Below are 55,489 nucleotides of genomic sequence, written 5' to 3' on the forward strand. Positions count from 1 at the left end.
AAAGCAGGCCGCATGACGCCACAAATCAATCTCCGGATTCTCCAATAGGCTGGAGGAAACACGGGTCTCAGGTCATATGCTATGGCGGAAATGACGGAGCAGTTGGCGGTGTAGAACAACCCGATCCAACCTTAGCCAAGCCGCCAAACTGTCTCAGCAGGCGGGTCCACCTCAATCAAACCGAGCCACCTCTGAATAGAATTGCCGGGCCGCTTCACCCTGTCGGCATACGACCCGGCAAATATCTGGCGTCAAGCCTTGTTGATGGCTGTAACCGCGAGATTGGTAAGCTTGTTGTTGGTCGCCTTCTCCTGGTCGAGAATCTCGCTCAGCAGCTTATGCGCCTCGTCGTGGCCCAATTCCTTCGCCCATTCGCGCAACGAGCCGTAGCGGGCGATTTCATAGTGCTCGACAGCCTGGCATGCCGCCAGCAGGCCGGCATCCAGCGCCGTGCCGGTCGCCTCTTCCATCAAGCCGTCCGCTTCCTTGAGCAGCCCCTCTATGGCGTCGCACTTTTCGCTTTCCGGTTTCTTGCCAAGCGAGGCAAACACCTTCTTCAGCGTGGCGATCTGGCCCTTGGTTTCCTCAAGGTGATCTTCGGCTGCCTTTTTCAGCTGTGGATTTTTCGCGGCCTTGGCGACCTTCGGCAGCGCCTTGGTGATCGCGTTCTCGGCGTAATAGATGTCCTGCAGCGTGTGCTCAAAAATATCGGCCAGCGTTTTCATGGGAATTCTCCGTGCCGGAATTGGCAGGGTGGAATGACCAGACAGGCGGAAGGTTCCGGCACGAAACCGTTCGTGATCGATTCAGCCGAGCCGCAGCGCGATCACTCCGGCCAGAATGCTGAGCGCGGCAGCACTTCGCCATGCGGTCATCCGCTCGCCAAGCAGGAATACCGAGATCGCCATGGCGAACAGGATCGACGTTTCGCGCAGCGACGCGACCGAGGCGATCGGCGCCTTGGTCATCGCCCACATGACGATGCCGTAGGCCGCTGCACTCAGGAAGCCGGTCAACGCGCCGATCTTCCATTCCGCGGCCAACGTCGAAAGCATCCGGCGTCCGCGATAGTAGAAGCCGATCGCCATGGCGCAGATGCCGTCGCACACGAACAGCCATGCGGCATAGCTGAGAGCCGTTTCGCCAAGCCTGGCACCAATGCCATCGGTGAGCGTGTAGCCCGAGATGAACAGCGAAGTGACGAGCGCGTAGCCGACCGCCGCTCCGTTCAGGCGGCTAAGCTTGGTGCCACCGCGTAGCGACATCAGGAACGTGCCGGCCGAAAGCAGCGCAATGCCGGCAACGGCAAGCACCCCCGGAAACTCGCCGACGAGCACGACCCCGCCGATGGTGGTGACCAGCGGGGCGGCACCCCGCGCCAGCGGATAGGTCTGGGCGAGATCACCGACGTCATAGGCACGCACCAGAAACAGCCGGTAACCGATATGGATGATGACCGAGGCGATCAGCCACGGCCACATTTCAGCCGATGGAAACGCAACGAAGGGCAACACCGGCAACGCGGTGCAGGTCATGCCGAGCGCGGTCAGCGAGATGGAGGCGAACCGGTCGGTCCGGACCTTGATCAACGCATTCCAGGCCGCATGCATGAGGGCCGCTGCAAGCACCGCGGTAAAAACGAAAAGGGTCATGGGCGGTTCATCGCCCCCCGCTCGGGGAGGCCGTAAACGGCGTCTCAAGGTCGATATCGACGCGTACCGGGAAATGATCCGAAGCCACTTCGCCGATGTCGGCGCTGACCGTGCGGACGCGGTCGGCGAGCATGCCGCCGACGAAGCAGTGGTCCAGCCGGCGCTCGCGCACCACGCCCTCGATCGTCTTGACATGCGTGTGGAAGCTGGCCGGCGTGGCGGCCACCGCCGCCGCATCGACAAACCCGCCGGCATAGGCGGCCCCGCGATGATAAGGCGTATCGCCGACAATGCGCCTGTACTCAGTGCTGCCCGGCTCCGAGTTGAAATCGCCCATCCAGACCGCAGCCATAGGGCTCTCGGGCTCGCGCTCGCCGTTGGACCAGTTGCGGGACGGCTCGTCGTCAACGCCGCTCCACGGCCCGCCATCGGCGCTCGCCCGTCCATGCTCGCCAAGCAGATAATCGATCTGTTCCAGCCGCTCCTCAACCGCGATGTGGGCAAGATGCAGCGAGAAAAAACGGACCGGGCCGGCCGGCGTGCGGATCATGCATTCAAGTGCTGCATTGCGCGTGTTGAGCGGCCGCACCGTGCGTCGCACCGGCAGCGCATGCAGCCTCGACCAGACGATCGGCATTTTCGAAAGCAGCATGGTGCCGAACTGGCGGCGGCGATTGACAAGCCGCCCATCGCGCCTTTCGCTGGCGTCCATGTCGAAGGCGGGGCCATAGACCCAGTAATGATCGTGCAAAAGCCGCGACAGGATTTCCGGTTGATCGTCCTCGTTGCTGCGCAGCCAGTGCCGCTCGACTTCCTGCAACGCGATGATGTCGGCGTCGGCGACGATCTTGGCCACACGCGCTAGGTCGTAGCGGCCGTCAGCGCCGAAACCGTACTGGATATTATAGCTGACAAGCTTCATCGTTACCCGGCTCAGTTCCGGCCATGGCAGTAGCCTGTCATCGAAAGGCTGGCAATGGACGGCGTGCCGGCGGAACTTGGGCCAAGACGTTTAGATCAATGCAGCACCAGCATGTCCTCGGAGGAAAAGCTGATCTCCGCCTTTTCGCCGACAGCCGGCGGCGGTGTCGTCGGGCTATTGAAGGTATCCAGGGAAACCATGCTCCCCCCGACGCCGACACGGACCCGGATGACCGAGCCTAGAAAGTGAACCTCGGCGATCTCGCCGGACAGGGTCGCGTCACGACCCGGCTGGCGACCGAGCGAAATCGCTTCTGGCCGCAAGGCCAGCGCAAGCGTGTCGCCGGCCTTCGATCCGTTCAGCCGGCCCTTGAATGCAAATTCCTCGCCGTTGACGCGCACCTTGCCCGCGGCCGCGTCGGTGACGGTGCCCTCCAGCACATTCAGCGTGCCGACGAAATTGGCGACGAATTTCGTCTCGGGCTTGTTGTAGATCTGGAAAGGCGTGCCGACCTGTTCGGCCTTGCCGCCATACATGACCGCGATGCGGTCCGAGATGGACAGCGCTTCTTCCTGGTCATGCGTGACGAAGATGGTGGTGATCCCGAGCGACTTCTGGATCGAGCGGATTTCCTCGCGCAGCGAGACGCGCACCTTGGCATCGAGCGCCGACAGCGGTTCGTCCAGCAACAGCAGCTTCGGCTTGGGCGCCAGAGCGCGCGCCAGCGCGATACGCTGCTGCTGGCCACCCGAAAGTTGATAAGGGTAACGGTCGGCCATCTGCGGCAGGCTGATCAAGGCCAGCATCTCAGCCACGCGCTTGTCGATCTCCGCCCTAGAGGCACCGGCCACCTTGAGGCCGAAGCCGATGTTCTGCGCGACCGTCAAGTTCGGGAACAGCGCATAGGCCTGAAACACCATGCCGATATTACGCTGGTTCGGCCGCAAATGCGTGATGTCCTTGCCGGCGACGACGATCCCCCCCTGGCTAGGCGCCTCAAAGCCGGCGACCATGCGCAGAACCGTCGTCTTGCCGCAGCCGGATGGCCCGAGGAACGAAACGAACTCGCCACGTTCCACATCGAGATTGAAGTCCTGGACGACTTTGGTGGCGCCGAAGGATTTCTGCACATGCTGGATCGACAGGAAGGGCTCAGCCATAGGATTGGATCTCCGGATCAATGCGGCTGTTCGGGCGATTTGGGCGCAAAGCGCGACACCACCTGGATCAGCGCCATGCAGCCCCAGGTGATGGCAAAAGCGATCACCGCCAGCGCCGCCGGTTCATAGGCACGGTTCGCGCCAAGCAACTGCATATAGGGGCCGAAGGCCGGGCGGCTGAGAAGTGCGGCCATGACAAACTCGCCGATGACGATGGCAAAGGTCAGGAACGCGCCGGACAAAACGGCGACGGCAACGTTGGGCAGGATGACGCGCATGAGGATGGTGATCCAGCCGGCGCCGAGTATCTGGGCCGCTTCCGTCAGCGTCGTCACGTCGATGGCGCGCAAGCCCGTATCGACGGCGCGGTACATGTAAGGCAGCGCCAAAACGACATAGCCGAACATCAAAAGGATGTTGGTACCCATGGCCGATCCGGTCAGCGGCAGCCAGGACGAGGTGTTGTAGAGCCTGATATAACCGAAAACGATGACGATCGGGGGAATAACCAGTGGCAAAAGCGTGATGAATTCCATGAAGGGCCGCCAGCGCGGCAGCTTGAGCCGGACCCAATAGGCAGTCGGCACCACCAGCAGCACGCCGACAACGATGGTGGCCAGTGCCATCAGCACCGAATAGCCGAATGTCTGCTGGAAGCGCGGATCGCCCAGCACCGCCCAATAGGCATCAAGGCTGTAGACGCCGCGCCGCAACTTCAGCGAGAAATCGGCCGTGCCGATCAGCGGCAGGGCGAAATAGACAATGCCGAGGCCGACGAACAGCCACGACCATATCCGGTTGGCTTTCATTTGACCCACCGTTCGCTGCGGGACCGGAGCCAGATATAGATGAAGTTGGCGATCCCGGTGATGACGATCATGCCGAAGGCGAGCGCATAGCCGAGATGCGGATCCTGCAGCACGTCACCGCGTATCTGCGCAAAGAGCAGGATGGGCACGATGGAGAGCGAGCTTCCGGTCAGCGCATAGGCGGTGGCGACGGCGCCGAAGGAATTGGCGAACAACAGCGCGAAGGTGCCGAGCAGGCTGGGCCACAGGATCGGAAAGGCCACCATGCGCCAATACTGGAACCCCGACGCGCCGAGCATCGAGGCAGCTTCGCGCCATTCGCGCCGCATGCCGTCGAGCGCCGGCGTGATGATCAGGATGGTCAGCGGTATCTGGAAAAACAGATAGGTCAGCGTCAGGCCGCCAAAACTCAAGAGGTTGAAGCCAAGCCCATAAAGGTTGATGCCGAACCAGTCGCGCAGGATGAGCGTGACCAGGCCGAGACGGCCGAAGGTCGCGAGGAAGGCGAAGGCCAGCGGAACGCCGGCGAAATTCGAGGCGACGCCCGAAAACGTCAACAGCGGCGAGCGAAGCCATTTGGGCAGGCCGCCAAGCACCATCGCCCAGGCGATCAGGAACCCGAACGAACAGCCAAGCAGCGCCGACGCAAGGCTGATGCGGATGGATATCCAGTAGGCCGCGAGAATCGACGGCTGGAACAGATTGGCGATGTTGGAGAGGGTGAAGCTGCCCTCGTTGGTCTGGAAGCTGCCGACCACGATCTTCATCGTCGGCAGGATCAAGAACAGCAAGGCGAACAACAAGAACGGCATGACGCCGAGCCATGCGAACGAAACCCGCCGCCTGGCGCTTTGCACGGGTGCGACCACGCTTAGGCTTTTTCCTTCGCCTGCCGAAGATGCCATCCGTTACCGTTCACTGAAGGGTCGGGTGCGCCACCTGATCGCGGCGCACCCTGTTGGAAGAATGTCCGCTTACTGGACGTTGGCGCCGACGACGCTGTCCCACCCACCGGTGACGGCGTTCTTGTTGGCGTCCTGCTCTTCAAGCGACGGGAAGATCGCCTGCTTGTAGAGATCGGCCGGCGGCAGCTTGTCGAGAATGTCCTGCGGCACCTTGCCTTCGGAAACGAGCTGGTTGAAGCGGGCCGGGTGGCAATAGCCCTTCAGGAAGCCAAGCTGGCCTTCGTCGGAATAGATATACTCCATCCACAGCTTGGCGGCGTTCGGGTGCGGCGCGTAGGCGCTGATCGCCTGAGCGTAGACGCCGGCAAGCACGCCCGATTTCGGCACGACGACCTCCACCGGCGGATTGCCCTTGAGCGTGTCGCGGTCGGCAAGCGCGTTGTAGTCCCAACGGATGATGATCGGCGTCGTACCCTGCGCGAGCGAAGCGGCCTTGCCGATGACAGGCACGAAATTGCCGGCATCGTTGAGCTTCTTGAAGAAGTCCAGACCGGCCTGCGGAGCCTTGGCGGCGTCGCCGCCAGAAGTGGCGAGACCGGCCGCATAGACGGACAGGATCGCCTGGTTAGCCGCGCGGGGGTCGCCCGCCAGGGCCACCGAATTGGCGTATTCGGGCTTGAGCAGATCGGCCCAGTCCTGCGGCACGTTCTTGACGATGTCGGTGTTCACCTCGAAGGAGAGAACGCCGTAATAGCCGCCATACCAGTGGCCGTCCGGGTCCTTCACGTCGATGCCGTCGAAGGTCTCGACCTTGTAGGGAAGGAACAGGCCTTCCTTGGTTGCCGACGGGCCGAAAGACAGGCCGACATCGACCATGTCGGGCGCTTGCGGGCCCTTGTTGTCCTTGTTGGCCTTGATCGCCTCGATCTCGTCGGCGGAACCGGCGTCGGGGTTGAGTTCGTTGAGGGTAATTTCCGGATATTTGGCCTTGAAGCCAGCCAGGATGCCCGCCCATCCGCACCAGTCATGCGGCAGCGCGATGGGGGAAAACATGCCTTCCGCCTTGGCGGCGGCGATGAGTTCGGCCGAAGGTTCGGCCTGTGTGATGGCAGAGGTCGCCATGAGGGCGACAGCCGAAACGGCAAGTACTTTTCCCGTAAACCTGAACATGTGGTCTCTCCGTTGAACTGACGCCGTGGGGCGCCCCCGATGCGTTATATTCGTTCTGTGACAGTCCGGTGAAACCGGATGCCGTGGATTTCCCAAAGACCTGAAAGTTAACTACTTTTACGAAGCACCCGCAATCGGGGTGCGCCGATCATTTTTCCGGCTAACGACTTTCTTCCACTCCCTCTGCCTATCCGATCGCATCCTTCTGGAAGCGATCGGGGACGGGCTCGCACCCGCCCCCGAATTTCCTAGAGCTTTCCCGTCAAAGCGCTTTCCAGCAGCGACAAGGCATCGTCGCGCGTCAGCTTGATCGGGTTGCCGCCGGCGGTCGGGTCGACGATCGCCATGTCGGCGATCAGGCCCTTGCGGGTGGCATCCATATCCAGGCCCTTGATGAACTCGGGCAGCGTGTGCGGCACGTTGAGCAGCTTGCGCAGGTCGATGATCGCCTTGGCAAAACCGTCGAAGCCGCCATCGATGCCGCAATAGGCGGCGAGACGGACGATACGCTCTTCGATGGCGCTGCGGTTGAAGGCCAGCACATAGGGCATGAACACGGCGTTGGTCATGCCGTGATGCGTGTCATAGAGCGCGCCGATCGGATGTGACAGCGAATGGATCGCGCCGAGCCCTTTCTGGAAAGCGGTGGCGCCCATGGCGGCGGCGCTCATCATGTGGGCGCGCGCAACGAGATCGTTGCCATTGGCGAAGACCTTCGGCAGGTTCTCGAACACCAGCCGCACGCCTTCGACGCCGATGCCGTCTGCCATCGGATGATAGCCGGGCGCGCAATAGGCCTCAAGGCAGTGCGCCAGCGCGTCCATGCCGGTGCCGACGGTGATGAAACCCGGCATGCCGGTGGTCAGTTCCGGATCGGCGATGACGATGGCCGGCAGCATCTTCGGGTGGAAGATGACCTTCTTGGTATGGGTCGCCTCATGCGTGATGACGCCGGCGCGCCCGACTTCCGAGCCGGTGCCGGCCGTCGTCGGCACCGCGATGATCGGCGCGATGGCGTCGGAATCGGCGCGCGTCCACCAGTCGCCGACATCCTCGAAATCCCAGACTGCGCGCGTCTGCCCGGCCTGGAAGGCGATCAGCTTGCCGAGGTCCAGCGCCGAGCCGCCGCCAAAGGCGATGACGCCGTCATGCTTGCCCTGCTTGAACACCGCGATGCCAGCGGTGAGGTTGGATTCCACCGGGTTCGCCTTGACGTCAGAGAAGACGCCATAGGGCACCTTCGCATCGTCGAGGATTTTCAGGGTCGAAGCGACGACCGGCAGCTTGGCCAGCCCCGGATCGGTGACGAACAGCGGATGCTTGATGCCGGTAGCCGCCAGCGCGTCCGGCAGTTCGGAGATACGCCCGGCGCCGAAGCGGACGGTGGTGGGGAAATTCCATTTGGAAACGAGGTTGGTCATTTTTTGCTTTCGAGGATTCAGATGGATTCGCGCAGGTGGAACGACTTCGGCCGCGTCAGATTATCGTAGCCGATGGCCGAAAGGGCAGCCCCCTTGCCGGTGTCCTTGACGCCCGTCCACACCAACGCCGGATCGACATAGTCGCAGCGGTTCATGAATACGGTGCCGGTCTGGACCTGGTCGCCGATGGCGGCGGCATGGTCGGTGTCGGTGGTCCAGATCGAGGCGGTCAGGCCGTAGGGGCTGTCGTTCATCAGCGCGATGGCTTCCTCGTCGTTGCGCACCTTCATGATGCCGACGATGGGACCAAAGCTTTCCTCGCGCATGACGCTCATCTGATGATCGACATTGGTCAGCACTTCCGGCGCCAGATAGGGCGAACCGGGGCTGTCATTCGCGACCTTCATGTCGATATGCGATCTGGCACCCTTGCGCAGCGCTTCCGCCTTCTGCTCGCGGATCAGGTCGGCAAAGCGCGCCTGCGCCATCGGCCCCATGGTGGTCGCCTGCTCCAGCGGATTGCCGACGACATAGTTCTTGGTCTCGGCAATAAAACCCTCGACGAACTGGTCGTAGACCTTCTCATGCACATAGACGCGCTCGATGCCGCAGCAGCACTGGCCGGAATTGAAGAACGCGCCGTCGACCAGATTGGCAATGGCGTGGTCCAGCTTGACGTCCGGCAGAACATAGGCCGGGTCCTTGCCGCCAAGCTCGAGGCCAAGCGTCATGAACGTACCCGCCGCCGCCCTTTCGATGGCGCGGCCGCCACCGACAGAACCGGTGAAATTGACATGGTCGATCTTGCCCGAGCCGAGCAGCTTTTCGGTCTGGGAATGATTGAGAACGACGTTCTGGAACACACCTTTCGGCAGGCCGGCCTTGTCGAACGCCTGTGCGAAACGTTCGCCGACCAGCAGCGTCTGTGCCGCGTGCTTCAGGATGACCGTCGAGCCCGACATCAGCGCCGGCACGATGGTGTTGACGGCCGTCAGATACGGATAGTTCCATGGCGCGATGACCATGACCACGCCGAGCGGCTCCTTCTTCACATAACGGCGGAAGCCATCCTTGGGGTTCGACGCCAACACCGGCTTCAGCGCCTGCTCGGCGATCTCGACCATATACTGGGTGCGTTCCTTGACGCCGCCGAACTCGCCGCCATAGCGCACCGGACGGCCCATCTGCCAGGCGATCTCCGGCACGATCTCGTCGGTCATGGCGACCAGCGCCTCCAGCATGGCCAGCACATATTTGCCGCGCTCGGCAATCGAGGTCTGCGCCCAACCGATTTGCGCGGCGCGTGCGCGCTCGACCGCGGCATTGACCGCCTGATCCGTAGCAATGGGCCGCTCCACATAGATCGAGCCGTCGATGGGAGATTTGAGTTTTACGGTTTCCAATTTTTTCTCCGAATTTCTATAGCCGCCACATTCATCAGTACCGCTCAAACCCCCGGTGCAATTCCCAGTCGGTGATGCGGCGGTCGTATTCAAGCTGTTCCCAGCGTGCGGTATGGACATAGTGCTCGACGACGTCCTCACCCAGCGCTTCCTTCAGCATTTTCGATTTGGCCATGGCTGTGGTGGCGTCGCGCAGCGTCTTCGGAATTTCCGGCAGACGCGCCGCCTGGTAGGCATCGCCGACGAAGGGTTTTTGCAATTCCAGCTTCTCGTCGATGCCGGCAAGACCAGCTGCGATCAGCCCCGCGAAGGCGAGATACGGATTGAGGTCGGCGCCGCCGATACGGCATTCCATGCGGATGCCCTTGGTGCCCTCGCCGCACAGCCGGAAGCCGGCGGTGCGGTTGTCCTCGCTCCACATGATCTTGGTGGGCGCGAAGGTGCCTGACTGGAAGCGCTTGTAGGAGTTGATGTAGGGGGCCAGCAGCAGCGTGTATTCAGCGGCATATTTGAGCTGGCCCGCCGACCATTGCCGGCCAAGTTCGGACAGCGTCCACGGCGCGTCCTTGTCGAAGAACAGCGGCGTCTTGCCATCGGCGCTCCACAGCGAATTATGGACGTGGCTGGAGTTACCGGCCAGGCCGTAATTGTACTTGGCCATGAAGGACACGGCCTTGCCTTCGATATCGGCAATTTCCTTGGCACCGTTCTTCAGGAAGACGTGGCGGTCCGCCATCTCGAGCGCCTCGGCATAGCGCACATTGATCTCTTCCTGGCCCGGTCCCCACTCGCCCTTGGAATTCTCGATAGGAATGCCCGCTGCGTACATGTCGTTGCGCAGGCGGCGCATATAGCCTTCTTCCTTGGTGGTGATGCCGATCAGATAGTCGCCGATATGCGGCGAGGCCGTCTCCAGGCCCTGCCAATGCTTGGCGCGGGCCGAATTATAGGTTTCGGAGAACAGGTAGAACTCCAGCTCCGACGCGAAATAGCCCATATAGCCGCGCTCGGTCAGGCGCTTGATCTGCTTCTTCAGGATACCGCGCGGCGAATGCGCAAGATCGTCATGGGTGCGATGATCGAGAAGGTCGCAAAGCACCAGCGCCGTCTTTTCCAGCCACGGAACGAGACGGATGGTGGCGAGGTCGGGCTTCATGACGAAGTCGCCATAGCCCTTGGACCAGCTTGCCGCCTTGTAGCCGGGCACCGGCTCCATATCGATGTCGTCGGCCAGCAAATAGTTGCAGCCATGCGTCTCGTCATGCGCGGACTCGACGAAGAACTGCGCCAGGAAGCGCTTGCCGATGAGGCGGCCCTGCATGTCCACGGCAGCCGTCAGCACCGTGTCGATCTCGCCTGACGACACCGCCTTCTTCAACTGATCGAACGAAAGATTTCCGGCCATTCTTCTCTCCGCCGCCTACACGGCCACTTCCAGGTTTCACGGGAGAGCCCGGCCGCCGAAGCGGCCGGGCTGTTTTCAACTTCAGAACCGATCAGCTGTAGCGATAGGGCGCGCCGGCCTTGACCATCGATTCGTTGTATTTCTTGATGATCTCGACGACCCTTGCGGCACGCGGGCTCTCGCCGGCGACCTCGTCCCAGAACTTGGACGCTTCGGTCTCGACCTGCTTCCACTCGGTTTCCGGAATCGTCGTAAGTTCCAGCTTGCCTTCGTTGCGGTATCTGGCCTCGCCTGCCCAGTACCAATGCTGGCGATAATAGTGCGAGGTATCGATGGACATCATGTAAAGCTGCTTGAGGTGATCCGGCAGAGCATTCCACTTGTCGGTATTGACGAAGTAGGAACCGGCCCAGGCGCCCGACAGCGGGTTGGTCAGATAATACTTCAGAACATCCGCCCAGCCGACGGTGTGCATTTCGGTGATGCCGCACCAGCACACGCCGTCCAGTTCGCCGGTCTGGATCGCAGGCGCCACGTCCTCATAGGGCAAGGACACGGGCACGACGCCAAATTTCGACAGGAACTGACCGCCGGTTGGGAACGTATAGACGCGCAGCCCTTTCAGGTCCTCCAGAGACTTGATCGGCTTGGTGGTGCCAAAGTTGCACGGATCCCACGCGCCGGTGCTGAGCCAGGTGACGCCGGGGATTTCGGCATAGGCTTCTTCCCAGATTTCCTTCAGCCCATGCCAGTGCCACAGCGCCGGCACGTCCAGCGAATAACGCGAGGCGAGCGGGAAATAGGCGCCGAACACCTTCACATCCACCGGAGCCGCCGCCGAATCGTCGTCACTCTGCGCCGCGTCGATGGTACCGGACTGGACTGCGCGAAACAGCTCGCCCTGCGGCACCAGCTGGTCGGCCGTGTACATCTCGATTTCCATCTCGCCATGCGCGGCTTTGTTGAAGGCGTCGACGCCCGTCTTGCACACATGTTCAGCCAGCGCCGGGCCGGCGTAGGTCTGGAGACGCCACTTGATCGGCGCCTGCGCCTTCACATAGGGCGTGGCGAGCGCGGTGGCGCCTACGGCACCGGCGCCGGTCAGGATGGATTTGCGCAGGAAGTCGCGTTTGTTCAGCGTGGTTTTATCGGTCATCTAACAAGTCTCCCATCATCGATAGATATTTGAATTTCGAACGGTGGCGGCACACCCGCTCCCCGGCACTTCTGTCTGTTATCCATTTCTCCCCTTTCTCCTTGGTCCATTCATACTCCTCCACCTCTACCTGCCTGTAATGACGTGCGGCAACCACAGCGCGATCTGCGGAAAGATCATGATGATGATCAGTGACAGTATCATCAGGAAGAAAAACGGCACGATCGACCGATAGATGTCCATCAGCGAAATTTCAGGCGGGGCCATCGCCCGCATGAGGAATAGATTGTACCCGAATGGCGGCGTTATATACGCGATCTGGCAGGTGATCGTGTAGAGGATGCCGAACCAGATCGGATTGAAGCCGAGGCTGACGACCAGCGGAATATAGAGCGGCGCTACGATGACCAGCATCGCCGTATCGTCCAGGAACATGCCCATGACGATGAACGAGACCAGCATCAGGATGAGGATCGTCCAGGGCTGGAAATCCCAGGTATCGATCATCAGCGTCTTGACCGCCTTGACCGCGCCGAGACCGTCATAGACCGCGCTGAAACACAGCGCGCCGAGAATGATCCACATGAACATGCAACTGATGGCCAGCGTGTTGCGCGTCGAATCCTCGAAGACCTTGCGGTTGAGATTACCGCCCCACCACGCGGCCAGCGTTGCAAGTCCCGCTCCCACGGCGGAACTTTCAACGAGGCTCGTCGTGCCCGTCATGAACAGGCCCATCATGACGAAGAAGATGGCAAGCGGCAGCAGCCCCTGCCTCAACAACCTATACTTTTCAGAGCGCGTGATCTGGGCACGCTCTTCCGCCGGCAGCGCCGGCCCGATATCTGGCTGTAACAGGCACCGGATATAGACGTAGCCCGCAAAGACAAAAGCCATCAGGAGACCGGGACCGACGCCAGCCAGCCACAAATCGAGCACCGGCTGGCGCGCGATCATGGCATAGAGCACCAGCACCACGCTGGGCGGGATCAGGATGCCGAGCGACGACCCGGCCTGGATGACGCCCGTCACCATGACCTTGTCGTAGCCGTGGCGCAAAAGCTGCGGCAGCGCGATCGTCGCTCCGATCGCCATGCCGGCGACCGACAGGCCGTTGAGCGCTGCAATCAGAACCATCAACCCGATGGTACCCAGCGCCAGACCGCCTCGCACCGGGCCGAACCACACATGGAACATGCGGTAAAGGCCCGACGCGATACCCGATTCCGACAGCATGTAGCCCATGAAGACGAAGAACGGCACGGTGATCAGCGGATACCAGTTCAGCACCTGGAACGAGGCGTTGAACGGCATTTCGAACGAGCCCTGCCCCCACAGCCACAGCGCCGCGGCGGAGCCGACAAAACCGATGACACCGAAGACGCGCTGGCCGGTGAAGAGCAGCACCATCATGGTGCCGAACATAAAAAGGGTAATGAGTTCCGAGCTCATACAATCGGCTTTCCGCGTGCGATGGCGACATCTTTGATGAATGTCGAGATGAGCTGCAAAAGCATCAGGAAGACGCCCGTCGTCATCACGACCTTGATCGGCCACAGTGGCGGACCCCAGGCCGAATAATTCTTTTGACCGTAGACGATTGCGTAGTTCGTACTCGACAGGGCTCCGCTGAGCAGCACCACCAGATAGAAAATCACGAACAGGATGGTGAAGGCGTCGGTGAAAGCGCGCCGTCGCGCCGACAGCCGGCCATAGAACAGGTCCATGCGCACATGCTGGTCGAGCTGGAGGGTGTAGGCCCCGCCGAGAAGATAGTAGGCCGAGAGCAGGAACTGCGACATTTCCAGCGCCCAGTTGATGGGAATGCCGAGAACGAGACGTGAAGCCGTGGAGGCCAGCAGGATCGCGCCCATGACGAAGAACAGGTACATGGCGACCCGGCCAACTCGATAGTTGAGAGCGTCGACATATCTGACAAAAAGCCGGGCCATCGTTACCCTTCCGTTGGCTGTCGGGTTGAGTGCGGCAGTTCCGATTGGCTGGAATCAATCGACACCTTGCCGTTGGCGGAGATGGTGATCGCGCCCAGTATGCTTCCCAGCAGCCCCGCCCATTTCTTCTGCCCCGCCGCAGCCGAAATCTCGTCGTTGCGGATTTCGATCATGGCGCAGGCAAGACCGCGCGAACGCGCGTGGCGCTCCAGCGTGAAATAGACCCGGTCGGCAGGCGAGTAAGGCTCGTTGTCCCCGGATACGATACCCGCGACCGCGTTCAGAGAGCGCAGCAGCGGCGAGGCAATGCGCATGTCGTCATCATGAATTATGCCGACGTGCCAAGGACGAGCGACCCCCTTGTACACCGACGTGAAGGAATGCACCGACACCAGCCGCGTTTCCTGCCCGCGCGCCAGACGCGCCTCGATGACGGCGTCGACGGCATCGTGAAACGGCCGCCAGCACAGTTCGATGCGCTCCGCGCGTTCGGCCGGCGACAAGTCCGCATTGCCGGGCACCAGCGTGGTTTCGCTGACCGGCGGGATCAGGTCCGGCGCATCGAGCGGACGGTTGCAGTCGAGCACCAGACGCGAAAGACCGGTCTGGATCAGCGGCGCGTCAAGCGCCTCGGCAAGCAATTGGGCTACAGGCAGCGCGCCGGGGTCCCATGCAATGTGGCGGCTGAAATCCGTGGGAGGAAGGCCAAGCGAGCCGAACCGCGCCGGTACGGCGTTGGCGGCGTGGTCGCAGGTGAAGACGTAGGCGCCGCGGCCGTCAGGGTTCGTGACCTGCACGGTGTCCGACTTGGCAATGCTTGCGCCCCTCACTGTCTCCATCGAACCGCAATCCCCACCCAAGCGCTGTATCTTATGATACTGATTTTATCTTGTTGCGCGCCTATGGATGATTTCATACACATTGGCGTACTTTGTCAAACGTGTTTTGCGGACTGCCCCAAAACATCGGGCAAGGAAACAGGGCGGATCAGACGATGGGCGTGAACATTGCGGAACTGATCACCGACCGTATCGGAATCATGCCCGCCGGCGAGCGCCGCGCAGCCCAGACGCTCATCGCCAACTATCCCCTGATTGGCCTGAAGACGGTAGCCGAATTCTCCCATGTCGCGGGCGTGTCTTCGCCGACGATCCTGCGTTTCGTTGCCCGGTTGGGTTTCCAGAACTATTCCGAATTCCAATCGTCGCTGCAGGACGAACTTGCCGCCCAACTGCAATCGCCGGCATCGCGCACGATCAACCCCCATGCCTTGAGGGACAGTGCGGTTACGCCCTTGCTGGAGGCGACACTCGACAACATGCGCGAGACCTTCCGGCATATCTCCGACGACCAACTCGGCGAGATCGCCGCCAAGCTGTCCGACCGGCGCGGCCATGTGTTCCTCATCGGCGGCCGCTTCACCGACCCGTTGGCGCGCTACATGGCCGCCCATTTGGCCATCATCCGCCCCAACGTCTTCCATCTCGCGGGCCAGGAAAGCGTCTGGCGCGACCGGCTGATCGATATGGGCAAGCGCGACGTATTGCTGATCTTCGACATAAGGCGCTATCAGGAAAGCCTCGTCCGCTTTGCCGATCTGGCGCATGGGCGCGGCGTGCAGATCATGCTGTTCACCGACCAGTGGCTTTCCCCGATCGCCCGCTTTTCACGCCATGTTATCGCCGGCCGCACCGCGATGCCTTCGGCCTGGGACTCGGCGGCGGCGCTTTTCGTGGTGACGGAGGCGCTGATCGCTGCCGTTACAAGGCAACTCGAAGCCGATACCGCCCGGCGCCTGCAGGAAATGGAACGGCTGCGCTGAAACTCCGGTCGCAATGAGCCGACAACGACCCCTGCTAGGCCGGATTGCCGATTTTTCTGAATTTACCAATCCTTACCTAGATTTAATGTGCTTTCTTCGCCGAAAATTGACATAAAGGATCGATATTAACGGTGCGCACTTGCGTAACACCGCGTACCGCGCTGTCTGGACCGGAGGTGCCACTCCCTGAAAGGCGCCGGTGAATGCAAGAATGCTTTTGCCAACCGGGGAACCGATGACTGCCTGGAAACAGATACTTTTCGCCTTTGCCCTGCTGGTAGCGGCAGCCTTCGCCTGGATCGGTTTCTTTCCCGGCGCTTCGGATGTGCTGGACCGCTGGGGCATCGACTGGGCGCATGCCTCGACAGCCAAGGGTGAAGCAGGCAATGGGGCTGGCCCGGCAGCAGGCCCCGTGGCCGCTAACGAGCAGCCTGGCTTGCAGCAGACGCCCGTGGTGACGGCACCGGTCACCCTCGCGACGGTCAATGACCGGTTGCAGGCAATCGGCTCCGGCCGGGCCAAGGCGACGGTGACGGTCAACCCCTATTCTTCCGGACGCCTTACCGAATTCCTCGTCCAGTCCGGCGCCCATGTCGACAAGGGCCAGATCGTCGCCACGCTCGATTCCGATACGGAGATTATCGCCCTGCAACGCGCCAAGGTGGGCGTCAAGGACGCGCAATCCAAGCTTGACCGCGTCAAGACGCTGAAGGCGGCCAATACCGCGACGGCGGTTGCCGTCACCGATGCAGAAGTGACATTAAGCACAGCCGGACTGGTGCTGCGCGACGCGCAGCTTGCGCTGGAGCGCCGCTCGATCGTAGCCCCCATCGGCGGCACTGTGGGCATCCTGCCGATCGCTGCCGGCAACTACGTCACCAGCCAGTCGGCGATCGCCACCATCGACGACCGCTCTTCGATCCTTGTGGATTTCTGGGTGCCGGAGCGGTTTGCCGGGGCGGTACAGGTCGGTGCGGCATTGACGGCAGCGCCGATCGCCATGCCCAAGGACGTTTTCCAGGGCACCGTTTCGGCGGTCGACAACCACGTCGACGAAAAAAGCCGCACGCTGTGGGTACAGGCCCTGATAGAAAATCCGGGCGACTCCTTGCGCGCGGGAATGGCCTTCGTCGTCACCATGAAATTCCCCGGCGACACCTATCCGGCGGTCAGCCCGCTCGCCATCCAGTGGGGAACGGACGGCGCTTATATCTGGGCGGTGGAAAACGGGAAAACGAAGCGCGTTTCCATTCGCATCATCCAGCGTAACACCGAAACGGTGCTCATCGACGCGCCGATCGTCAGCGGCGACAGGGTGGTGACCGAAGGCGTGCAGAGCGTGCGCGAGGGCAGCGAAGTCCGCATCGCGGGCGAGGAACGGCGCGCGGCGGACGCCAGCGGCTCATGACGCAGACGAAAAACGCCGCCAGCGAAACGGGCCTCACCGCCCTTTTCGTCCGCAGGCCCGTCATGGCCTTCGTGCTGAACACGCTGATCGCCGTCGCGGGCCTTGCCGCATTCTACGGCGTCGAAATTCGCGAATTGCCGGACGTGGACCGCGCCGTCATCTCCGTTACCACCGACTTCTCGGGCGCATCGGCCGAAACCGTCGACCGCGAACTGACCGATACGATCGAGGGCACGGTCGGGCGCGTCTCCGGGGTCAAGTCGATCTCATCCACCTCTTCCTTTGGACGCAGCCGCGTCACCATCGAGTTCAATGACGGCGTCGACCTCAATGTCGCGGCCTCCGATGTGCGCGACGCGGTCGGGCGGGTAGCCAATGCCCTGCCGGACGAGGCCGACCCGCCCCGCATCGTCAAGGCCGATGCCAATGCCGACGCGGTGATGCGGCTGGCCGTGACCGCCGACAACATGTCCATCCAGGACATGACGATCATCGTCGAGGACCAGATCGAGGATACGCTGGCTGCCGTGCCGGGCGTCGCCGACGTCCAGGTCTATGGCGACCGCGACAAGATTTTCCGCATCGATGTCGACCAGAACAAACTGGCCAGCCACGGCTTTACCGTCGCCGACCTGCGCGCCGCGCTCGCCTCCGTCGCCTTCGATTCGCCAGCCGGATCGATCAACACGACCAACCAGAACCTCATCGTGCGCACTACCGCGGACGTGACCACGCCGGCGGAATTCGAGAACATCGTCATCGGCGGCAACACGCATATCCGCGACGTCGCAACCGTCACGCTTGGCCCCGATATCGGCCAGACCACGTTGCGCTCGGATGGCAAGACCGGCATCGGCATGGGCATTATCCGCCAAGCGGAATCGAACACGCTCGACATCTCCGCAGGCATCAAGGCAGCCGTCGCCAAACTCCAGAAAACGCTGCCTCAGGGCATGTCGATAAAGATCACCAGCGACGACGCGGTGTTCGTCGAGGGCGCCGTCCACGAAGTGGAACTGGCGCTCAGCCTTGCCGTCACCTTCGTTTTGATCGTCATCTATCTGTTCCTGCTCGACTGGCGCGCCACCCTGATCCCCGCTTTGTCGATGCCGGTGGCCATGATAGGCACCATCGCGGCGATCTATCTGGCCGGATTTTCGATCAACATCCTGACCTTGCTGGCGCTGGTGCTGGCGACCGGCCTGGTTGTCGACGACGCCATCGTCGTGCTGGAAAACATCGTGCGCCGGCGCAACCAGGGCATGGGCCCGCGCGCAGCCGCCGTACTCGGCACCAAGGAAGTGTTTTTTGCCGTCATCGCCACCACGGCGACGCTGGTTGCCGTGTTCGTGCCGATCTCGTTTCTGCCCGGCCAGACCGGCGGCCTGTTTAGAGAGTTCGGCTTCGTCCTTGCCATGGCGGTTCTCTTGTCCTGCGTGGTGGCGCTGACCCTGTGCCCGATGCTGGCGTCGCGCCTGTTGACCAGCACTTCGCTGCACCAGGAGAAGCGAAAGGGACCGGGCGCGCGCATCGGCGCGGCGCTGAACCGGCTTTATCGGCGCTGCCTTCATGCGTGCCTGGATGCACCATGGATCGTGGTGCTGGTCGCCGTCCTGTTCGCCGGCACCGCCTTTTCCTTGTTCGGCACCATCCGCCAGGAACTGACGCCGACCGAGGACCGCTCCGTCGTGTTGTTGCGCATCAGTGCGCCGCAGGGCGTCAGCCTCGACTACACAACCGCGCAGATGGAAAAGATCGAGAGACTGATCCAGCCGATGCGCAAATCCGGCGAGATCGAAAGCACGTTCGAGTTCGCCGGCAACAACGGCTCCTACAATACCGGCTTCATGGTGATGACGCTGTCGCCATGGGACCAGCGGACGCGCAGCCAGCAGCAAATCATGGCCGAGATCAGCAGCCTCTCCAAGCAGATACCGGCCATTCGCATCTTCCCGGTGCAGCCCAACAGCCTCGGCATCCGCGGCGCCGGTAACGGCCTGCAGTTTGCGCTTGTCGGCAACGACCGCAAGGCGCTGGGCGAGGCCGCCAACAAGATCATCGACGCCATGCAGAAGGATCCCCGCTTCCAGTCGCCACGCCTGACGGTCGATCCCACCCAGCCGCAGCTTGCCGTCGCCATCGATCGCCAGCGCGCTTCCGACCTCGGCATCGACATTACCGGGCTGGCCGACACGTTCCAGACGATGCTCGACGGCAATGACGTCGTCGACGTCTATATCGCCGACCGCAGCTATAGCGTTAAGCTGGTATCGACCACCAACCCGGTCAACGACCCGACCGATCTTGAAAACCTGTTCCTCAAGACGGCGGACGGCCGTTACGTGCCGATGTCGTCCATCGCCACATTGACGGAAAAGGCGGTGCCGCCGTCGCTGACGCGCGAACAGCAGCAACCATCGGTGGCGATCACCTCCAACCTGCACGGCAACTTCGCTCTCGGCGACGCGCTCGGCGTCGCCGAACAGATCGCGCAGCCGCTGCTGCCGCCCGGCGCCCGCATCCTGCCGCTGGCCGAAGCCGCGACGCTCGGCGAAACCAACAGCGCCATGATTACCATTTTCGGCTTTGCGCTGGTTATCATCCTGCTGGTGCTTGCCGCCCAGTTCGAAAGCTTCGTCAGCGCCGTCATCATCATGGCGACGGTGCCGCTCGGCCTCGCCTGCGCCATCTTCGCCCTGCTGCTCAGCGGCACCAGCCTGAACGCCTATAGCCAGATCGGCCTCGTGCTGCTGGTCGGCGTCATGGCCAAGAACGGCATCCTGATCGTCGAGTTCGCCAACCAGATGCGGGATCGGGGCATGAATGTGCGCGAGGCGATCGAGGAAGCCTCGACCATCCGGCTGCGCCCGGTGATGATGACCATGATCTGCACCGTTTTGGGCGGCGTACCGCTTGTGCTGGCCAGCGGCGCGGGTGCGGAAGCGCGCATCGCGCTCGGCTGGGTGATCGTCGGCGGCCTCGGCCTCGCGACGGTATCGACGCTGTTTCTCACCCCGGTCGCCTATTTGCTGCTTGGCCGCTTCGTCACGCCCAACATCAAGGAAGAAGAACGCCTGACGCGTGAACTGGCGGAAGCCGCCTATATCGACGTCGAGCCGGCGGAATAGGACTTGATCCTCCAGCGTTCTGGTGACATTGCCGGCGCGAAGCCTTATCTGTGCGCTAAGCAATAGCCGAAGATTCCGGAGTTTTCCGCATGCAGCCGATCGGTCTCGAAACCCTTGTCGCCAGCGCCGGCAAGGAAGTCGGCGTCTCGCCGTGGCGAACCGTGACGCAGACCATGATCGACCAGTTTGCCGACGCAACCGACGATCACCAGTTCATCCATTGCGATCCGGAGCGGGCGGCGCGCGAGACGCCTTATGGCGGCACCATCGCGCACGGTTTCCTGCTTTTGTCGCTGCTGTCGGCAATGACGTTCGAGACCATGCCGCCGATCGAGGGCGGAAAGATGGGCGTCAACCACGGTTTCGACGAGGTTCGCTTCAAGTCGCCCGTCAAGACCGGTTCGCGCATCCGCGCCCGCTTCGTCCTGGCCAGCGTCAAGGTAAGGCCCTCCGGCTGGGTCCAGACGGCGCACGACGTGACGCTGGAAATCGAGGGCGAGAAAACGCCCGCGCTCACCGCGCGCTGGCTGACGCTTACCTTCGTCGAGCCGAAGAGCTGAAGGTTTGCGTCAGAGCTGGCTGGAAACCTTCGGTGCGGCAACAGACTCCCGCTCGACCAGCGAGCATTCCAGCTTGGTGATCGGGTAACGCCCGTTTCCTGAAGCGGGCGGCGTCTCGAACTGCTCGACCGCCCATTGCCCCATGGCCATATGCGGCAGCACCGAAGTGGTCAGCGGCGGAAACAGATGGCGCGCGATCTCTTCGTCGTCATAGCCGATGACGGACATATCCTGCGGAATATGCAGGCCCGCCTCCTTCAGCGCCTCGTAGCAGCCGATGGCCATGCGGTCGTTCTGGCAAAAGATCGCCGTTGGCGGTTCCGCCAGCGCCAGCAGTTTCTGGGTGGCGGCATAACCGGCACTCGCCGACCAGTCGCCCTCGACCACGAGGTCGCCGTCATAGGGAATGTCGGCGGTCGCCAGCGCCCGGCGATAGCCTTTCAGCCGATCTTGCGCCGCCTGCATCCATGGCTCGCCTGTGATCGTTGCGATGCGCCGATGGCCATGCTGGATGAGATGCCGGGTCGAGCTTTGCCCGCCCGCGATCTCGCTCGGCACCACGGCGGGAAAGGCGTAATCGGCCGTATAGCAGTTGAGCAGCACCACCGGGATGTCGAGGTCCGCAAGATGCGGCGGCGTGACGATCTCACGGGTGAAGATCGTCATGTAGACCAGCGCCGAAATCCCCTGCGCCGTCAGCGCCGCGATGGCGCGCGGTTCCATCACCGCGTCGCTCATGGTCTGCGCGACCAGCACGACATTGCCGGCGTTCCAGGAAGCTTGCCGGACGCCTTCGATGGCAACGACGGCCTCCGGGCTTGTCGCCAGTTGGTCCGTCACGAAGCCGATGACGCCATCGAGCACCGTCGAGGGCGAAGGACGCGCATAAGACGATCCGAAGGACGGCAGCCGGTAGCCGAGCCGGCGCGCCTCGCCGATCACGCGCTCGCGCGTCTGCGGCGAAAGCTTGATGCCGGGCGTATTGTTGAGAATGAACGAAACGGTGGCCTGCGAACAGCCGGCCGCCTTGGCGATGTCGGTCATGGTCACGCGGCGGCCAGTCCCCTGCGACGCTTGTTTGGGGCGACTCGATCCCTTGGCCGCCCGCTCGATTTCCGTCGGTTCCGTCATTTGTCCGATCCCCTCGGGGGCATGTCTAGCTGGCGTCCGTCTGCACGGCAAGGGAGCGGATGCCGCGTCAATTTATAAAAATGAAGATCGACTAATACCCGCGAACAGGCGGATAAGCTCGCCTTTGCAATCACACAGCCGGCCAATAGAGGGCGAGATCGACCGGAAACGTCACCTTTTCTCCAGAAAATCGACTTGACCGGCACCGACCGACGCCTCCCGCACAACCCGGAACACCCTTGTCGCTTTCCTTCGGGAAGCGAGTTCCAGCCACATAACTAATACTATTTACTAATATCAATTGATGCGATAATGTCAACGACGATGGCGCACCGCTGGTACGGCGCACGCCATCGCAAGCAGGAGGAGAAAGTCGAGCGCGTCTTCATTTGTCTGATAAATAGTCTTTACGTCCGGCAAACGCGCCTCTAGATTTGGTCCTTGGCTGGAATGCCTGGCGCAGATGCACCGGCAAAGTCCTGGAGGAGGGCATCCGACAGCCGACAGACTCAGGATCAGCGCCGCACGCTGAATAAACAGGGAGGTTGAACATGATGAAATCTGTCCTACGCAACACGACCATGGCCGCCGCGGCTTTGCTGCTCGGCGTTTCCACCGGCGGGGCGGCGCACGCTGCCGACAAGCCGACGCTGGCCTTCGTCGTCAACGGCGCATCCGACTTCTGGAAGGCGGCCGAGGCCGGCATGAAGAAGGCGCAGGCCGAGTTGCCCGACTACGCGCTCGAACTCAAATATCCCGAGCAGTCCTCCGTCGCCATCCAGCAAAGGCTGATGGACGATCTCGTCACCGCCGGCGTCAAGGCGATCATGGTTTCGGCGGTCGATCCTAAGACCCAGACCGACGGACTGGACAAGATCGGCTCCGAAGTCGCTCTCTTCACCACCGACTCGGATGCGCCGAAGTCGAACCGGGTCGCCTATATCGGCTCATCCAACGTCGACGCCGGCACGCAAGCCGCCGAGATCGCCAAGAAGGCGATGCCCGATGGCGGCAAGTGCATGGGTTATGTCGGCCTGCTCGGCGCCGATAACGCCAAGGAGCGCATCGATGGCTTCAAGAAGGGGCTGGAGGGCACCAAGATTACGCTGGTGGATGTGCGCGGCGACGACATCGACCAGACCCGCGCCAAGAAGAACGTTGAGGACACCCTTGTCGCCGATCCCACGATCAATTGCATGGTCGGCTTCTATTCCTACAACACGCCGCGCATCTATGAAGCGCTGCGCGATGCCGGCAAGCTTGGCCAGGTCACGGTTGTCGGATTCGACGACGATCCGATCACGCTGGGCGGCGTCAAGGAAGGCAATATCGCCGCGACCGTGGTGCAGCAGCCCTTCGAATGGGCCTATCAGGGCTTCAAGCTGATGGCTGCCTTTGTCGGCGGCGACAAGTCCGGCGTCCCGGCGGATGGCCTCATTATCGTGCCGACCAAGATCATCGGCCAGGCCGATGTCGACGCTTACGCGGCCAATCTGAAGGCAATGGCCGGCAATTGATGCCGCGACGATCGGTGCTAGATTGATTTCACCGGCCTGGAGCCATGGCTCCGGGCCGGTGGTTTCCCTGTTCGCCGGGCGAAAACACCCGGCGATGCTTTCCGTGCCGCAGCTCTTGCCAACAGACGATCGCGCATGATGGAATTTTCGGACAATGTCATCCCGCATACGGCCGGCGCATCCGATTCCGCGCCGTTCCTGACCCTCGAAAATATCCGCAAGACCTATCCCGGCGTTATCGCGCTGGACGGGTTTTCGATGCAGGTTCGGCCGGGCGAGGTGATCGGGCTGGTCGGCGAAAACGGCGCGGGGAAATCCACGCTGATGAAAATTCTCGGTGGCGTCACCGCGCCCGACAGCGGCGTGATCACTGTGGACCAGGTTGCGCACGACCGCCTGACGGTTGCCACCAGCATGCAGGCCGGCATTGCCTTCGTTCATCAGGAACTCAACCTGTTCGACAACCTCGATGTCGCCGCCAACATCTTCCTCGGGCGCGAGCCGCTGCTGGGAGGCCCGCTGCGGCTGGTGGATCGCGCCAGACTGCGCGCCCAGGTAACGCCGCTGCTCGAGCATGTCGGCGCCAATTTTTCCGCCGATACGCCGGTTTCCACGCTGTCGCTGGCGCAGCAGCAGATGGTCGAGATCGCCAAGGCGCTATCCATCGACGCGCGGCTGGTGATCCTTGACGAGCCGACATCGAGCCTGCCGATCGCCGAGACGGAAAAGCTGCTCGCCGTCATCGCCGGGCTGAAGGCGGACGGCATCAGCGTCATTTTCATTTCGCACCGCCTGCACGAAATCGAGCGCGCGGCCGACCGGGTCGTCGTCTTGAGGGACGGCACGCTCGCCGGGACACTCCCGAAAAGCGCCATCGATCATGAAAACATGGTCAAGCTGATGATCGGCCGGGCGCTGAAGGCGCGCGTCGACGCTTCGGCCTGCGAAGCCGGCGCAGTCGCAGTCGCAGTCTGCGTGGATGGCGTGCGGACCCCGGCCTATCCCGACAAGACAGTGACGCTCGACCTGCGCCATGGCGAGATCCTCGGCCTGGCCGGTCTCGTCGGCTCCGGACGAACCGAACTGGCGCGTGTTCTGTTCGGTATCGACAAGAGCCTCGGCGGCACCATTCGCCTTGAGGGGCAGGAACTGGTGCTGGGTTCGGCGGCCGATGCGGTCCGGCAAGGCATTTTCCTGGTGCCCGAAGACCGCAAGTTGACCGGCATCCTGCTGGACCTGCCGATTGCGCAGAACATATCGCTGCCCCATTTGCGGGCGCACGCGACGCGCTTTCTGGTGTCCGCCGCCAGCGAAACGGCGACCGCCGAGACGCAGAAAGCCAATCTCGGCATCAAGGCTCCTTCGGTCAAGACGCGCACCGGCACGCTTTCGGGTGGCAACCAGCAAAAGGTCGTTCTGGCCAAATGGCTCGCGATGAACCCCAAGGTGATGATCCTCGACGAGCCGACGCGCGGCATCGACATTGGCGCCAAGGCCGAAATCTACGCTCTGATGCGCAAGCTGGCGGATGCCGGCGTCGCCGTGCTGATGATTTCAAGCGACATGGAAGAGGTGATCGGCGTCTCGGACCGCATCGCCGTGATGCATGAAGGCTCGATTGCCGGCATTCTGGGCCGGGAAAAATTCAGCCAGGAAAACGTGCTGCTTCTGGCGGTAGGCAAGCAGCCGAAGTAGAAAAAGGGCGAGGAGAAGACGATGACCAAGAAAGATCTCGGCCTGTTGATCCTCATCCTGGTGGTGGGTGCCGTCGTCGCGGCGATCAATCCGCGCTTCCTGCTGCCGATCAACCTTGCCAACACCTCGAACCTGATCGGCCTGTTCGGCATCCTCTCCATCGGCCAGGCGTTCGTTATCATCACCGGCGGCATCGAATTGTCGGTAGGCTCGCTGATCGCGCTGCTCGGCGTCCTGTTCGTCGATTTCATCGCCACGCGTGGCATGGACTGGGCGGTGGCGCTGCCGCTCATCCTCGTCCTGGGCGGGATCATCGGCCTGGCGCATGGCTGGCTGATCGCCAGGCTCAACCTGCAGCCCTTCGTGGTAACGCTGTGCGGCCTGCTGATTTATCGCGGCGTGGCCCGCTTTTATACCGCCGACGGCACCGCCGGCTTCGCCTTCGGCCAAAGCTTCCCGACCCTCGAATTCCTGACGGCAGGCCGTTTCTACGGCATTCCAAACAGCTTCATCGCGCTGATCGTCATCGCCGTCATAAGCTGGATACTTCTGCACCGGTCGGTGTATGGACGCTATCTCTACGCCATCGGCAAGAATGAAGAGGCGGCGAAATATTCGGGCATCCGCACGCAGCGCATGGTGATGGCGGCTTATGTCATCTGCGGCGTGCTGACCGCCGTCTCTGCCGTCTATTTCGCCATGTACACGCGCTCGATCTCACCAGCCAGCCACGGCAATTTCTACGAACTCTACGCCATTGCCGCCGCCGTGCTGGGCGGCTTTTCGTTGCGTGGCGGCGAAGGTTCCATCGTCGGCGTGGTCCTCGGCACCGTGCTGCTGCAGGAGTTGCAGAACCTCGTCAACCTGCTCGGCATACCATCGTCGCTGAACTTCGCGGTAATGGGCGGCGTCATCCTCCTCGGCGCGCTGGTTGACCAGCAGTGGGATGTGTTTCGCGCCCGGCGCGGCATGACGATAGCCGCCCGGCAGGGCAAGGCCGGAGCGCAGTAGCCCTTCGAAAGCAGTTGAAAAGCCCGCAGCTACTCGCTGCCGTCGGCCTACCGTCTTTTGGGCTTGCCGGGAATGGAGGTCGAGACGATCGAGATCGGGTCGCTGGCAGGAAACGAGCTTTCCAACCCCTCCTCGAGTTCTTCTTCCGGAGTGCCGGCAGTCTCGTCCTTCTGCTCTTTTTCGAGCGAACGGACAGCAGAAGTTTTCACCTTCTTTGCTGAAGTCGCTGGTATCGACGGCTTGGCCATGGCGATGTCTCCTGTCGCGGGAAAACGGTTCCTCGGGACAAAGGTTCCGGGCCAGGCAGAACTTCAGGCGCTGCGTGCAGCCTCGGACAGATGAGTAAAGACATAGTCGGAGAAGGAACGCCAGCATTCGACGCGGAAAGCGTCAGGCGCCGTGCGGTAGAGCACGATCTCGCTCTTGCCCAGTACCGTGCGCGAGCATGCGCCGACGGGAAAAACTTCCAGCGACAGATCCTGCGGACAGCCCGAATTGATCGTGGCAGCCGCACCCGTCCCGGTCACGGCAATCGCCACGTTGCGATGCGAAATAGCAACGGAAGAATGCAGCGCCTTGGCCTTGGCGCAATCGGCAAGAAGATCGCCGTCCGCCTCGTCGATGACCAGCCATTCGTCCGGCCCGAGCCACAAGGCCGTACGGCCGCCCTTCGAGGCGGAAGTTTTCGGTTTTTGCGGCAGCGTCAGCCCCAGCGCCCTTGATACCGAGGCAACCGAAGCTTCGGACGCGCGCAGAGAAATGCGCTCCGCAGGCGGCAGTATCGCCAGCGCAACGCTCGATGCCGAAACCGTCTTGCCTGTCAGCGCCGGGCGACGCTCGACGGAAACCGCCGCTACCCTCGTTGCAGCAGCCTTCTTTGCCCCAGATGCCGCTTTGGCCCCAGTTGCCTGCTTAGCCCCAGATACAGCCTTAGCCATTGAGGTGTTCCCCCTTCTCGTCGAAGAACACCACGCCGGTGACTTCCACTTCGATCACGCCGTCCGGCATCGGCACATAGAGCGTCGAGCCCATGCGGTCGCGCCCGCCGGCCAGCAGCGCCAGCGCGATGGAGCGCCCGCAATTCTCCGACCAATAGCTCGACGTAACATGGCCGATCATCGTCATCGGGATCGCCTGTTTCGGGTCGGCAACGATCTGCGCGCCCTCTTCAAGCACCACCTTCGGGTCCTTGGTCTTCAGGCCGACCAGTTGCTTGCGGCCCTTGGCGACCAGATCGGGGCGCGTCATGCCGCGAATACCGACGAAATCGGTCTTCTTCTTGCCGATCGCCCAGTTGAGCCCGGCATCGTCGACGGTGACGGTGCCATCCGTATCCTGGCCGACGATGATGTAGCCCTTCTCGGCGCGCAAAACGTGCATCGCCTCGGTGCCGTAGGCACAAGCGCCGTGCTTTTGCCCTTCGGCCCACAGCGCTTCCCATACCGCCTCGCCATAGTCGGCCGGCACGTTGACCTCGAAACCGCGCTCGCCCGAGAACGACATGCGAAACAGCCGCGTCGGCACGCCGCAGATTGTGCCCTCGCGCACCGACATATGCGGCATCGCAGCATCGGAAAGATCGATGCCCTCGATCAGCGGCGCAATAATGTCGCGAGACTTCGGCCCCTGCACGGCAATCACCGCCCACTGTTCCGAAGTCGACGTCAGCCACACATTGAGATGCGGAACCTCTGTCTGGAGGTAGTCCTCCATCTGGTTCATGACGCGCGCGGCACCGCCGGTCGTCGTCGTCACATGGAAGCGGTCCTCCGCCAGCCTGCCGACCACGCCGTCGTCATAAATGAAGCCATCCTCGCGCAGCATCAGGCCATAGCGGCAGCGGCCGGTCTCCAGCTTCTGCCACGGGTTGGTGTACATCAGTTCCATGAAGGCGGCCGCATCCGGTCCAACCACCTCGATCTTGCCGAGCGTCGAGGCGTCGAACAGGCCGGCCGTCTTTCGCACCGTCACGCATTCGCGGTCGACGGCGGCGTGCATGTCCTCGCCGGCCTTGGGAAAATACCAGGCGCGCTTCCAGTTGCCGACGTCTTCGAACACCGCGCCGTGCTTTTCGGCCCAGCCATGGGTTGCCGTGCGCCGCGTCGGATCGAACAGCGCGCCGCGCGCGTGCCCGACGATGGAGCCGAACGTCACCGGCGTATAGGGCGCGCGGAACGTGGTCAGGCCCACTTCCGGGATCGGCTTGTCCAACTCGTCGGCGGCAATCGCCAGCCCGTGCATATTGGAAGTCTTGCCCTGGTCGGTCGCCATGCCGTTGGTGGTGAAGCGCTTGACGTGCTCGATCGAGCGCATGCCCTCATGCACCGCCTGGCGGATATCCTTGGCGGTCACGTCGTTCTGGAAGTCGACGAACGCCTTGACCGTCGTGCCCGGTCCGGCACCGGGTGCCGTGCCCAGCATGCCGCGCGACCAGCTTTCACTGGCCTCGACCTTGGGCTTGGTGCCCTTGACGCTTTTCGCGCCGGAATCCTTTGCCGCCTTGGTGCCCGCCGCATAGGCTTCGTCAATGGTGCCCGACAGCCCATCCGTGCCGTTGCACGCGCCGACCGACACGCAATCCTGCGCATAGGTGCCGGGCAGGAAGCGCTTGACCTCGTCGTTGAAGGCGACCTTGCCGCGCGACTGCGAGAACAGATGCACGGAAGGCGTCCAGCCGGCCGACATCAGGATCGCATCGACCGCGATCTTGCGCTCGCCGCCGCCATTCTTCGGCTGCACGACCATGGAGTTGACGCGCAGCTTGCCGCCGGCACGGATGACGGCGCGGCCGGTGTGAACCTCGATGCCGAGCCCGCGCGCCTCATCGACCAGCGCACCGGTCGGGTTGTCGCGCAGATCGACCAGCGCGGCGATATTTACGCCGGCCTTCTTCAGGTCGATTGCCGCCGCATAGGCGCTGTCATTGGCGGTATAAACGCCGACATTCCTGCCGACGGCGACGCCGTAATGGTTGAGATAGGTGCGCGCCGCCGAAGCCAGCATGACGCCCGGCCGGTCGTTGTCGGCAAACACCATGTGACGCTCGATGGAGCCGGTCGCCAACACAACGCGCTTGGCCCGGATTTGCCACAACCGCTCGCGCGGCAGGTCGGCACCGGGGCTTTGCAGATGGTCGCTAACGCGCTCGGTCAGGGCGACGAAATTCTGCGCGTAATAGCCGAACGCCGTGCTGCGCGACAGAACCTGCACGTTGTCCATGGCTTCCAGCCTGGCGACAGCGGCTTGCGCCCACGCCCAGCCATCCTGCCCGTCGATCTTCGCGCCGCTTTCGAAGCGTAGCGAACCGCCCAGTTCCGCCTGCTCGTCGGCAAGGATCACGCGCACGCCGGTTTCGGCCGCCGCAAGTGCTGCCGCGATGCCGGCAGCGCCGCCGCCAAGCACCAGCACGTCGCAATGCCCGTATTGCGCCGCGTAATGATCCGGGTCCGGCTGGTCCGGTGCCACGCCGAGGCCGGCGGCCGCACGGATTTTAGGCTCGTAGAACGACTTCCACGCCGCCTTCGGCCACATGAAGGTCTTGTAGTAGAACCCGGCCGAGAAGAAGGGCGAGGCAAGATCGTTGACCGCACCGACGTCAAAGGAAAGCGACGGCCAGCGGTTCTGCGACCCGGCCTTCAGCCCGTCATAGATTTCCTGCACGGTGGCGCGCACATTGGGCGCCTTGCGCGCCGCGTCGCGCTCGATCTGTACCAGCGCGTTAGGTTCTTCCGCACCAGCGGAAAGGATACCGCGCGGACGGTGATATTTGAACGAACGTCCGACCAGATGCACGCCATTGGCCAGCAGCGCCGAAGCCAGCGTGTCGCCCTGAACGCCCGTATAAGGCTTGTCGTCGAAGCTGAACCGCACGGTCGCGGCCTGCTTCAGCCGGCCGGCATTGGGGATACGGAAAGACGCGCTCATTTGCCCGCTCCCGGCAGCTTGGAGGGTTTCTTCTCGCCCGCCTTGTAGGTCATGACGAACTTGTCGGTGACGGTATCGCGCACGGCATTGAAGAAGCGCGCGCAGCCATGCACATGCCGCCAGCGCTCATAGATGATGCCCTTGGGGTTCGAGCGGATGAAGAAGAATTTTTCAAAATCCGCATCGCTTTCCCCGGCCATGTTTGTCGAGCGCTCGACATGCGCCTCACCGGCGTTGCGGAATTCGAGTTCCGGACGTTCTTCTTCGCAATAGGGGCAGCGGATCAGCAGCATCTTTTTTCCCCCTAGTGCGCCACGGCGGCGGCGGCGGCTTCGTCGATCAGGCGGCCGGTGCGGAAGCGTTCCAGCGTGAACGGCGCGTTGATCCGGTGCGGCTCGTCCTTGGCGATCGTGTAGGCAAAGACATTGGCCGAACCCGGCGTCGCCTTGAAACCGCCGGTGCCCCAGCCGCAATTGACGTAGAGGCCCGGAACCGGCGTCTTGGCCAGGATCGGCGAGCGGTCCGGCGTCACGTCGACGATGCCGCCCCAGGAGCGCAGCATCTTCATGCGCGTGAACATCGGGAACATCTCGCAGATCGCGTCCAGCGTGTGCTGGAGGATGTGAAGCCCACCCGTCTGCGAATAGGAAATATACTGGTCCGTACCGGCCCCGATCACCAGTTCGCCCTTGTCGGACTGCGAAATATAGGCGTGCACCGTGTTCGACATGACCACGCAAGGCACCACCGGCTTGACCGGCTCCGACACCAGCGCCTGCAGCGGATAGCTTTCCAGCGGCATGCGCACGCCGGCCATGTTCATCAGCACCGAGGAATGGCCGGAAGCGACCACGCCGACCTTCTTCGCGCCGATGAAGCCGCGCGTGGTGTCGACGCCGGTGACGCGACCGTCCGGCGCACGCTTGATGCCGGTCACTTCGCAGTTCTGGATGATGTCGACGCCGCGCGCCGAAGCACCGCGCGCATAGCCCCAGGCAACCGCATCGTGCCGGGCCGTGCCGCCGCGCCGTTGAAGCGCCGCCCCTACGACCGGATAGCGCGCATCGGGAGAAGTATTCAGCGGCGGGCAGAATTCCTTGGCCTGCTCCGGCGACAGCCATTCATTATCGATGCCGTTCAGGCGGTTGGCATGGATGTGACGCTTGAACACCTGCACATCATGGACATTGTGCGCCAGCATCATGACGCCGCGCGCCGAATACATGACGTTGTAGTTCAGCTCCTGCGAAAGCCCGTCCCACAGCTTCAGCGCATGATCGTAAATGCCGGCCGATTCGTCATAGAGATAATTGGAGCGGATGATCGTGGTGTTGCGCCCGGTATTGCCGCCGCCCAGCCAACCCTTCTCGATCACCGCGATATTGGTGATGCCGTGTTCCTTGGCCAGGTAATAGGCCGTGCCAAGCCCATGCCCGCCGGCCCCGACGATGATGACGTCGTATTCTTTCTTGGGCTCCGGCGAAGGCCATTGCTCTTCCCAGCCCTTGTGGCCGCGCATGGCCTCTCGGGCAATGGCGAATACCGAATATTTTTTCACGTTTCTGGCCTCGCGGATGGCAGTCGGCTTAAATTGGCGTCCGACGCGCGAGGTGTATCACTAGCGAAACCACGCTGTCACCCTTGCGCTGTTTGCGACGGCGATTGGCGTTTTGCGCCGCCCCGGCCCATGCGGCAAGGCGCCTGTGGGTATTGGCTCGCAATGGTTCGCATCACGCACATCGAATGCTAGGGATCGTAGCGGTGAAGGAGCGGCGATGAAGGTGGATATAGACATGGGGACGGCTTCCGCTGGAAAGCCGGCCATGCTCGATCTTGAGGAACTTTTGGCGACCCGCCTGCTGGTGCAGGGCAATTCGGGTTCGGGAAAGTCGCATCTGCTGCGCCGCCTGCTGGAGCAGAGCGCGCCCTGGGTGCAGCAATGCGTGATCGACCCGGAGGGCGATTTCGTCACGCTGGCCGACCGATTCGGCCATGTCGTGGTCGATGCACAGCGCACCGAGGCGGAACTGACCCGTATCGCCGGCCGTATCCGCCAGCACCGCGTGTCCGTCGTGCTCAACCTCGAAGGGCTGGACGTCGAGCAGCAGATGCGTGCCGCGGCAGCCTTTCTAGGCGGCATGTTCGATACCGAGCGCGATTTCTGGTATCCGGTCCTGGTCGTGGTCGACGAAGCGCAGCTTTTCGCCCCGGCTGTGGCCGGCGAAGTCTCCGACGAAGCGCGGAAAATATCGCTTGGCGCGATGACCAATTTGATGTGCCGGGGCCGCAAGCGCGGACTGGCCGGCGTCATTGCCACGCAGCGCTTAGCCAAGCTTGCCAAGAATGTCGCCGCCGAAGCTTCCAATTTTCTCATGGGGCGCACCTTCCTCGATATCGACATGGCGCGCGCCGCCGACCTTTTAGGCATGGACCGGCGGCAGGCGGAAATGTTCCGCGACCTGGCGCGCGGCCATTTCGTGGCGCTCGGGCCTGCCATGTCGCGCCGGCCGCTGCCGATCACCATCGGCACGGTGGAAACCTCGGCACGCTCGATGAGCCCCAAACTGACGCCGCTGCCCGACGCGCCGGAAGACGCGCGCGACCTGATCTTCACGCCCGGCCCCGACGAGGCGCGCCTGCCGGTGCGTAAACCGCCACCCCCGGCACCGATCCCGACCGCCGACCTGATCGCCCAACTGTCCCGGCCGGCTCCCGCACCTGAACCGCCTGCCGAACCGGTTTTCGACATCATCGACGAGGCGGAGCGCGAAGCCGGCATCGCCAAGGTCATGCGCGAAATCCTCGACGACCCCGATGCGGCCTTCCGCACCGACGCCGTGCTCTATCAGGACTTTCTGGTACGCTGCCGCATCCGGCGCGTGCCGGGCAGCCCGCTCGATTTGCCCGGCTTCCGCCGCAAGTTTGCCGTTGCCCGCGCCGGCGTCGACCAGAAGACGGCCGGCGGCGAATCGTGGCCGATTGCGCTTGGCCTGTCCGAATCGCTGCCGGCCGACCTGCAAGGCGTTTTCCTGGTGGTGGCGCAGGCAGCGCTGGCCGGTGCGCCCTGCCCGTCGGATGCGGTGCTGGCCCGCATCTATGGCAGCCACTCGCCGCGCCGCGCCGCGCGCCTGCTGGCCTATTTCGAAGAGCGCAACCTTTTGGTGGCGCGCACCGATTTTCATGGCAAGCGCGTGCTGGCCTTTCCCGACCTTGGCTGCGAGACAGCACCGGGCGATCCGAACGCGCCTGACGCCGCCGCCGCAACGCGCGACGCCGCCGAATAGACCCGGCAAAATCCCCCCGGATTCACACTCTTTGGTGGACAAGGTATGCCGTTTCTGCTATCAGCCGCCGCAATTCGCAGTGGAGACTGCTGCGGAGGCGGGCGGATGTGGCCGCTTGCCTGTTGATTTCAAACACGAAAGACAGGATTCCAAGTGCAGGTACTCGTCCGCGACAATAACGTTGACCAGGCGCTTCGCGCACTGAAGAAGAAAATGCAGCGCGAAGGCATTTTCCGCGAAATGAAGATGCGTGGGGCCTACGAAAAGCCCTCCGAGAAGCGCGCACGTGAAAAGGCCGAGGCCGTACGCCGCGCCCGCAAGCTGGCTCGCAAGCGCGCCCAGCGCGAGGGCCTGCTGCCGATGACGCCGCGCCCCGTGGCCGCCGGTGCTGCCGGTGCGGGTGCTGCGCGTCCTTCGCGCTGATACCGCCAATCCTTCGTCCCTTTCGACGGATACCCTGAGGTGGCGCGATGCAGAATCGACGCCACCTTTTTATTTCTACTTGACCAGGCCCGGAGAGGGACCCGGATCTAGGGCATCGGACCGAAAAGTGAGAATCGATTTTCGGATTACTCCGATGCTCAATCAAAGTGCTAGAGCGTCCTTTGTGCGTCCAATTGGACGCACGGCGCTCTGGACGGCACCTCGGCATAAGGATCAGGAAGAGATGAACGCACTCACCGGAAAGCGCACAAGCGCCATACGCGGCTTCGCATTGGCAACGGTGTTGCTTTCGGGACTGGCGCTGAGCGCCTGCCAGACGGGCCCCGCCGGCGAACTGGCGTCCATCGACAAGGCGCAAGGCTCGAGCGAAAACATCTCGTCGCTGTCCTCCGTCATCCAGAGCAATCCGCGCGATCCCGAAGGCTACAATGTGCGCGGCTCGGCCTATGGCCGCGGCGGCCAGTACCAGGCGGCGCTGAAGGACTTCAACACGGCGATCCAGCTCAATCCGAATTTCTACCAGGCCTATTCGAACCGCGCCCTGATCTATCGCTTCCTCGGCGACCAGACGAGCGCGCTGAACGACTACAACCGCTCCATCCAGATCAACGCCAGCTACGACGCCGCCTATATCGGGCGCGGCAATCTCTACCGGAAGGCCGGCCGCACGCAGGATGCATTCAACGACTTCCAGAAGGCGATCCAGCTCGACACCACGGATGCCCGCGCCTACCACAATCGCGGCCTGATCTACCAGAGCCAGGGCCAGCACAAGTTCGCCATCGAGGATTTCTCGACCGCGATCTCGTTGGCGCCGGACGCTTCCGAACCCTATAATGGGCGCGGCCTTTCCTATCTGGCGCTGAACCAGGAAGACAACGCCTTCGCCGATTTCAACATGGCCATCAAGCTCGACGGCAAGAACGCCGAAGCGTGGGCCAATCAGGGGCTGATCTACGAGCGCCGCGGCGACAAGGCCAAGGCGGCAAAATCCTATCGCGAGGCCGCACGCCTGAACCCGACCTACCAGCCTGCCAAGGACGGCCTCAGCCGCACCGCCCGTAGCTGACGGATTTTCGGATCAAGACCGGGAATTCGGCTTGCCTTAACCTGCCTGCGTGAAGAAAGCGGGCTTGCCCTTGCGGCAGGGGTAAGCGCCTCCGCCGTCCGGGTCGCGACCTCCGACAATGAAAAGGCCATGTGACGCAGCAACTGCCATGCTTGCGCCATGGTTTTTCAGGAACCCTTCCGGCTCCAGTTCATTGATACTGGTAACACAAAGAGGGTTTTTCCCATGAAAACAAAAATTGCTTGCGCTACCGCGCTTCTCGCCACGCTGATGGTGGCTCCGGCCTATGCCGGCGTCGAACTCGGCGTCCTCGATTGCACCATTGATGGCGGCACGGGCTACGTCATTACGTCGAACAAGGGCGTGGCCTGCACGTTCCGTCCGAATCACGGCGGCGGTTCGGAAGCGTATACCGGCGTCATCTCCAAGCTCGGCGTGGATCTCGGCGCCACCAACCAGGGCGCGCTTCAATGGGCCGTGCTGGCAGCCACCAGGGGCGAGCCAGGCGACAAGCTTGGCGGCACCTATGTCGGCGTGAATGCCGAAGCCTCGATCGTGACCGGCGGCGGCGCCAATCTTCTCGTCGGCGGCTTTCGCGACTCGATCACCTTGCAACCGTTGAGCGTACAGGCCCAGACCGGCCTGAACCTCGCCGTAGCGGTGACTTCGATGGAGCTGATCCGCTCCTTCAAATAGCGGCTCTCGGCTTTGAGCAATCCCGAAACACCGTGCATCCGGTTGGGCGCACGGTGTGTCGGGAACGCTTTTTAACGGGCAGTCTTGAGCTTTTCGGCGATCAGGCTAGCCAGCCGCGCCGCCACTTCTTCCTTGCCCATTTCAGGCCATTCCTCGACGCCGGTAGCGCTCACGATGCGCACCCGGTTGCGGTCGCCGCCCATCACGCCGCCATTGCCGATGCCGCTATCATGCGAAACGTCGTTGGCGACGATGAAATCGGCCCCCTTCTTCTTCAGCTTCGCCTCGGCGTTTGCCACAAGGTCTCGCGTTTCGGCAGCGAAGCCGACAACCAGCGCGGGCCGCAACTGGTGATGCCCGACGCCCGCGAGAATGTCGGGATTTTCGACCATGTGCAGGGCCGGCGGCCCCTCTCCCGCGACCTTCTTGATCTTTTCGCCAGACGAATCGGCGGTGCGCCAATCGGCAACCGCCGCCACGAAGACGGCCGCGTCGGCCGGCAGCAGCTTTTCCACCGCGTCGCGCATTTCCTGCGCGCGCTCGACATGGACGGTCGTAACGCCCGCCGGATCGGCAATCGCAACCGGGCCGGAAACAAGATGCACATTCGCGCCCAGTTTCGCCAGGGCCGCAGCAATGGCATGGCCCTGCTTGCCCGACGAACGGTTGGCGATGTAGCGCACCGGATCGATCGGCTCATGCGTCGGGCCGGACGTGACGATTATTTTTCGGCCCGAAAGCGGCTTTTGCCCGCCCTCCAGCAAAGCTTCCACGGCTTCCACGATTGCCAGCGGCTCCGCCATCCGGCCCTCACCCGCCTCGTTGCTTTCCGCCATTTCGCCTCTCATCGGCCCGACGAAACTGACGCCGTCCTTTTCCAGCGTGGCACGGTTGCGGCGCGTCGCCGGGTGCGCCCACATAAGCGGGTTCATCGCCGGCGCCATCAATACCGGCTTGTCCGTGGCCAAAAGGACTGTGGATGCAAGATCGTTGGCATGGCCGTTGGCCAGCTTGGCCATCAAATCAGCCGTAGCCGGTGCCACCACAACGAGATCGGCCTCGCGTGAAAGCCGGATATGGCCGATGTCGTGCTCGCCCTGCCGGTCGAACAATTCGGTAAAAACATGGTCGGCCGAAAGCGCGCCCACCGACAGCGGCGTGACAAACTCCTGCGCCGCCGCACTCATGACGCAGCGCACGGATGCTCCGCGCTCGCGCAGCCGACGGATAAGGTCGAGTGCCTTGTAGGCCGCGATACCGCCCCCGATGATGAGCAGAATGCGCTTTTGCGAAAGTGTCATGCAGAAGCCCTTTGTCAGCGAGCGAAGACTAGAGGAAGCGAACGAAGCGCACAACGACGCCTCGTCACGCCACCTGCCACGCCAGCCACAGCAGCGTCAGCGCGATAATCCATAGCGCCACGCGGCCCGAGCGCGTCGCTCGCGCCTCGGCCTTGCCGATGGCCTTTGCCGTCGCCTCGTCGAAACGCAGGCCATTCTCGGCCATCCGGTCGATTTCTCGCGACAGGCGTTCGGTGCGCTGCGCAAAATCCGGTGCCTGGCGCGCCAGCGAAACCAGCGCGCCGACGCCCTCGCGCGCATCGCTCAACAGGCCGCGCGGTCCGAGATTGCCGCGGATCCAGTCGCCCACGACCGGCTCGGCCGTCTTCCACATGTTGAAAGCCGGATCGAGCGTGCGGGCGACGCCTTCCACTACCACCATGGTCTTTTGCAACAGCACCAGTTCGGGCCGCGTCTGCATGTCGAAGAGTTCGGTCACCTCGAACAGCAGCGTCAAAAGCTTGGCCATGGAGATGGTTTCCGCCGGTTGGCCATGGATCGGCTCGCCGATAGCCCGAATGGCCTGCGCGAAGGCCGCGACATTGTGCTGGCGCGGCACGTAACCGGCTTCGAAATGCACTTCCGCCACGCGCAGATAATCGCGCGTGATGAAACCGTAGAGAATTTCCGCCAGGAACCGACGCTCCTTCTTGCCCAATCGGCCGGCAATGCCGAGATCGACGGCGACGATGGTGCCGCCCTCCTCGACGAACAGATTGCCCGGATGCATGTCGGCGTGAAAGAAACCGTCGCGCAACGTATGGCGCAAAAAAGACTGGATGAGATTGGCGGCAATGGCCTTCAGATCGTGCCCCGCCGCAGCCAGACCCGCGACATCGTTCATCTTAATGCCGTCGATCCACTCCATCGTCAGCACGTCGCGGCCGGTGCGCTCCCAATCGACCGAGGGCACCCGAAAGCCCGGATCGTCCTTGGTGTTTTCGCCAAGCTCCGAAAGCGCTGCCGCTTCCAGCCGCAAATCCATCTCGATCCTGGTCGTCTGCGCCAGCGTTTGCGTCACCGCAACAGGCTGCAGGCGGCGCGAGGACGGGATGTATTTTTCCTGCAGGCGCGCGGCGAGGAAGAAGCTTTCAAGGTCGTGCGCGAAGCGGCGACGCACGCCGGGGCGGATCACCTTCACCGCCACGGTCTGCTGGCCATCCTCGAGCGTAACCGACGCCGAATGCACCTGGGCGATGGAGGCGGCAGCCACCGGGTCGCCGAAATTGGCATAAAGTTCCCCTACCGGACGGCCAAGAGAACCCTCGATCGCCGCGATCGCCTCGCCCTTCGGGAAGGTATGCATCTTGTCCTGCAGCATGGCGAGATCGAGCGCGATGTCGTTGCCGACCACATCGGGCCGGGTCGCCATGAACTGGCCGAGCTTGACATAGGAAGGCCCGAGCCGCGCCACGGCTTTCGCCAAGCGGTCGCTGCGCTGGTAGCGAAGGGCGCGGCGGCGGGTAAACAGCCGGGCAATCCGCCAGCCAAGCTTCGGCATGCCCGAAAGCTGATCGCCCGGCAACGCCGCAACCACGCCTTCGCGCACCAGCACCCAGCCGGCTCTGGCGAGCCGGAGGCCGGCACCAACACTGCTCATCGCCGCACCTGCCTCAAAGCTTCCAACCGGAATGGGCAGCCGCGATACCGCCGGAATAGTTGCGGAAACTGACGCGCTCGAAGCCGGCGCGGCCGATCATGGTGGCGAAATTGGCCTGGTTGGGGAATTTTCGGATCGATTCGACCAGATAGGAATAAGGCTCGCCGTCGCCGGTCACCGCCTTGCCTATCTTCGGGATGGCGTTGAACGACCACGCTTCATAGACCTTGTCGAGCACCGGCATATCGACTTCGGAGAATTCGAGGCACAGGAACCGGCCGCCGGGCTTCAGCACGCGAAACGCCTCGGAAAGAGCGATATCGATTCGCGGCACGTTGCGGATGCCGAAGGCTATCGTATAGGCGTCGAAAGTACCGTTCTCGAACGGCAGTTCCTCGGCGTTCGCTTCGACGAAATCGGTGTTTTCCGAAAGGCCCTTCTTCTCGGCGCGGTCGCGGCCGACCGAAAGCATTGAGCCGTTGATATCGAGCACCGTCGCATGGGCGTTGCGGTGGCTTGCCTCGACTATCTTGAAGGCGATATCGCCGGTGCCGCCGGCAACATCCAGCACACGCCAGCCCGGCCGCTTCGGCGGATTGAGCCACGCTACGGCGGCGTCCTTCCACAGGCGATGCAGGCCGGCCGACATCAAATCGTTCATCAAATCGTAGCGCTTGGCGACCTTGTGGAAGACGTCGTTGACCAGCGGCTGCTTTTCACCCGCCTCCACCTGCTGGAAACCGTAGGACGTTTCCATGCCGCCCGACGCTCTGGTTCTCTCAACTGACATTCTTTTGATCCGACCTAAAACCGGCGGGACCATAGCCGATAGAGATACGGGGCGCTATTGTTTAAGACGCGGTGTTCGGCCGCGCATCCAGGAACGCCAGAGGCAACCGCATGCAACCAAAAGCGGAACTTCACTGTCACATCGAAGGCGCCGCGTCGCCGGATCTGGTCATTCGCCAGGCGCAGAAATACGGCAGCGATCATACGGCCTTCATCCGCAACGGTTCCTTTGTCTGGCACGACTTCACCTCCTTTCTGGCGGCCTACGATTTTTCCGCCGACCTTTTCCGTACTGAAGAAGACTATGCGCTGCTCGCCGACCACTATCTCACCAGCCTTGCCCGCGACGGCGCGATCTATTCCGAGATATTCACCTCGCCGGATCACGCCGCCAAGGCCGGCCTGTCGCCGAAAGCCTATACGGATGCGCTGGGCGAAGGGATGATCCGCGCCAAGGCCAGGACCGGTATCGAAAGCCGCATGATCGTCACCGGCGTGCGCCACATCGGGGTGGAATCCATCGAGAAGGCGGCACGCTTCGCGGCCCGTTGCGGACACCCACTGGTGACAGGTTTCGGCGTCGCCGGCGACGAACGGATCGGCGACATCGAAGACTATGTGCGCGCCTTCGAAATCGCGCGCGAGGCTGGGCTGGGCATCACCATTCATGCCGGCGAACTGCTGGGCTGGGAAAGCGTAGCCGCGGCGCTTGACCATATTCGGCCCTCCCGCATCGGCCACGGGGTGCGCGCCATTGAAAACCCCGACCTGGTCCGGCGTATCGCCGACGAAGGCGTGGTGCTGGAATGCTGCCCCGGTTCCAACATCGCGCTCGGTCTCTATGCCGGTTTTGCCGAGCATCCTTTTCCCGCGTTGATGGCGGCGGACTGCAAAATGACGCTGAATTCCGACGACCCGCCTTTTTTCCACACGTCGCTCAAACAGGAATACGACAATGCCGCCCGGCATTTCGGCCTGAACGAGAAGGCGCTGGCAGCCATTACGCGAACGGCGATCGAAGCCGCTTTCATCGAAACGAAGACCAGGACCGCCCTGCTGGCGCGCCTGGCAGGCAAGCCCACTCGCTGAATCTTCTGCAAAAGCTGTGATCGCGCCTCCAAGCCCGTTCCTTGGCATGCTCATTCCCGCTAGGGTTTCGCCAAAGCCGGAAATTCAAGGAGAAGACCATGAAGGGCGTCACCGTCATCGATCATCCGCTGGTGCAGCACAAACTGAGCATCATGCGCAAGAAGGAGACTTCGACGGCGGGTTTCCGGCGGCTGTTGCGCGAAATATCGCTGCTGCTCGGGTATGAAGTAACCCGCAACCTCGAACTGACGACGACGCAGATCGAGACGCCCATGGAAACCATGGACGCGCCGATCCTCGAAGGCAAGAAACTGGTGTTTGCCTCGGTGCTGCGTGCCGGCAACGGTTTGCTCGAAGGATTGCTCGATCTGGTGCCGGCCGCCCGCGTCGCCCATATCGGCCTTTACCGCGACCATGAAACACTGGAGGCCGTCGAATATTTCTTCAAGGCGCCGAGCGACCTCGCCGACCGGCTGATCATCGTCGTCGATCCGATGCTGGCAACCGCCAATTCCGCAATCGCGGCCGTGGAAAAGCTGAAGGAACGCGGCGCGACCAACATCCGCTTCCTGTGCCTTCTGGCTGCCCCCGAAGGCATCGAGCACTTTACCAAAGCGCACCCCGATGTCCCCGTATACACCGCCTCCATCGACCGTCAGCTGAACGAAAAAGGCTACATTCTTCCCGGCCTCGGCGATGCCGGCGACCGGCTCTACGGCACGAAATAGGGCCGAAATTTACCTTTTATTGACGCAAAACCAGTGCTTTTCGCGCATAAACCAGCCGAAAATGCGCTCGTTAAACCTGAAAAACACCATTACCAGCGCAAATTGCCTCTCTCGAAGAGGCAATTTTCATGCTGCGCAAGCTTCTCATTCTTGGCGTGTTCGTCGTCGGCATATCGGCATCGATCCCGATCCTCTACCAGTCGAACAAGCCAGTCCTGGACCGCTTTCTGGCCGCCGCGCTGAAAGGCGACCGGGCGGCCACGCCAGATCTGAAAATGGTCACCACCGCGATCAACCCGGCAGCACCGCAGCCGCTTGGCCGCAAGGTCGTCGTCCAGTCGGACGGGCGCGGTCATTTCGCGGGCACCTTCAAGCTGAACGGCCGCCAGATCGACGCGCTGGTCGACACCGGCGCCACGCTCGTTGCGATCAACACCTCGACAGCCCGCAGGATCGGCGTGTCGCTTGCGGCATCCGACTTCAACCACGAGGTTTCGACCGCCAACGGCACCATCAAGGCGGCACTCATCACCGTCGACAGTCTTCAGATAGGCAGGATTTCGCTCAACGACGTGCAGGCGGTCGTGCTGGACGACAAGGCCTTGAAAACCAATTTGATCGGCATGAGCTTCCTCAACCGGCTGGAAAAATTCCAGGCGCAGGATGGCGCACTGCTTCTCGTGCAGTAGCTCAGAACGCCGCGATCCGCCGGATGACCGACTTTTTCGCGGCAGGCTTGCCCGGCCCGAGCGAATAGGCGCGAAGCACGGCAATAGTCGCTTTCTCCGCGTCGGCCTGGGTGCGGGCGTGAACCAGCGCCAGCGCGTCGCCGCGCGATAGCTGCGCACCAACCGGCAAAAGCCGGCTGATGCCGACCGAATGGTCGATCCTGTCTTCCGGGCGGCCGCGCCCGCCACCAAGTTCGACCACCGCAAGCCCGATTTCGCGCGTCGCGATCCCGGTGACAAAACCGTCCGCACCGGAGCGAACGGCAAGTTCCACGGGGGCTTTCGGCAAATATCTTTCGGCATTCTCGACGAAATCGGCGGGACCGCCAAGGGCAGCGACCATGCGGCCGAACGTGGCGGCGGCGCGGCCACCCTCCAGCGCCTCGACGGCGCGGCGCATGCCGTCCTGGTTGGTCGCGGCAAGGCCGGCCTGATGCAGCATCTCGGCGGCCAGCGCCAGCGTCACCGTCTCAAGACGCGAGCCGCGAAACCTGCCCGTCAGGAAATCAACCGCGTTCAGCACTTCGAGCGCGTTACCGGCAACCGATGCCAGCGGCTCGTCCATGGCCGTCACCAGCGCCGAGGTTTTCAGGCCGGCGCCAACGGCAACCTCGACGAGGCTGGTGGCGAGAGCCGTCGCATCGCGCGACTTTTCCATGAACGCGCCGTTGCCGAGTTTCACGTCCAGCACCAGCGAACCCAGCCCGGCGGCCAGCTTCTTCGACAGGATCGAAGCGGTAATCAGCGGCACCGATTCGACCGTGGCGGTCACGTCGCGAACCGCATAGAGCCGCCGGTCCGCCGGCGCGAGATCGGCGGTCTGGCCAATGATAGCGCAGCCCGTCTCCTGCACGGTCTTGCGAAAAAGAGCTAGGTCGGGCTGGCTGACATAGCCGGGGATCGCGTCCATCTTGTCCAGCGTGCCACCGGTATGGCCAAGCCCACGCCCGGAAATCATCGGCACATAAGCGCCGCAGCTTGCCACAATGGGAGCCAGCATCAGCGAGACATTATCGCCGACGCCGCCGGTCGAATGCTTGTCGGTGACCGGGCCGGGCAGATGCGACCAGTCGAGCACCGCGCCCGAATCGCGCATGGCCAGCGTCAACGCCACCGCCTCGTCGCGGCTCATGCCGTTGAAATAAACCGCCATCGCAAAGGCGGCCGTCTGGCCGTCGGAAACCGTGCCGGCGGTCAGTCCGGTGATGAAGGTGGCAATCTCGTCCTGCGACAGTCTTTGGCCGTCGCGCTTTTTGCGGATGATTTCCTGGGGGAGCATTTTTATGCCGCCCCGGCGTGTCGAGACCTACCCATCCAACAGCCCCTCCGCGAACACATGTCGCAAGATCGTGGCCAGCCGCGTGCCGCCGACCGGGGCCATGTCCTTGGTTTCCTGATGCGACAGTTCCGCCCCGGTCATGCCCGCCGCAAGGTTGGTGATGACCGAGCACGCCGCCACCCGCAGGCCAAGGAACCGGGCGATAATCACTTCCGGCACGGTCGACATGCCGACCGCATCCGCCCCGAACGCGCGCGCCATGCGGATTTCGGCGGGCGTTTCGAAGGACGGCCCGGAAAACCACATATAGACGCCCTTGTGCAGAATCGTACCGGTAGCACGCGCTGCCTGCTCGATCGCCTCGCGCATGGCCGCGTCATAGGCTTCCGTCAGCCCGACGAAACGGCGGTCGCTCGCCTCGCCGATGAGTGGGTTGGTCCCGGAAAAATTGATATGGTCGGTGACCAGCATGACCGAGCCGGGCAGCATTTGCGGATCGAGCGAACCCGCCGCGTTGGTGAGGATCAACTTGCTCACGCCGATGCCGGCAAGCACTTCCAGAACCGGCCGCATGGCGGCGGCATTGCCGTGCTCGTAATAATGCGCGCGCCCGGCCAGCATCAACACCGGTTGGCCGCCAAAGCGGCCCGCCACGACTTCGCCGGCGTGGCCACTGACGCCGCTTGTCGGGAAGCCCGGCAGTTCGGCATAGGGGATACGCACGGCATCCTCGACCTGATCGACCAGCCCGCCGAGGCCCGATCCCAGCACGAGTGCGGTGACAGGGGCAAGCCCGTCCAGCCGCTCGACAAATACATCGATGGCCTGCTTCATTTCAAAATGTCGCCCTGAAAGCCGTAGGGCAGCATGTCGCCCATCGTTACGGTCTCGACCACGCCGGTCGCGTCGCAGAGGTAGAGTTTTGTCGATGGTTCGCAGAATTCCGCCAGCCGCTGGCGGCAGCCGCCGCACGGCGTGCAGCGGGCCATGCGCTCGGCGGTGACTGCGATTTCCATGATCCTGCCGCCGCCACCCATGATGTAGTGGCCAAGTGCCGTCGTTTCCGCGCACCAGCCTTCGGGATAGGACGCGACCTCGATGTTCGCGCCGGCAAAGACCCGGCCATCCTCGGTGCGAAGGGCTGCTCCTACCGGGAATTTCGAATAGGGCGCGTAGGCCTTGGCCATGGCGGTTTTGGCGGCAAGGAAAAGGTCATGCGAACTCGTCATGCTCACCGCTCCTTCACATAGGGCACGCCGCCGGCGCGCGGCGGGATGGCCTTGCCGATGAAGCCGGCGAGCAGCACGACGGTCAGCACATAGGGCAGCGCCTGCATGAACTGCACCGGAACCTTGCCGATCAGCGGCAGCGGCGTGCCTTGCAGGCGGATCGACAACGCATCGAGGAACCCGAACAGCAGGCAGGCGAACATGGCGTTGACCGGCTTCCACTTGGCAAAGATCAGCGCGGCAAGCGCGATGTAGCCCTTGCCGGCAGTCATGTCCTTCACGAAGCCGCCATTTTGCGCCATCGACAGATAGGCCCCGGCAATGCCGGTCAGGACGCCGGTGCAGATCAGCGCGCGGTAGCGTAGCCAGGCAACGGAAATGCCCGCCGTATCGACCGCAGCCGGATTTTCGCCGACAGCCCGCAGTCGCAACCCGAACCGGGTACGAAAAAGCACCCACCACGTCACCGGCACCATGACGAAGGCCAGATAGACCAGGATGGAATGACCCGAAAGCAGTTCCGAATAGAGCGCGCCGATGATCGGCATTTCCTTCACCGCATCGGCTCCCGGTAGCGTGATCGGCGAGAACCGCTCGCCAGCGCCCAGAGCAGGCGTCCGCCCGCCCTGATGGAACCATGCCTGCCCCAGAATGACCGTCGAGCCGGCCGCGATGAAGTTGATGGCGACGCCTGAAACGATCTGGTTGCCCCGATGCGTGATCGAGGCAAAGCCATGGACCATCGCGAAGCCGACCGAAACGAGGATCGCCATGCCAAGCCCGATCAGCGCCGAATGAAACACCGCGGCCGCGGCAGCACCTGCGAAGGCCCCTGCCAGCATCTTGCCTTCAAGCCCGATATCGAAAATGCCGGCGCGCTCCGAATAAAGGCCGGCAAGGCAGGCAAACAGCAGCGGAACCGAAAGCCGGACCGTCGAATCGAGTGTCTGGATGATGGCGTTGAAGATATCCATCTCAGCCCCCCTCGCCTTTCGCAGCCGCCATCCCCACCGCCTTCGGGCTGAACGAGGCGAACAGCGCCTGGATCGAAGGGCGGAACATATGCTCCAGCGCGCCGGCAAACAGGATGACAAGCCCCTGTATGATGACGATCATGTCGCGCGAGATCGCCGGCATTTCGAAGGCAAGCTCCGCCCCGCCCTGATAGAGCATTCCGAACAGGATGGCCGCCAGCACGATGCCGACCGGGTGCGAGCGGCCCATCAAGGCGACCGCAATGCCGACAAAGCCCGCGCCTGAAACGAAGTCGATGGCCACATTGTGCTGGTCGCCCATGGTGGGATTAAGTGCCATCATGCCGGCCAGCGCACCGGAAATCATCATGGTGACGACGATGATGCGGTTTTCCGAAATACCGGCATAGCGCGCCGCCTTGGGTGAAAAGCCATAGGTCCGCATCTCGTAGCCCAGCCTCGTGCGCCAGATCAGCACCCACATCACGAACGCCATCAACAGCGCCAGCAGAAAGGAGATGTTGAAGGGCGCCGAGCGGATTTTCGCGCCGAACAGTTCGATCACCCAATTGAGCTTCGGCAACTGCCCGCCTTCGAGGAAAAGCCGGGTCTGCGGCGCTTGCGACCCCATTGGTTTCAACACGCCGACCAGCAGATAGACCATGATCGAGGCGGCGATGAAGTTGAACATGATCGTGGTGATGACAATGTGCGAACCACGCCGCGCCTGCAGATAGGCCGGGATCAGCGCCCATAGCGCGCCGATCGCCGCCGAGGCGAGGATGGCCAGCGGAAAGGTCAGCCACCACGGCAGAACGCTGTCGAAGGAAAGGCAGACAATCGCGACGCCGAGGCCACCCATATAGGCCTGGCCCTCGGTGCCGATGTTGAACAGGCCGCAATGCACCGCCACCGCCACCGACAGCCCGGTGAAGATGAAGGTCGTCGCATAATAGAGGGTGAACGCGATGCCCTGCCCGCGCCCGAACGCGCCTTCGACCAGGATCACTGCGGCGCGGAACGGATTTTCCCCAACCAGAAGCACGACGAAACCGGCGACGACGAAGGCGACAAGCAGGTTGAGCAGCGGGATCAGCCCGTAATCCGCCCAGGCGGGCAGCTTGCCGTAAGGCGCGCTCATTCGGCGGCCTCTTGCTGCTCGACGCCGGCCATCAGCAGGCCAAGTTCACCCTCGCTGGCGTCCGGTCCACGCTCGCCGACGATGCGCCCGTCAAACATCACCAGGATGCGGTCGGAGAGCGAGCGTATCTCATCCAGTTCGACCGAGACCATCAGCACCGCCTTGCCGGCGTCGCGCATGGCGATCAGCCGCTTGTGGATGAACTCGATGGCACCGACATCGACGCCGCGCGTCGGCTGGCCGACGATCAGCACGCCCGGATCCTGTTCCATCTCGCGCGCCAGCACGATCTTCTGCTGGTTGCCGCCGGAGAAATTGGCCGTCTTCAGCCGGCAGTCGGAGGGCCTTATATCGTACTTCTCGATCTTGTCCCGCGCATCATTGCGGATGGCGTCGATGTCGAGGAACGGGCCGTTCGCATAGCGTGGGTCGTCGTGGTAGCCGAGGATCGAGTTCTCGTTTTCCTCGAAGGCCAGCACCAGGCCGACATGGTGGCGGTCCTCCGGCACATGCGCGAGGCCGCGATCACGCAACTCGCCGGGGTCGGCGGCACCCGTCAGGTCTATCGGCTTGCCGTCCAGCATGATCGTGCCGGATACCGCGCGGCGCACGCCTGAAATCGCCTCCAGCAACTCCGACTGGCCATTGCCGGCAACGCCGGCGATGCCGACGATCTCGCCCGCATGCACGTCAAACGAGACGTCGTCGACCATGGTGACGCCGCGCGCATCCTTGACGACCAGGTTCTTGACCGCAAGCTTGGCGACGCCGACCCTGGCATCGTCCTTCTCGACCCGCAGCAGCACGCGCCGCCCGACCATCAGTTCGGCCAGTTCCTCGACGGTTGTGTCTTTCGTCCGGCGCGTCGCCACCATCGTGCCCTGCCGCATCACCGACACCGTATCGGTAATGGCCATGATTTCACGCAGCTTGTGCGTGATCAGCACCACGGTCTTTCCTTCCTGCTTCAACTGGCTGAGAATGCGGAACAGATGGTCCGCCTCGGCCGGCGTCAGCACGCCCGTCGGTTCGTCCAGAATGAGGATTTCGGCACCGCGATAGAGCGCCTTGAGGATTTCCACCCGTTGCTGCAGCCCGACCGGCAATTCCTCGACGATCGCGTCCGGATCGACCTCCAGCCCGTATTCCCGCTCCAGCCGGTCCAGTTCCGAGCGCGCCTTGGCGATGCTCTTTTTCAGCAGCGCGTCGCTCTCGGCGCCGAGAATGATGTTTTCAAGGACGGAAAAATTATCGACCAGCATGAAATGCTGGTGAACCATGCCGATGCCGGCCGCGATGGCGTCATTGGAGGTCCGGATCGCTGTCGGCTCGCCGTTGACCCGTATTTCGCCGCTGTCGGCCTGGTAGAAGCCGTAGAGGATCGACATCAGCGTCGATTTGCCGGCACCGTTTTCGCCGACGATGCCGTGGATGGTGCCGCGCGCAACCTCAAGATTGATGTCGCGATTCGCCCGAACCGCACCGAAGCTCTTGTTGATGCCGATCAGTTCGATTGCGGCTTGCGCCATGCAGCGGTTCCCACTCGTTTGCACTTGCCTAGCATGGTGCCCGCACCCTGCCAATCAGCAGGCGATCAACCACTCTCGACAAACAGCGGCGGTCTTGTCAAATGCGAACATGGCGAAAGTCGCCGCCTTCACGCATGGCTGAACAAGGGCGTAGAATGGCCCTCCCCGCGGCACAAAGGAACTCCCGGATGACCGACACTCCCGACCGTTTGACGACGCTGGAAATCCGCACCGCCGAGCAGGAAAAGACCATCGACGAACTTTCGGGGCAGATCGCCGAGCAATGGAAGGTAATCGAGCGCATGCAGCGCAAGCTGGGTACGCTGACCGAACGCTTTCTGGAACTGGAAGATCAGTCGGCCCCGGATGTACCGATAACCAAGCCGCCGCACTGGTGAGTGGGGGGAGCCTACTCAGGATTGACGCGGATGCTTCGCGCCATCAGCAGCATCGGATCGCCGTGCTGCTCGAACGTCTCGGCATCTGTCCAGCCGCGAGCCGCATAGAAATCCCGTGACTGCCAAGTATAGAGATACAGTTCCGCCACCCCAACCGCCAACGCATGCGCTTCGACCGCGCGAACCAACGCCGCGCCGATCCCGGTCCGCCGATGCTCAGGCGCGACCACCAGGCCGGCCAGCCATGGCGACAGGCTGTGCGGCGATTCCAGTTCATGGCGGACCATCAAGACCGACCCGACAGGCGCACCGTCGATCCGCGCAACCAGCGCGCATTCGAAACCATCGCCGGTCATCAAAGCGGAAAGACCCGCCACTTCCTCGGCCCGTGTTCTTGAACTGCCGACGAAAAACGCCTCGAACCGCAACCGCACAACGGCTTCCATGTCAGCTTCCCGCATGGGTTCCACGATAACCGACATTGTCACCTCGAAACAAAAAACCGCCGGGACAATGCCCGGCGGTTGACGATCATGCTTTGTTTTGCGCAATTCCAGAAGGAAAACCGGTTCCCACTTTTCCTGGAATTGCTTAAAACGCTATCAGTACGGGCACTTGTTGTCCGTGTTGTAGTCATGCACCTGGATGGTGCCGGCGATGATCTCAGCCTTGGCCTTGTCGGCGGCGGCTTTCATCTCGGGCGTAACCAGATCCTTGTTGTTGTCGTCCATGGCGTAGTCGACGCCGCCTTCCTTGAGCCCGAGGTCGTTCATGCCGCCCTTGAAGGTGCCGTTCTTGCCGTCCATGAAGGCGCTGTAGACGGCAACGTCGACGCGCTTGAGCATCGAGGTCAGCACATGGCCGGGCTGCAGGCCGTTCTGGTTGGAATCGACGCCGACGCCGAGCTTGCCTGCATCCGCCGCCGCCTGCAGCACGCCGACGCCAGTGCCGCCGGCCGCCGCATAGATCACGTCCGCGCCCTGGTCGATCTGCGTCTTGGCGATTTCGCCGCCCTTGGCCGGATCGTTCCACGCCGCCGGCGTATCACCCGTCATGTTCTGGATGACTTCCGTCGCGCCCGCCGCCTTTGCCCCGCCGACATAGCCACATTCGAAGTTGCGGATCAACGGCACGTCCATGCCGCCGATGAAGCCCACCTTCTTCGTCTTGGAGGCCATCGCCGCCAGGACGCCGACGATATAGGAGCCCTCATTGTCCTTGAACTTGACCGAGCGCACGTTGGGCAGGTCGACATGGTCGTCGATGATCACAAAGTTCAGTTCTGGATATTCGGCGGCCACCTTCTGCAGCGCATCGACCCAGGCAAACCCCGCCATCGCGATAGGGTTGCGGCCATCCTCGGCGAAACGACGCAAGGCCTGCTCGCGCTGCGAAGCATTGGAAACCTCGAACTCGACATAGGGGATGCCGGTTTCGGTCTTGAACTTTTCGGCGCCGTGATAGGCGGCCTCGTTGAAGGATTTGTCGAACTTTCCACCCAGATCGTAGAGAAGCGCCGGCTGGACGTTGGCGGCAAACGCCGGAAGAACCATCGCAGCCGCTGCCAGAAGGCCTAGAACTAGTCGTTTCATGTGATCCACACCCTGTCGGTTTGCTTTTTCATTTTCCGCCATCACCAGCCGATTTCGGGGTTGAAGGCGACATTTGGCAGGAGCGAAAAACCTCCCGCTTGACTGCAATCTTGCATGGTCGGACGCAAAATTCATCTGGAATCTTGGTCGATCAAAACGTGCGCGCGGAATATGGCAGGCAGGGCCTAGGCCAGAATCTCAAACGCCACACCCGTGCCCCTCAAAGAGGAGGCGCTGGCCGGATTCCGGGCCAGATATTGCTGGTGCTCCTGCTCCGCGAAGTAGAATTCCGATGCCGGCGCGATCTCCGTCGTTATCGTGCCGAAGCCAGCCGCCGACAACGCCTTTTGGTAGACACCGCGCGAGGCAAGCGCTGCCTCATGCTGGGCCTCGCCCGATGCCAGGATCATCGAACGGTACAAGGTGCCTATATCGTTGCCCTGGCGCATGCCTTGTGTCGGATTGTGGCTCTCCCAGAACAGCTTCAGCAACGCACCATAGGATACGATCGTTGGGTCGAAGACGATCTGGACCACCACAGTGTGGCCGGTCAGCCCGGTGCAAACCTCCTGATAGGTCGGATTGGCGGTCAGGCCGCCCGCAAACCCGGCCGCCGTCGCCCATACACCCTCGAGCGGCCAGAACAGGCGCTCCGCGCCCCAGAAATTGCCCAGCCCGAACAAGGCCGTTTCCAGCCCCGGCGCGTAAGGCCCCTTGAGTGCGCGCTTCGAAACAAAATGCCTGGAAGCCGTGCGGATGGGCCTGGGGCGGCCCGGCAGCGCCTCTTGCCGCGTCGGAAGATGGAGCTTCTTGTTCAGCATGTCTGCCAAAAAGAACAGGGTCGTCTCCTTCAGGGCCGGTCGACCGGCGCCGATTTCAATTTGGTCCGGTCCGCCGTTGCCGTCTGTAGCCGATTGCGTAGAGCAGCACCGCAAGCGCCGCAAACACCCCGAATCCGGGCAAATCGAGCACGCGCGTAACAAGCCCGTCCCACAAAAGGGGGCTGATTTTCTCGCGCACGAAAATTTCGAAAGCGCTCAGCGTATCGGGTGAGACGGCAAGCCAGCTTGTCTTGAGCGGTGTCAGCACCAGGGCCGACGCGGCAACCGTGCGCGTCGTATCGAGCACCGCCATGATGACCGAGATCGACAGCGCCACCATGGCTGCAAGACGGAATAGGAAACGAAGCATGCAGACCTTCTAACTGTCCGTTCGATTTCACTGATAGGGGGAGACAGGCATCTTCGCAATCGCGGCACCCTGTTTTTGAAGGGCGCGGGACATGAGGAGGCTGATCTTTGCCCTGGCGACACGAACAATGGCACAGCAACGCCATTATGACTTGGCATTCGACCCAGGATCGACTAGATGAGCCGCGCGGCTGATGCTTCGACGGCTCAACCGCACGGGAAGGGTGTTGCTGGTTGGCGGCGCCTGCGGCGCGCACAAGCGCCGACATCCCAAGGGATTTGCGCATATCCCCAACCCGCGCGGCTTAACCGGCCGCGACGAAGCGCAACGACGGAGAGGTGGCCGAGTGGTTGAAGGCGCACGCCTGGAAAGTGTGTTTACGGGAGACCGTAACGCGGGTTCGAATCCCGCTCTCTCCGCCAGCGCCCTTTCGGCCTTAAAAACATAGCAATATCAGTATTATAACGGGGTAGCTAAAATAGCCGGTCCCCCACGCTGGTCCCCCATTATTGCTACTTTAGGCTCGCAGTGAGGCAATCTTATCCACACCTCTAAAGCGCAACACATAATGCCCTGAGCCCGAACAGCGGAAACACCAGTATCTGCGTGATGACGCGATGCCATACTGCGACGTTGGTGAGCGACCAGCGACATACCGCGAGATTGCTTCATGCCGCTGCCGCATCCCTGGTATCGGGCACGCGCTCGGCGGCGGTTTCATCGAAGCTGCGACCATCGCCATCAAGCGTCGCCGCCTTGCCGGTAAATGTCTGCCAGCGCTTGACGACGACGTCGCAGAATGCCTCCAACAACTCCAGCCCGTAGACATGGCGGCCGGTCTTCTCGCCGGCAATCAGCTGCGAGCCCGAGCCGGAGAACGGCTCGTAGCAGATATCGCCAGGACGGGTGTGCAACTGCATCGGCAAGGTGAAAACCCGCACGGGCTTCGAGGTCGGATGCTCGCGGGTCTCAATCTCGGACGACGGAATATTCCACACCGTGGTCGGCCAGCTTTCAAAACCCTCGCGGTTGATGCGGGGCTTCTTGCCACGAACCCAGCCGAACATGCAGGGCTCATGCGCCCACAACATCACCGAACGGGTCAGCACCGGGCGCGACTTTGCCCAGATGATCTGCTGATGATGCAGCACATCGAATTGGTCCCAGACGGTTTCCAGCATGCGCTGGCGGCGCGAGGCATGCCAGCAATACCAAGCGACGTCCTCGGAAATGGCATGTTCGATCGCCGTCTTGCAGAACGCCTCATAGAACTGCGGGCCTTGCGAGGAACCATCCCAGTGCTTCTGTTCGACATGACCATCCAACCCGTCCTTGTTGGCGATCTTCTTTGCGCGGGCCGAAGCATTCTTCTTGGTCGGATGGTTGGTACCATCATAGTCGACGAGATAGGGCGGGTCGGTGGCGAACAGCGCCGCCCGCTCGCCTGCCATCAGGCGGGTTACGTCGGCGCCATCGGTGGAGTCGCCACACAAGAGACGATGCTCGCCCAGCAGCCAGAGATCACCACGCCGCGTTACCGGCGTTGCCGGGACCTCCGGAATGGCATCGTCCTCGGTCAGCCCGTCCTGTTCCTCGCGATTTCCGTAAAGCAGGTTCTGCAACTCGTCGTCGCCGAAGCCGGTCAGCCCCAGATCAAAGCCGGCCTCCTGCAGATCGGAGAGTTCCAGCCCCAGCAACTCCTCGTCCCAGCCGGCATTCATGGCGATGCGGTTGTCGGCCAGCACCAGGGCCCGGCGCTGGGTTTCCGACAGGCCCGACAACACGATGGCGGGCACTTCTTCCATGCCGAGCTTGCGCGCAGCCAGCACCCGGCCGTGGCCGGCAATCAGCGTGCCATCCTCGGCAATCAGCACCGGATTGGTGAAACCGAACTCGCGGATCGAACCGGCAATCTCGGCGACCTGTGCTTCGGAATGGGTGCGCGCATTGCGGGCATAGGGTACGAGCGCATCGAGCGGGCGGTATTTGACCGCAAGCTGGCGGTCAGTAGCGCCGAGGTCAGCAGGGCCAAGATCAGTCGCTGGCACGGAATTTTCCTTCAATTCGAACGTTCATTTTATCGTCGCACCCCCCCATCGCCATTTTGGCCACGGATGCGTTCTTGGTGGCGCGCGGTCCCTGACGTAAAGGCCCTAGAGATTTGACCTCCCCCGGGGGGAGGCTCACGAGCGGTGGCGCGCATTGCCGAAACCGCCGTCCTGGCTCGCGGTCTTCTTGCCATGGCACGACGCGCACAGGGCTTGCCAGCGGCTGATGTCCCAGAATACCGCTTCATCACCACCATGCGGATCGATGTGATCGACGACACTCGCCGGACGAATCACGCCATGTTGGTCACACTCGCGGCACAGCGGATGATCGTGCAGGAAGGCTGCACGTTCAGTCCGCCATCGCTTCGAGCGGTAGAGCGCACGGGCAACCGGATCGCGCTTGTGCTGGTAATCGCTGTCGCGGTCACGCTTCTCGCGCCTACCAACTGAGCGATGGATCGGTGGACGGACGGGCAAGGCAATGATCTCGATTATGATGGTGGTGGCGGAAACAACAACGCCCGCGCTGGATGGCTACGTCGCAGGCGCTACTCCCCCGAGCATAGTCAGAATCTACCCCAAACAAGCCGGTTTTGTCCGCCCTTGGAATGTCCGGCGGACACTCTTCGCGCGGATACGATCTTGGCTTATGCTGCGGATATCGAACGACCCCTTGGGCGTTGCCACGCGACTCGGGCGGTATTGGCCGATCAAACGCAGAACGAACGCGGATTACACATCGATCATTCCGACTATTGGAGACGGATCAATGGATATTCGAGCAACCCTGACGGAGCTATGTGATGCCTTCAACGCGCATGACCTCGATCGCATCATGGTGTTCTTTGCTGACGACTGCGTTCTGGAGATGCCACGGGGCACCAAGCCGTGGGGCACACGCTTGGAAGGCAAGCAGAACGTGCGAGTAGCGTTGGCGACACGCTTTGAAGGCCTGCCTGATGTCCACTACGGCAACGAAGAGCATTTCGTGGATCCAGCCGCCACCACCGGCATCTCGAAATGGACCCTCACCGGGACCAGCCGTGACGGAACGAAAACAGAGGTTAGCGGTTGCGATTTCTACACGTTTCGCAACGGCCAGGTGATCCGCAAAGACTCATACTGGAAAATCGTTGAGTGAAATTGCATCGCTTCTGCAATCGCTCCCCGCTTCCGCGCCATCCGACCGGGCCATGGGTCGATGGACGGGCGGGCATGGTGTGGATCTCGACGATGACGGTGGTGCCGGAAACGACAACGCCCGCGAGATCATCTCCATCGCAGGCGCTACTCTCCCGAGCATAGTCAGAACCTACCCTAAACAAGCTGGGTTTGACCGCCCACAGAATGTCCGGCGACATTCTGCGCACGAATGCGATCGTCGTGATGCTCATCGGAACGCCGCTTCCGACCCAAGTCTCGTCGTTTAGCCAATTTGATCGCAACGCCGAAAGCAGCCGTTGCTGGACGAACAACGCACCGAGTGCTTAAATCCCGGACGATCAGGGTTAGGCAATGAAGCGCACAACGCCGCCGTCCACGCGGAGCGCGGCGCCGCTGGTCGCGGAAGCCTGTTCCGAGCAGATGTAGACGATCATATTGGCGACCTCGTCCGTGGTCGCGAAGCGCTGGATGAGAGTGGTCGGGCGAAGGGCCGCCAGGAAGCCCTGCTCGGCCTCCTCCTGGGTGACGCCGTTCGTCTCGGCCTGCTTCGCCAAGAAGTTGCCCATGATCTCGGACCTGGTGGGGCCTGGCAGGACGGCGTTGACGGTGACGCCCGTGCCCGCGACTGCTTCGGCCAGACCGCGCGAGACGGCGAGTTGCGCGGTCTTTGTCATGCCATAGTCCAGCATCTCCTTGGGAATGTTGACTGCGGACTCGCTGCTCACGAACGCGACACGACCCCAGCCCTTCGCCACCATGCGCGGGAGATAGTGACGCGACAGGCGAACGCCGCTCATCACGTTGAGCTGGAACAGACTGAGCCAATCCTCGTCGGGAATATTCGCGATGTCCTCGATGCCGTTATAGTCCCGGATGAATGCTGTGCCGACGTTGTTGACGAGGATGTCGGCATTTGGTGCCTGCGCGAGAAATGCGTCCGCGCCTGCGGCGGTTGAAAGATCGGCGGCGATGCCGGAGATGCCGCTCTCCGGAAACGCGTCGCGCATCTGACGCACCGCTTCA

Annotated in this window: 52 protein-coding genes, 1 tRNA gene and 2 pseudogenes (1 of these 55 cut by a window edge); 18 read left to right on the forward strand and 37 right to left on the reverse strand. The window is 62.5% G+C overall.

Annotation, left to right across the window (positions count from 1 at the left end; all coding sequences use genetic code 11):
- Positions 1 to 251: 251 nt before the first annotated feature.
- From ACX3P1_RS21045 to ACX3P1_RS21110, 14 genes are all read right to left on the reverse strand, one after another.
- The gene (locus ACX3P1_RS21045; RefSeq protein ID WP_459081560.1) at positions 252 to 725 is read right to left on the reverse strand and encodes a YciE/YciF ferroxidase family protein; all 474 of its coding nucleotides are present in this window, start codon (positions 723 to 725) and stop codon (positions 252 to 254) included.
- Positions 726 to 806: 81 nt separating this feature from the next.
- Positions 807 to 1,652: an EamA family transporter gene (locus ACX3P1_RS21050; protein WP_459081561.1), complete on the reverse strand. Its 846-nt coding sequence runs from the start codon at positions 1,650 to 1,652 to the stop codon at positions 807 to 809.
- Between the two features lie 7 nt (positions 1,653 to 1,659).
- Positions 1,660 to 2,574, reverse strand: a complete 915-nt coding sequence (locus tag ACX3P1_RS21055) for an endonuclease/exonuclease/phosphatase family protein (protein ID WP_459081562.1) — start codon at positions 2,572 to 2,574, stop codon at positions 1,660 to 1,662.
- Between the two features lie 95 nt (positions 2,575 to 2,669).
- A complete protein-coding gene (locus ACX3P1_RS21060; protein WP_459081563.1) occupies positions 2,670 to 3,734 on the reverse strand; it encodes an ABC transporter ATP-binding protein in 1,065 nt (354 codons plus the stop codon).
- Between the two features lie 17 nt (positions 3,735 to 3,751).
- Positions 3,752 to 4,543: an ABC transporter permease gene (locus tag ACX3P1_RS21065; RefSeq protein WP_459081564.1), complete on the reverse strand. Its 792-nt coding sequence runs from the start codon at positions 4,541 to 4,543 to the stop codon at positions 3,752 to 3,754.
- On the reverse strand, positions 4,540 to 5,355 hold the full coding sequence (locus ACX3P1_RS21070; RefSeq protein WP_459081616.1) for an ABC transporter permease: 816 nt from the start codon (positions 5,353 to 5,355) through the stop codon (positions 4,540 to 4,542). Before ACX3P1_RS21070 ends, ACX3P1_RS21065 begins: the two co-directional genes overlap by 4 nt.
- Before the next feature lie 162 nt (positions 5,356 to 5,517).
- Positions 5,518 to 6,618, reverse strand: coding sequence for an ABC transporter substrate-binding protein (locus ACX3P1_RS21075; protein WP_459081565.1), 1,101 nt, complete (start codon positions 6,616 to 6,618; stop codon positions 5,518 to 5,520).
- A gap of 248 nt (positions 6,619 to 6,866) precedes the next feature.
- The gene (locus ACX3P1_RS21080) at positions 6,867 to 8,039 is read right to left on the reverse strand and encodes an iron-containing alcohol dehydrogenase (protein WP_459081566.1); all 1,173 of its coding nucleotides are present in this window, start codon (positions 8,037 to 8,039) and stop codon (positions 6,867 to 6,869) included.
- 17 nt (positions 8,040 to 8,056) lie between these two features.
- Complete coding sequence (locus ACX3P1_RS21085; protein ID WP_459081567.1) at positions 8,057 to 9,442, reverse strand: aldehyde dehydrogenase family protein; 1,386 nt, start codon at positions 9,440 to 9,442, stop codon at positions 8,057 to 8,059.
- Positions 9,443 to 9,476: 34 nt separating this feature from the next.
- Positions 9,477 to 10,847: a glutamine synthetase family protein gene (locus tag ACX3P1_RS21090; RefSeq protein ID WP_459081568.1), complete on the reverse strand. Its 1,371-nt coding sequence runs from the start codon at positions 10,845 to 10,847 to the stop codon at positions 9,477 to 9,479.
- 91 nt (positions 10,848 to 10,938) lie between these two features.
- The gene (locus ACX3P1_RS21095) at positions 10,939 to 12,003 is read right to left on the reverse strand and encodes a TRAP transporter substrate-binding protein (protein ID WP_459081569.1); all 1,065 of its coding nucleotides are present in this window, start codon (positions 12,001 to 12,003) and stop codon (positions 10,939 to 10,941) included.
- Between the two features lie 126 nt (positions 12,004 to 12,129).
- On the reverse strand, positions 12,130 to 13,455 hold the full coding sequence (locus ACX3P1_RS21100) for a TRAP transporter large permease (RefSeq protein WP_459081570.1): 1,326 nt from the start codon (positions 13,453 to 13,455) through the stop codon (positions 12,130 to 12,132).
- Positions 13,452 to 13,955 carry a TRAP transporter small permease subunit gene (locus ACX3P1_RS21105; RefSeq protein WP_459081571.1) on the reverse strand — a complete coding sequence of 168 codons (504 nt, stop codon included), beginning with the start codon at positions 13,953 to 13,955 and terminating at the stop codon, positions 13,452 to 13,454. The genes ACX3P1_RS21100 and ACX3P1_RS21105 overlap by 4 nt, the downstream gene beginning before the upstream one ends.
- A gap of 2 nt (positions 13,956 to 13,957) precedes the next feature.
- Complete coding sequence (locus ACX3P1_RS21110) at positions 13,958 to 14,794, reverse strand: N-formylglutamate amidohydrolase (protein ID WP_459081572.1); 837 nt, start codon at positions 14,792 to 14,794, stop codon at positions 13,958 to 13,960.
- A gap of 155 nt (positions 14,795 to 14,949) precedes the next feature.
- On the opposite strand from ACX3P1_RS21110, the gene ACX3P1_RS21115 reads away from it, so the two are divergent.
- From ACX3P1_RS21115 to ACX3P1_RS21130, 4 genes are all read left to right on the forward strand, one after another.
- Complete coding sequence (locus ACX3P1_RS21115; RefSeq protein WP_459081573.1) at positions 14,950 to 15,777, forward strand: MurR/RpiR family transcriptional regulator; 828 nt, start codon at positions 14,950 to 14,952, stop codon at positions 15,775 to 15,777.
- A gap of 235 nt (positions 15,778 to 16,012) precedes the next feature.
- On the forward strand, positions 16,013 to 17,185 hold the full coding sequence (locus tag ACX3P1_RS21120; protein WP_459081574.1) for an efflux RND transporter periplasmic adaptor subunit: 1,173 nt from the start codon (positions 16,013 to 16,015) through the stop codon (positions 17,183 to 17,185).
- Complete coding sequence (locus ACX3P1_RS21125; protein WP_459081576.1) at positions 17,182 to 20,313, forward strand: efflux RND transporter permease subunit; 3,132 nt, start codon at positions 17,182 to 17,184, stop codon at positions 20,311 to 20,313. Before ACX3P1_RS21120 ends, ACX3P1_RS21125 begins: the two co-directional genes overlap by 4 nt.
- Positions 20,314 to 20,402: 89 nt before the next feature.
- Positions 20,403 to 20,873: a MaoC family dehydratase gene (locus ACX3P1_RS21130; protein ID WP_459081577.1), complete on the forward strand. Its 471-nt coding sequence runs from the start codon at positions 20,403 to 20,405 to the stop codon at positions 20,871 to 20,873.
- A 9-nt stretch (positions 20,874 to 20,882) separates the two neighbouring features.
- Here the strand turns inward: ACX3P1_RS21130 and ACX3P1_RS21135 are convergent, their stop codons facing one another.
- A complete protein-coding gene (locus tag ACX3P1_RS21135; protein WP_459081578.1) occupies positions 20,883 to 22,004 on the reverse strand; it encodes a LacI family DNA-binding transcriptional regulator in 1,122 nt (373 codons plus the stop codon).
- A gap of 581 nt (positions 22,005 to 22,585) precedes the next feature.
- Here ACX3P1_RS21135 and ACX3P1_RS21140 point away from each other — a divergent pair.
- Positions 22,586 to 23,521 carry a sugar-binding protein gene (locus tag ACX3P1_RS21140; protein ID WP_459081617.1) on the forward strand — a complete coding sequence of 312 codons (936 nt, stop codon included), beginning with the start codon at positions 22,586 to 22,588 and terminating at the stop codon, positions 23,519 to 23,521.
- 138 nt (positions 23,522 to 23,659) lie between these two features.
- Positions 23,660 to 24,211 (forward strand): annotated as a pseudogene (locus ACX3P1_RS21145) (ATP-binding cassette domain-containing protein); the annotation flags it as partial.
- Between the two features lie 202 nt (positions 24,212 to 24,413).
- On the opposite strand, the gene ACX3P1_RS21150 reads toward ACX3P1_RS21145, so the two are convergent.
- On the reverse strand, positions 24,414 to 24,479 hold the full coding sequence (locus tag ACX3P1_RS21150; protein ID WP_459081618.1) for a hypothetical protein: 66 nt from the start codon (positions 24,477 to 24,479) through the stop codon (positions 24,414 to 24,416).
- A gap of 65 nt (positions 24,480 to 24,544) precedes the next feature.
- On the opposite strand from ACX3P1_RS21150, the pseudogene ACX3P1_RS21155 reads away from it, so the two are divergent.
- Together ACX3P1_RS21155 and ACX3P1_RS21160 are read left to right on the forward strand one after the other, a co-directional pair.
- Positions 24,545 to 25,216 (forward strand): annotated as a pseudogene (locus ACX3P1_RS21155) (ATP-binding cassette domain-containing protein); the annotation flags it as partial.
- Between the two features lie 21 nt (positions 25,217 to 25,237).
- A complete protein-coding gene (locus ACX3P1_RS21160) occupies positions 25,238 to 26,227 on the forward strand; it encodes an ABC transporter permease (protein ID WP_459081579.1) in 990 nt (329 codons plus the stop codon).
- 47 nt (positions 26,228 to 26,274) lie between these two features.
- Here ACX3P1_RS21160 and ACX3P1_RS21165 read toward each other — a convergent pair whose 3' ends face one another.
- From ACX3P1_RS21165 to ACX3P1_RS21185, 5 genes are all read right to left on the reverse strand, one after another.
- Positions 26,275 to 26,475: a hypothetical protein gene (locus ACX3P1_RS21165; RefSeq protein WP_459081580.1), complete on the reverse strand. Its 201-nt coding sequence runs from the start codon at positions 26,473 to 26,475 to the stop codon at positions 26,275 to 26,277.
- A 63-nt stretch (positions 26,476 to 26,538) separates the two neighbouring features.
- Complete coding sequence (locus ACX3P1_RS21170; RefSeq protein ID WP_459081581.1) at positions 26,539 to 27,165, reverse strand: sarcosine oxidase subunit gamma; 627 nt, start codon at positions 27,163 to 27,165, stop codon at positions 26,539 to 26,541.
- Positions 27,158 to 30,151: a sarcosine oxidase subunit alpha gene (locus ACX3P1_RS21175; protein WP_459081582.1), complete on the reverse strand. Its 2,994-nt coding sequence runs from the start codon at positions 30,149 to 30,151 to the stop codon at positions 27,158 to 27,160. Before ACX3P1_RS21175 ends, ACX3P1_RS21170 begins: the two co-directional genes overlap by 8 nt.
- Entirely contained in the window at positions 30,148 to 30,444 is a 297-nt protein-coding gene (locus ACX3P1_RS21180) for a sarcosine oxidase subunit delta (RefSeq protein ID WP_459081583.1), read from the reverse strand. Before ACX3P1_RS21180 ends, ACX3P1_RS21175 begins: the two co-directional genes overlap by 4 nt.
- An 11-nt stretch (positions 30,445 to 30,455) precedes the next feature.
- A complete protein-coding gene (locus tag ACX3P1_RS21185) occupies positions 30,456 to 31,709 on the reverse strand; it encodes a sarcosine oxidase subunit beta (protein ID WP_459081584.1) in 1,254 nt (417 codons plus the stop codon).
- Positions 31,710 to 31,926: 217 nt separating this feature from the next.
- Here ACX3P1_RS21185 and ACX3P1_RS21190 point away from each other — a divergent pair, with 217 nt between their 5' ends.
- The 4 genes from ACX3P1_RS21190 (at position 31,927) to ACX3P1_RS21205 (ending at position 35,644) form a co-directional block, all read left to right on the forward strand.
- Positions 31,927 to 33,435 carry a helicase HerA domain-containing protein gene (locus ACX3P1_RS21190; RefSeq protein ID WP_459081585.1) on the forward strand — a complete coding sequence of 503 codons (1,509 nt, stop codon included), beginning with the start codon at positions 31,927 to 31,929 and terminating at the stop codon, positions 33,433 to 33,435.
- A gap of 153 nt (positions 33,436 to 33,588) precedes the next feature.
- Positions 33,589 to 33,858: a 30S ribosomal protein S21 gene (gene rpsU / locus ACX3P1_RS21195; RefSeq protein ID WP_459081586.1), complete on the forward strand. Its 270-nt coding sequence runs from the start codon at positions 33,589 to 33,591 to the stop codon at positions 33,856 to 33,858.
- A 244-nt stretch (positions 33,859 to 34,102) separates the two neighbouring features.
- Entirely contained in the window at positions 34,103 to 34,948 is an 846-nt protein-coding gene (locus ACX3P1_RS21200) for a tetratricopeptide repeat protein (RefSeq protein WP_459081587.1), read from the forward strand.
- Positions 34,949 to 35,173: 225 nt separating this feature from the next.
- Entirely contained in the window at positions 35,174 to 35,644 is a 471-nt protein-coding gene (locus ACX3P1_RS21205; protein WP_459081588.1) for a DUF992 domain-containing protein, read from the forward strand.
- Between the two features lie 71 nt (positions 35,645 to 35,715).
- Here ACX3P1_RS21205 and coaBC read toward each other — a convergent pair whose 3' ends face one another.
- The 3 genes from coaBC to ubiE form a co-directional block, all read right to left on the reverse strand.
- The gene (coaBC, locus tag ACX3P1_RS21210) at positions 35,716 to 36,945 is read right to left on the reverse strand and encodes a bifunctional phosphopantothenoylcysteine decarboxylase/phosphopantothenate--cysteine ligase CoaBC (RefSeq protein WP_459081589.1); all 1,230 of its coding nucleotides are present in this window, start codon (positions 36,943 to 36,945) and stop codon (positions 35,716 to 35,718) included.
- 64 nt (positions 36,946 to 37,009) lie between these two features.
- On the reverse strand, positions 37,010 to 38,584 hold the full coding sequence (gene ubiB / locus ACX3P1_RS21215) for a 2-polyprenylphenol 6-hydroxylase (protein WP_459081590.1): 1,575 nt from the start codon (positions 38,582 to 38,584) through the stop codon (positions 37,010 to 37,012).
- Between the two features lie 13 nt (positions 38,585 to 38,597).
- Entirely contained in the window at positions 38,598 to 39,374 is a 777-nt protein-coding gene (gene ubiE, locus ACX3P1_RS21220; RefSeq protein ID WP_459081591.1) for a bifunctional demethylmenaquinone methyltransferase/2-methoxy-6-polyprenyl-1,4-benzoquinol methylase UbiE, read from the reverse strand.
- A 110-nt stretch (positions 39,375 to 39,484) separates the two neighbouring features.
- Here ubiE and ACX3P1_RS21225 point away from each other — a divergent pair, with 110 nt between their 5' ends.
- From ACX3P1_RS21225 to ACX3P1_RS21235, 3 genes are all read left to right on the forward strand, one after another.
- The gene (locus ACX3P1_RS21225; protein WP_459081592.1) at positions 39,485 to 40,462 is read left to right on the forward strand and encodes an adenosine deaminase; all 978 of its coding nucleotides are present in this window, start codon (positions 39,485 to 39,487) and stop codon (positions 40,460 to 40,462) included.
- Positions 40,463 to 40,560: 98 nt separating this feature from the next.
- The gene (gene upp / locus ACX3P1_RS21230) at positions 40,561 to 41,190 is read left to right on the forward strand and encodes a uracil phosphoribosyltransferase (protein WP_459081593.1); all 630 of its coding nucleotides are present in this window, start codon (positions 40,561 to 40,563) and stop codon (positions 41,188 to 41,190) included.
- A gap of 128 nt (positions 41,191 to 41,318) precedes the next feature.
- Positions 41,319 to 41,879, forward strand: coding sequence for a TIGR02281 family clan AA aspartic protease (locus ACX3P1_RS21235; protein ID WP_459081594.1), 561 nt, complete (start codon positions 41,319 to 41,321; stop codon positions 41,877 to 41,879).
- Between the two features lies 1 nt (position 41,880).
- Here ACX3P1_RS21235 and deoA read toward each other — a convergent pair whose 3' ends face one another.
- The 6 genes from deoA to ACX3P1_RS21265 are packed head-to-tail and all read right to left on the reverse strand — an operon-like array spanning position 41,881 to position 48,070.
- On the reverse strand, positions 41,881 to 43,197 hold the full coding sequence (gene deoA / locus ACX3P1_RS21240; RefSeq protein ID WP_459081595.1) for a thymidine phosphorylase: 1,317 nt from the start codon (positions 43,195 to 43,197) through the stop codon (positions 41,881 to 41,883).
- 27 nt (positions 43,198 to 43,224) lie between these two features.
- Complete coding sequence (locus ACX3P1_RS21245; protein ID WP_459081596.1) at positions 43,225 to 44,031, reverse strand: purine-nucleoside phosphorylase; 807 nt, start codon at positions 44,029 to 44,031, stop codon at positions 43,225 to 43,227.
- Positions 44,028 to 44,426, reverse strand: a complete 399-nt coding sequence (cdd, locus tag ACX3P1_RS21250; protein ID WP_459081597.1) for a cytidine deaminase — start codon at positions 44,424 to 44,426, stop codon at positions 44,028 to 44,030. The genes ACX3P1_RS21245 and cdd overlap by 4 nt, the downstream gene beginning before the upstream one ends.
- 2 nt (positions 44,427 to 44,428) lie before the next feature.
- The gene (locus ACX3P1_RS21255) at positions 44,429 to 45,400 is read right to left on the reverse strand and encodes an ABC transporter permease (RefSeq protein ID WP_459081598.1); all 972 of its coding nucleotides are present in this window, start codon (positions 45,398 to 45,400) and stop codon (positions 44,429 to 44,431) included.
- A gap of 1 nt (position 45,401) precedes the next feature.
- Complete coding sequence (locus ACX3P1_RS21260; RefSeq protein ID WP_459081599.1) at positions 45,402 to 46,541, reverse strand: ABC transporter permease; 1,140 nt, start codon at positions 46,539 to 46,541, stop codon at positions 45,402 to 45,404.
- Positions 46,538 to 48,070: an ABC transporter ATP-binding protein gene (locus ACX3P1_RS21265; protein WP_459081600.1), complete on the reverse strand. Its 1,533-nt coding sequence runs from the start codon at positions 48,068 to 48,070 to the stop codon at positions 46,538 to 46,540. Before ACX3P1_RS21265 ends, ACX3P1_RS21260 begins: the two co-directional genes overlap by 4 nt.
- A gap of 188 nt (positions 48,071 to 48,258) precedes the next feature.
- On the opposite strand from ACX3P1_RS21265, the gene ACX3P1_RS21270 reads away from it, so the two are divergent.
- Positions 48,259 to 48,468 carry a SlyX family protein gene (locus ACX3P1_RS21270; RefSeq protein WP_459081601.1) on the forward strand — a complete coding sequence of 70 codons (210 nt, stop codon included), beginning with the start codon at positions 48,259 to 48,261 and terminating at the stop codon, positions 48,466 to 48,468.
- Positions 48,469 to 48,479: 11 nt separating this feature from the next.
- Here the strand turns inward: ACX3P1_RS21270 and ACX3P1_RS21275 are convergent, their stop codons facing one another.
- The 4 genes from ACX3P1_RS21275 to ACX3P1_RS21290 all read right to left on the reverse strand — a co-directional run bounded on the left by ACX3P1_RS21275 (position 48,480) and on the right by ACX3P1_RS21290 (position 51,251).
- Positions 48,480 to 48,914 carry a GNAT family N-acetyltransferase gene (locus tag ACX3P1_RS21275; protein WP_459081602.1) on the reverse strand — a complete coding sequence of 145 codons (435 nt, stop codon included), beginning with the start codon at positions 48,912 to 48,914 and terminating at the stop codon, positions 48,480 to 48,482.
- Positions 48,915 to 49,070: 156 nt separating this feature from the next.
- Complete coding sequence (locus tag ACX3P1_RS21280; RefSeq protein ID WP_459081603.1) at positions 49,071 to 50,060, reverse strand: BMP family lipoprotein; 990 nt, start codon at positions 50,058 to 50,060, stop codon at positions 49,071 to 49,073.
- A 185-nt stretch (positions 50,061 to 50,245) separates the two neighbouring features.
- Positions 50,246 to 50,881, reverse strand: coding sequence for a peptide-methionine (S)-S-oxide reductase MsrA (msrA, locus tag ACX3P1_RS21285; RefSeq protein WP_459081619.1), 636 nt, complete (start codon positions 50,879 to 50,881; stop codon positions 50,246 to 50,248).
- Between the two features lie 55 nt (positions 50,882 to 50,936).
- A complete protein-coding gene (locus ACX3P1_RS21290) occupies positions 50,937 to 51,251 on the reverse strand; it encodes a hypothetical protein (RefSeq protein WP_459081604.1) in 315 nt (104 codons plus the stop codon).
- A gap of 332 nt (positions 51,252 to 51,583) precedes the next feature.
- On the opposite strand from ACX3P1_RS21290, the gene ACX3P1_RS21295 reads away from it, so the two are divergent.
- Positions 51,584 to 51,673 (forward strand) — tRNA-Ser (locus ACX3P1_RS21295).
- A gap of 246 nt (positions 51,674 to 51,919) precedes the next feature.
- Here the strand turns inward: ACX3P1_RS21295 and ACX3P1_RS21300 are convergent.
- Both ACX3P1_RS21300 and ACX3P1_RS21305 read right to left on the reverse strand, forming a co-directional pair.
- Positions 51,920 to 53,299 carry a site-specific DNA-methyltransferase gene (locus ACX3P1_RS21300; RefSeq protein WP_459081605.1) on the reverse strand — a complete coding sequence of 460 codons (1,380 nt, stop codon included), beginning with the start codon at positions 53,297 to 53,299 and terminating at the stop codon, positions 51,920 to 51,922.
- Positions 53,300 to 53,434: 135 nt separating this feature from the next.
- Positions 53,435 to 53,779, reverse strand: a complete 345-nt coding sequence (locus tag ACX3P1_RS21305; RefSeq protein WP_459081606.1) for an HNH endonuclease signature motif containing protein — start codon at positions 53,777 to 53,779, stop codon at positions 53,435 to 53,437.
- 292 nt (positions 53,780 to 54,071) lie between these two features.
- On the opposite strand from ACX3P1_RS21305, the gene ACX3P1_RS21310 reads away from it, so the two are divergent.
- Positions 54,072 to 54,443, forward strand: a complete 372-nt coding sequence (locus tag ACX3P1_RS21310; RefSeq protein WP_459081608.1) for a nuclear transport factor 2 family protein — start codon at positions 54,072 to 54,074, stop codon at positions 54,441 to 54,443.
- Positions 54,444 to 54,810: 367 nt separating this feature from the next.
- Here ACX3P1_RS21310 and ACX3P1_RS21315 read toward each other — a convergent pair whose 3' ends face one another.
- On the reverse strand, positions 54,811 to 55,489 hold the 3' portion of the coding sequence (locus ACX3P1_RS21315; RefSeq protein ID WP_459081609.1) for an SDR family NAD(P)-dependent oxidoreductase. 134 nt of this gene lie beyond the right edge of the window; the window shows 679 of its 813 coding nt (coding positions 135-813); the start codon falls outside the window, past its right edge; its stop codon occupies positions 54,811 to 54,813.

This window comes from Mesorhizobium sp. A623 (assembly GCF_054489405.1).

What these genes read in the sequence shown, in the direction of transcription:
- cdd (WP_459081597.1), bottom strand. Translation starts at nt 44,426, where the DNA reads ATGACGAGTTCGCATGACCTTTTCCTTGCCGCCAAAACCGCCATGGCC.
- ACX3P1_RS21045 (WP_459081560.1), bottom strand. Translation starts at nt 725, where the DNA reads ATGAAAACGCTGGCCGATATTTTTGAGCACACGCTGCAGGACATCTAT.
- ACX3P1_RS21260 (WP_459081599.1), bottom strand. Translation starts at nt 46,541, where the DNA reads ATGAGCGCGCCTTACGGCAAGCTGCCCGCCTGGGCGGATTACGGGCTG.
- ACX3P1_RS21225 (WP_459081592.1), top strand. Translation starts at nt 39,485, where the DNA reads ATGCAACCAAAAGCGGAACTTCACTGTCACATCGAAGGCGCCGCGTCG.
- ACX3P1_RS21275 (WP_459081602.1), bottom strand. Translation starts at nt 48,914, where the DNA reads ATGGAAGCCGTTGTGCGGTTGCGGTTCGAGGCGTTTTTCGTCGGCAGT.
- ACX3P1_RS21065 (WP_459081564.1), bottom strand. Translation starts at nt 4,543, where the DNA reads ATGAAAGCCAACCGGATATGGTCGTGGCTGTTCGTCGGCCTCGGCATT.
- deoA (WP_459081595.1), bottom strand. Translation starts at nt 43,197, where the DNA reads ATGCTCCCCCAGGAAATCATCCGCAAAAAGCGCGACGGCCAAAGACTG.
- ACX3P1_RS21130 (WP_459081577.1), top strand. Translation starts at nt 20,403, where the DNA reads ATGCAGCCGATCGGTCTCGAAACCCTTGTCGCCAGCGCCGGCAAGGAA.
- ACX3P1_RS21120 (WP_459081574.1), top strand. Translation starts at nt 16,013, where the DNA reads ATGACTGCCTGGAAACAGATACTTTTCGCCTTTGCCCTGCTGGTAGCG.
- ACX3P1_RS21245 (WP_459081596.1), bottom strand. Translation starts at nt 44,031, where the DNA reads ATGAAGCAGGCCATCGATGTATTTGTCGAGCGGCTGGACGGGCTTGCC.
- ACX3P1_RS21135 (WP_459081578.1), bottom strand. Translation starts at nt 22,004, where the DNA reads ATGACGGAACCGACGGAAATCGAGCGGGCGGCCAAGGGATCGAGTCGC.
- ACX3P1_RS21070 (WP_459081616.1), bottom strand. Translation starts at nt 5,355, where the DNA reads ATGCCGTTCTTGTTGTTCGCCTTGCTGTTCTTGATCCTGCCGACGATG.
- ACX3P1_RS21165 (WP_459081580.1), bottom strand. Translation starts at nt 26,475, where the DNA reads ATGGCCAAGCCGTCGATACCAGCGACTTCAGCAAAGAAGGTGAAAACT.
- ACX3P1_RS21140 (WP_459081617.1), top strand. Translation starts at nt 22,586, where the DNA reads ATGGCCGCCGCGGCTTTGCTGCTCGGCGTTTCCACCGGCGGGGCGGCG.
- ACX3P1_RS21265 (WP_459081600.1), bottom strand. Translation starts at nt 48,070, where the DNA reads ATGGCGCAAGCCGCAATCGAACTGATCGGCATCAACAAGAGCTTCGGT.
- ACX3P1_RS21205 (WP_459081588.1), top strand. Translation starts at nt 35,174, where the DNA reads ATGAAAACAAAAATTGCTTGCGCTACCGCGCTTCTCGCCACGCTGATG.
- ACX3P1_RS21115 (WP_459081573.1), top strand. Translation starts at nt 14,950, where the DNA reads ATGGGCGTGAACATTGCGGAACTGATCACCGACCGTATCGGAATCATG.
- ACX3P1_RS21055 (WP_459081562.1), bottom strand. Translation starts at nt 2,574, where the DNA reads ATGAAGCTTGTCAGCTATAATATCCAGTACGGTTTCGGCGCTGACGGC.
- ACX3P1_RS21170 (WP_459081581.1), bottom strand. Translation starts at nt 27,165, where the DNA reads ATGGCTAAGGCTGTATCTGGGGCTAAGCAGGCAACTGGGGCCAAAGCG.
- ACX3P1_RS21175 (WP_459081582.1), bottom strand. Translation starts at nt 30,151, where the DNA reads ATGAGCGCGTCTTTCCGTATCCCCAATGCCGGCCGGCTGAAGCAGGCC.
- ACX3P1_RS21090 (WP_459081568.1), bottom strand. Translation starts at nt 10,847, where the DNA reads ATGGCCGGAAATCTTTCGTTCGATCAGTTGAAGAAGGCGGTGTCGTCA.
- ACX3P1_RS21080 (WP_459081566.1), bottom strand. Translation starts at nt 8,039, where the DNA reads ATGACCAACCTCGTTTCCAAATGGAATTTCCCCACCACCGTCCGCTTC.
- ACX3P1_RS21100 (WP_459081570.1), bottom strand. Translation starts at nt 13,455, where the DNA reads ATGAGCTCGGAACTCATTACCCTTTTTATGTTCGGCACCATGATGGTG.
- ACX3P1_RS21125 (WP_459081576.1), top strand. Translation starts at nt 17,182, where the DNA reads ATGACGCAGACGAAAAACGCCGCCAGCGAAACGGGCCTCACCGCCCTT.
- ACX3P1_RS21060 (WP_459081563.1), bottom strand. Translation starts at nt 3,734, where the DNA reads ATGGCTGAGCCCTTCCTGTCGATCCAGCATGTGCAGAAATCCTTCGGC.
- msrA (WP_459081619.1), bottom strand. Translation starts at nt 50,881, where the DNA reads ATGCTGAACAAGAAGCTCCATCTTCCGACGCGGCAAGAGGCGCTGCCG.
- ACX3P1_RS21110 (WP_459081572.1), bottom strand. Translation starts at nt 14,794, where the DNA reads ATGGAGACAGTGAGGGGCGCAAGCATTGCCAAGTCGGACACCGTGCAG.
- ACX3P1_RS21180 (WP_459081583.1), bottom strand. Translation starts at nt 30,444, where the DNA reads ATGCTGCTGATCCGCTGCCCCTATTGCGAAGAAGAACGTCCGGAACTC.
- ACX3P1_RS21255 (WP_459081598.1), bottom strand. Translation starts at nt 45,400, where the DNA reads ATGGATATCTTCAACGCCATCATCCAGACACTCGATTCGACGGTCCGG.
- coaBC (WP_459081589.1), bottom strand. Translation starts at nt 36,945, where the DNA reads ATGACACTTTCGCAAAAGCGCATTCTGCTCATCATCGGGGGCGGTATC.
- ACX3P1_RS21075 (WP_459081565.1), bottom strand. Translation starts at nt 6,618, where the DNA reads ATGTTCAGGTTTACGGGAAAAGTACTTGCCGTTTCGGCTGTCGCCCTC.
- ACX3P1_RS21200 (WP_459081587.1), top strand. Translation starts at nt 34,103, where the DNA reads ATGAACGCACTCACCGGAAAGCGCACAAGCGCCATACGCGGCTTCGCA.
- ACX3P1_RS21190 (WP_459081585.1), top strand. Translation starts at nt 31,927, where the DNA reads ATGAAGGTGGATATAGACATGGGGACGGCTTCCGCTGGAAAGCCGGCC.
- ACX3P1_RS21310 (WP_459081608.1), top strand. Translation starts at nt 54,072, where the DNA reads ATGGATATTCGAGCAACCCTGACGGAGCTATGTGATGCCTTCAACGCG.
- ubiB (WP_459081590.1), bottom strand. Translation starts at nt 38,584, where the DNA reads ATGAGCAGTGTTGGTGCCGGCCTCCGGCTCGCCAGAGCCGGCTGGGTG.
- ACX3P1_RS21290 (WP_459081604.1), bottom strand. Translation starts at nt 51,251, where the DNA reads ATGCTTCGTTTCCTATTCCGTCTTGCAGCCATGGTGGCGCTGTCGATC.
- ACX3P1_RS21050 (WP_459081561.1), bottom strand. Translation starts at nt 1,652, where the DNA reads ATGACCCTTTTCGTTTTTACCGCGGTGCTTGCAGCGGCCCTCATGCAT.
- ACX3P1_RS21280 (WP_459081603.1), bottom strand. Translation starts at nt 50,060, where the DNA reads ATGAAACGACTAGTTCTAGGCCTTCTGGCAGCGGCTGCGATGGTTCTT.
- upp (WP_459081593.1), top strand. Translation starts at nt 40,561, where the DNA reads ATGAAGGGCGTCACCGTCATCGATCATCCGCTGGTGCAGCACAAACTG.
- ACX3P1_RS21160 (WP_459081579.1), top strand. Translation starts at nt 25,238, where the DNA reads ATGACCAAGAAAGATCTCGGCCTGTTGATCCTCATCCTGGTGGTGGGT.
- ACX3P1_RS21235 (WP_459081594.1), top strand. Translation starts at nt 41,319, where the DNA reads ATGCTGCGCAAGCTTCTCATTCTTGGCGTGTTCGTCGTCGGCATATCG.
- ACX3P1_RS21105 (WP_459081571.1), bottom strand. Translation starts at nt 13,955, where the DNA reads ATGGCCCGGCTTTTTGTCAGATATGTCGACGCTCTCAACTATCGAGTT.
- ubiE (WP_459081591.1), bottom strand. Translation starts at nt 39,374, where the DNA reads ATGTCAGTTGAGAGAACCAGAGCGTCGGGCGGCATGGAAACGTCCTAC.
- ACX3P1_RS21270 (WP_459081601.1), top strand. Translation starts at nt 48,259, where the DNA reads ATGACCGACACTCCCGACCGTTTGACGACGCTGGAAATCCGCACCGCC.
- ACX3P1_RS21095 (WP_459081569.1), bottom strand. Translation starts at nt 12,003, where the DNA reads ATGACCGATAAAACCACGCTGAACAAACGCGACTTCCTGCGCAAATCC.